Origin of the sequence: Streptomyces mesophilus (assembly GCF_040300965.1) — a bacterium.
Lineage (GTDB): Bacteria > Actinomycetota > Actinomycetes > Streptomycetales > Streptomycetaceae > Streptomyces > Streptomyces mesophilus_A.
The window spans coordinates 1-55,890 of sequence record NZ_JBEPEW010000042.1; the positions used below are offsets into that span (position 1 = coordinate 1).

Sequence of the window (55,890 nt, forward strand, 5' to 3'; positions counted from 1 at the left end):
CGGCGCTCCCCGTGGTCGGCGCCGTGCACACGGCCGCCCGCGCGGGGCACCGCCTGGTGGGTGCGGTGGCGGCGCTGCTCTTCCTCGCCGTGTTCGCGGGTCTGGGGGAGGGCGTCAACACCACGCTTCTGCTTGCCGGTTGGTTCCTCTGCGCGGTCGTCACCGGTCTCGCCGACCAGAACTGGCAGGCGTACCTCCGCCAGACCGAACAACGCGCCCTGGACGCCGAACGCACCCGCGAGGAAGTCGCCCTGCGCCGCGCCGGCGAGGAACGGCTGCGGATCGCCCGCGAACTCCACGACTCCCTCACCCACAGCATCGCCGTGGTGAAGCTCCAGGCCGGTGTCGCGGTCCACCTGGCCCGCAAGCGCGGCGAGGAGGTGCCGCCCGCGCTGCTCGCGATCCAGGAGGCGAGCGGCGAGGCGATGCGCGAACTGCGCGCCACCCTGGTGGTGTTGCGCGAGCCGGGCCCGGCGGCCCGGGTCAAGGAAGTCGTGGAGCGCGCCCGCGCCGCAGGACTGTCCGTCACCCTCACCGACTACGACGGTGAGCTGCCGGACGAGGTGCAGCACACGGCGTACCGCATCGTGCAGGAGGCCCTGACGAATGCGGCGCGCCATGCGGGGGCCTCGGAGGTCGCCGTACAACTCGCCGTGGATGAAGGGCGGTTGGAGGTGCTGGTGACGGACGACGGGCGCGCGGGCCCGGACACGGGATTCGAGCCGGGTATCGGGCTGACCGGGATGCGGGAGCGTGTGGAGGGGCTCGGCGGCACGTTGGAGTGCGGCCCGAAGACCGAGGGGGGCTTCCTGGTGCGGGCTCAACTGCCCCTGCTCGTACGCGAATCGCGCGCTCAGGACCCGCTCGTACGCGAATCACGTACTCAGGACCCGCTCGCCCGTGAATCGCTGGTACGCGAATCACGCGTCCAGGAATCGCCGGTACGCGAATCGGAGGCGAAGTGATCCGCGTCGTACTCGTCGACGACCAGGCCCTCATGCGGGCCGGCTTCCGCGCCCTGCTGGACGCGGAGGACGGGATCGAGGTGGTCGGCGAAGCGGCCGACGGGGCGCGGGGGGTCGACCTCGTGCGGGCCTCGGTGCCGGACATCGCCCTGGTCGACGTGCAGATGCCGGTGATGACGGGCATCGAGGCGACCCGGCTGATCGCCGCCGACCCCGACCTCGCCGCCGTCCGCGTCGTGATCCTCACCAACTACGGCCTGGACGAGTATGTCTTCGAGGCGCTGCGGGCCGGCGCGAGCGGCTTTCTGCTCAAGGACACCGAACCGGCCGACCTGCTGCAGGCCGTCCAGGTCGTCGCGGCCGGCGAGGCACTCCTCTCGCCATCGGTCACTCGCCGTCTGATCGGCGAGTTCGTCGCCCGCCCGCCGGACCGCTCGACGGCCCCCGGCCTGGAGCACCTCACGCCCCGCGAACTGGAGGTCACCGCGCTCGCGGCCCGCGGCTTGAGCAACGAGGAGATCGCCGAGCACATGGTGATCAGCCCGTACACGGCGAAGACCCATGTGAGCCGCGCGATGACCAAGCTCGGAGCACGCGACCGGGCGCAGCTCGTGGTGTTCGCGTACGAGAGCGGGCTGGTGCGGGCTCGGGGTGGGTGAGCCGGAGGTTCGGGGCGGGTGAGCCGGAGGTGCGAGGCGGGTGAGCCGCAGGCGCGTACGGGCGCCCGTGAAATGATCCCCCCGTGACCCGCATATCCGTACGGCCCGCCCTCGCCCTGGCCCTCGTCGCGACCCTGACGACCCTGGCGACGGGGTGCAGCTCGCTCGCCGACGAGCTGGACCGCGAGGCCGACCCGGCACGCACCTCGCAGCCGCCCACCCTCCCGCCGATCGACACCGCACCGCTCGACACCCCCGCACCGAGCGACGAGCCCGACGCCGCCGTCACGGCGACGGCATGCGACGGGGAAGGGCTGCGGGCCGCGTCCGGCATGGTCAACGCCGCGATGGGCCTGAGGTCGATGAGCATCACGGTCACCAACTGCGGGACCGGAGAGTACGAGTTGAACGGCTATCCCGCGCTCACGGTCCTCGACGAGGACCGCGAACCCGTCGCGATCGACGTACTCAAGGGCACCGAAGCCATCGGTACCGGTCTCGGGAACGCCAAGCCCAAGCTGTTCACGCTGAAGCCGGGCGAATCGGCGACCACCTCCCTGACCTGGCGCAACACGGTCACCGATGCCGCACGGCCCGCCCCGCACGGGACGTTCTTCGACATCGCGCCGGTCCCGGGCCGCGCGGGCCATGTCCTGCAGCCCGGTGACGGCGGCCCGATCGACATCGGTACCACCGCCCAACTCGGCGTCACCGCCTGGGAGAAGGCGGAGAACGCCAGCGGCGCTACGGCACCCGCGACGTCCACTCCTGCGAGCTGAACTTCGTCCGCGCGAGTTCCCGCGCCCGCGCCATCTCCTCGTCCGTCACCTTCCCCGCCGTCAGCCCGTAGCGCGTACGGAACGACTCCGCCATCCGTTCGATCACCGCGGCCCGCGGCAGCCCCGTCTGCCGGCGCAGCGGATCCACCCGCTTCTTCGCGCTCTTGGTGCCCTTGTCGGAGAGCTTCTCGCGCCCGATCCGCAGCACCTCGAGCATCTTGTCCGCATCGATGTCGTACGCCATCGTCACGTGGTGCAGGACCGCACCCTCACCGCCCGCGATCCGCTTCTGCGCCGCGCCTGCGATCTTCCCGGCGTCGGTGGCGATGTCGTTGAGCGGCTGGTACCAGGCCTTGATACCCATGTCGCCGAGCGCGCCGAGCACCCAGTCGTCGAGGTACGCGTAACTGTCCGCGAAGGACAGACCCTGCACGAGGGCATCGGGCACCGACAAGGAGTACGTGATGGTGTTGCCCGGCTCGCAGAACATCGCGCCGCCGCCGCTGATCCGCCGTACGACCTCGATGCCGTGCCGCCGGGCGCCTTCCGGATCCACCTCGTTGCGCAGCGACTGGAAGCTGCCGATGACCACGGCCGGCGCGCCCCACTCCCAGATCCGCAGCGTCGGCGGCCTGCGCCCCTCGGCGACCTCGGTGGTCAGGACCTCATCCAGCGCCATGTGCAGGGCAGGCGGCTGCGGGCCCTCGTGGATCAGCTGCCAGTCGTAGTCGGTCCAGTCCGTGGCATGGGCGAGCGCGCGCCGTACGGCGACGCCCACACCTTCCGTGGTGAGGCCGTACAGGACCGTGCCCGGCGGCAGCGCGGCGTCGATCCGGGCCGCGAGGCCGGAGGCGTCGGTGTCGGTGGGAGCGCCGTTCAGGGACTGGCTCAGGACCTCGAAGGCGTCGTCGGGCTCCAGGAAGAAATCCCCGGCCACCCGCACCCGCCGCAGTACCTTTTCACGCTCGTCGACCTCGAGATCGACGGTCACGAGCTTGCCGCCGGGAACCTTGTACTCGCCGTGCACTGTGCCGCCTCCCGGCTTGTCGACCAAGCGTTCCTTGATCGCGCTCAATATGGTGATTCGGTGCAAATCGTACTTCGGGTCGCCGCTGCGGCCAGTGTCCTGCTGCTCACGGCCGGCGCCTGTCCTGCCTCCGCCGCCCCCGCCGCTTCCGCCGCCCTCGCCGCTGCCTCCGCCCCCGCTGCCTCCGCCTCCTCCTTTGGCTTTGCCCCTCCGCCCTCTCCCGCGACCTCGACGGCCGCCCTTCGGGCAGCGCCCCCCAAGGGCCCCGTATTCCAGCACCGCACGCTGCCCGTCACCCGGGCCGCGCTGGGCCGCACCTACCGTCCGGGCTGCCCGGTCCCTCCCCAGCGACTGCGGCTGCTGCGGATGAGTCACTGGGGGTTCGACGGCAAGGTGCACACCGGCGAGATGGTCGTCCACGAGCGCGTCGCGAAGGACGTGCTCTATGTGTTCTGGAAGGCGTTCGGCGCCAAGTTCCCGATCCGGAAGATGCGCCCCCTGTCCGCCTACCAGGGCAGCGACCAGGCCTCCATGGCGGACGACAACACCTCGGCCTTCAACTGCCGCCAGGTGGTGGGCAATCCGGGCAGGCTCTCGCAGCACTCGTACGGGGACGCGATCGACATCAACACCGTGGAGAACCCGTACGTCGACCGGACGGGCCGGATCCACCCACCGGCCGGCGCGCGCCACCTCGACCGGTGGCGGAACACGAAGGGCATGATCAGGTCCGGCGATGTGATCACCCGGGCGTTCCGTGCGATCGGCTGGGAGTGGGGCGGGCGCTGGTCCAATCCGGACTACCAGCACTTCTCGCGCAACGGCCGCTGAGGAAGCGTCCCCGCGGCCCCTACAGGCCCTCGAGCACCAGCTTCGCCACCGGCCAGTACGTCCCTTCGGCCGGCCGGCCCGCCTCCCGCGTGGTCGCCACGCGGTAGATCAGCGCGCGGAGCAGGAGTTGGTGGCGGTACGGATCCCGCAGCCACGGCTCCAGGAGGCCGGGGTCGCCCTCGTACCAGAGCAGCGCGTCCACGACGGCGACCGCCGAGGCCCAGGCCGGCGGTCGCCAGTACACCGGCCAGTCGATGACCGCGGGCGGCAGCCCGTCCGCGAACAGCACATTGCCCAGGAGGTCGCCGTGCACGGGCTGTTCGTCGCCCGTCGTGAGCGGGGTCCGCGCGGCCAGGAGCGGCGCCAGCATGCCGAACTCGCCGTCGGAGTCGTCGGAGTCGTCGAAGCCGTCGGAGCCCTCCGACGGGTCCGATCCGCCCCCGTTGTCCAGGTCCCAGGAGAGGGCGTCGGCCCGCGTCCAGGCATCGTCGCGCGTGTCCAGGAATGCCGGGCGTCCGGGAGCGAGCGCGGCGAGGGCCGCGTGGAAGGCCTCTCCCGTACGGATGACGTCCTGCGTACGGTGCGGATCGGTGTGGCCGGCGACGAGATGCCAGGCTTCCCAGCCGCTCACCGTCCACGTCCCGTCCGAGGCGTGCACCGGGCGCGCCACCCGGAAGTCCGCCGACTCCGGCAGCGCGTCCAGGACTTCGGCCCGCCATGCCGTCTCCTCGGCCGACCCCGTCGGTTTGACCACGGTCCGGCCCGCCCGCCAGGTGCCACCCTGGCCGCCCGGCAGGGGCACGGCTTCGTCAGCGGCACCGAACGCGACCAGCACATGAGACGGGGGAGCGGAGTCGACCATGCCTCCCGACCCTAGCGTTAGCCTGCGGGCATGGCCGAGCATTTGTTCACCACGCGCCCCACCCTGCAAGGCACCTTCGGCATGGCGTCCTCGACGCACTGGCTGGCCTCGCAGTCCGCGATGGCGGTTCTGGAGGACGGCGGCAACGCCTTCGACGCGGCCGTCGCCGCCGGGTTCGTCCTGCATGTGGTCGAGCCGCACCTCAACGGTCCGGCCGGCGAAGTGCCGATCATCCTCGCGCCCGCCGGCGGCGAGGTGCGCGTGCTGTGCGGCCAGGGGCCCGCACCCGCGGGCGCGAGCGCGGGGCACTACCGCTCGCTCGGCCTCGACCTCGTCCCCGGCACCGGACCGCTCGCCGCCGCCGTGCCCGGAGCGTTCGACGCGTGGATGGTGCTGCTTCGCGACCACGGCACCAAGTCCCTCGACGACATTCTCAAATACGCCATCGGATACGCCGAGTCCGGCCACCCTCCCGTGGAGAAGATCGGCGACACGGTCGCCACGGTCCGGGAGCTCTTCGAGACCGAGTGGACCTCGTCCGCCGAGGTGTACCTGCCGGCCACGCGGCCCGGCGAACTGCTCTTCAACCGTCCGCTCGCCGCGACCTGGCGCAGGCTGCTCGCCGAGGCCACCGGGCCCACACGCGAGGCGCGGATCGACGCCGCGCGCCGGATCTGGCGCGAGGGGTTCATCGGCGAGGCGCTGGTGCGGCAGAGCGCTCGGCCGACGTTCGACACCAGCGGCGAACGGCACACCGGCACCCTCACCGGCGACGACCTCGCCTCCTTCCGCGCCGGCTACGAGGCGCCGGCGACGTACGACTGGAACGGCTGGACCCTCTGCAAGGCCGGCCCCTGGAGCCAAGGCCCCGCCCTGCTCCAGCAGTTGGCGCTGCTGCCCGGCGAACTCCCGGCGAGCGGCTCCGCCGACTACGTCCATCTCCTGGTCGAGGGCTGCAAGTTGGCGATGGCCGACCGGGAGGCCTGGTACGGGGACGCGGGGGACGACGTACCCCTCGAAGCGCTGCTCTCGGACGCGTACAACGAAGAGCGCCGCAAGCTGATCGGCGACCAGGCCTCGCTCGAACTGCGCCCGGGGTCCCCGGACGGGCGGATCCCGCGCCTGGCCGAGCCGGCGAAGGACGTGGAGGGCCGCACCTCCTTCGACGCGCTCGGACTCGCTGCCGGCGCGGGGGAGCCCACGGTCAGTGAGTACGGCGAGACGCGCGGCGACACCTGTCATGTCGATGTCGTCGACCGCTGGGGCAACATGGTCGCCGCGACGCCGAGCGGCGGGTGGCTCCAGTCCAACCCGGTCGTCCCCGCGCTGGGCTTCCCGCTCGGCACCCGCCTCCAGATGACCTGGCTGGAACCGGGCCTGCCCAACACCCTCACCCCCGGCCGCCGGCCCCGCACCACGCTCACCCCGTCGCTCGCCTTGCGCGGCGGGGTCCCGGTGATGGCCTTCGGGACGCCCGGCGGGGACCAGCAGGACCAGTGGCAGCTGCCGTTCTTCCTGCACGTGGCGAACGGCCCCCGGGTACGCGGCGGCCTCGACCTGCAGGGCGCGATCGACGCCCCGAACTGGCACACCGACCATGTCCCCTCGTCGTTCTATCCGCGCGGCATGCTGCCCGGCCAGCTCACGGTCGAGTCCCGGCTCGGGGACATGACGGTCGAGGAGCTGCGGCGCCGCGGCCACCAGGTCACCGTCGGCGCGCCGTGGTCGGAGGGGCGGCTGAGCGCGGTGGCACGGGACCCGGAGACCGGGGTCCTTTCGGCCGGGGCCAATCCGCGCGGGATGCAGGGGTATGCCGTGGGGCGCTGAGGGCACCCGGAAAGTCACCCGGATTCCACCTGCCCGTCACCCGCCGTGTGGGCACTGTCAGTGGCACGTGGTGGGATGGACACATGATCGAAGACACGACAGGCAACGATGACCTTTTGAACACCCGTATCCATGACCTCCTCACCACCCGCATCCACGAGGTGGAGGAGGCCGTGCGCAAGGCCGCGGCAGCGGAGATCATGCCGCGCTTCTGTCAGCTCGCCGACCATGAGGTCGTGCAGAAGAACGGCCCGCACGACCTCGTGACGGTCGCCGACCGCCTCGCCGAGGAACACCTCACGGCGTCCCTGACCGCCCTGCTCCGTGGCTCCGTCGTGGTCGGCGAGGAGGCGGTGCACGCCGATCCGGCCATCCTCGACGCGCTGCACGGCGACGCCCCGGTGTGGATCGTCGACCCCGTCGACGGCACCCGCCAGTTCGTCCACGGCGACCCGGGCTTCTGCACCCTGGTCGCGCTCGCACGGCGCGGTGAGGTGCTCGCGTCGTGGACGTACGCGGCGGCCCGGGACGAGATGGCGGTGGCGGTACGGGGCGGGGGCGTGCTCCTCGACGGCAGCCCCCTCACACAGGCCCCCCGCGCGGCGGGCAGCGATCTCCAAGTCGCCACCTCCCACCCGGACTTCACCACGGACGAACAGAAGCGCGCCCTGCTCGGCCTGCGGACCGAAGGCGTGGCCCCGCGGCCCTGCGGCTCGGCGGGTCTGGAGTATCTGGCCGTGGCCAAGGGGGAGTTGGACGCGGTGGCCTTCTCCTGGGAGAACGCCTGGGACCACGCGGCCGGTCTGCTCCTCGTCACCGAGACGGGCGGCGGGCATCTGACGGTCGCGGGCGAGCCGTTCCGGATCGAGGGCGGCAATGCGCTGCCGTTCACGGCCGCCCGGGATGCGGCGACGGTGGAGCGGGTGATCGGGTTGCTGCGGGCCGGTGTCTGACCGGTCTACGGCGGGCCGACGACCGATCACTCGCCGACCGGGCGGAGTCTGATCTGGGCGTGCGGATCGCCGTCGAAGCTGATCCGCAGGGTGACGACCTCGAACGAGCCGTCCGTCCCGACCGCCGGCCACCGTTCCGGGTCCCTCGGCAGTTGCAGCATGTCCACGAACCCGCCGACCGGCAGTCCCAGATCCACGAAGAGGCCGGTCACACCCGGCCCCCAGGGCGCTGCGGCGACCGTCCCGGCCAGCCGTGTGCCCTGGGGCACGGGGCCCGAGTCGTACGGGGTGAAATGCCGTCCGATATGGCCGCGCCGCCAGGCGTCCTCGAACTCCTCGGCCGACACCTCGGCCACGGACCGGCCGGGCGGCTCCGCGGGCCCGCCGTACACCGCCTCGTACAACGCGACGCCGAAGCTCCCGAAGCGTTCCCGCATCAGGTCCGCCTCCCGCCGCGCCCAGGCGCTGGACACCGCGCCGGTCGGCGCGCGCGTCACCTGCCGCAGGACCTCGCCGCCGTCCCCGGTCTCGAACCACCGCTCGGCGAGGCCGGGCAGCAGACCACGGGCACAGAGGTAGGAGGAATTCGGCATCCCAGGACCCTACCCCCGGATCGGCCGCCGGGGCCCAGGCATATCCTGGGCCCCAGTGGCCATCGGCTGACAAAGGAGTCCGAAGGTGCCGTCGATGCTCGATGCCGTCGTCGTGGGAGCGGGACCCAACGGACTGACCGCTGCGGTGGAGCTGGCCCGCCGGGGGTTCTCGGTGGCCGTGTTCGAAGCCAAGGACACCATCGGCGGGGGCGCCCGCACCGAGGAGCTGACCCTGCCCGGCTTCCGTCACGACCCGTGCTCGGCCGCGCACCCCCTCGGCATCTCCTCGCCCGCTTTCAACGCGATGCCCCTGGACCGCTACGGCCTGGAGTGGCTGCATGCCGCGCTGCCGATGGCGCACCCCTTCGACGACGGCACGGCCGCCGTGCTTTCGCGTTCCGTCGGCGAGACCGCCTCCTCGTTCGGGCCGCGCGACGCGGGCGCGTACCGCAGACTCGTCACCCCGTTCCTGCCGAAGGCGGAGACCCTCTTCCGCGACTTCATGTCGCTTCCGCTCAGCTCTCTGCCGCGCGACCCCGTCACGCTCGCCCGCTTCGGACTCGTCGGACTTCCGCCCTCGTCGTGGCTCATGGAGCGCCGTTTTCAGGACGACAAGGCCAAGGCCCTGTTCGCCGGTCTGGTCGCCCATGTCATCGCCCCGCTGGGCGGGTTGGCCACCAGCGCGGTCGGTCTGGTCTTCGCCCTCGCCGCGCACGCGCACGGCTGGCCGGTGGCCAAGGGCGGCTCGCAGTCCATCTCCGACGCGCTGGCCGCGTATCTGAAGGACCTCGGCGGAGCCGTCCACACGGACTACGAGGTCAAGCGCCTCGACGACCTGCCGCCGGCCCGCGCGTATGTCTTCGACACGTCCCCGACCGCGCTTGCCCGCATCGCCGGGCTGGGCAACGCCTATGCCAACTACCGTTACGGCGCGAGTGTGTTCAAGGTCGACTACGCGCTCGACGGTCCGGTCCCGTGGACCGCCGAAGAGCCGCGGCGGGCCGGCACCGTACAGGTCGGGCCCGGCAGCCGGGACATCGCCACCGCGCTGCACACCGCCTCACGCACCGACCACGCGCCAGAGAACCCCTTCCTGATCACGGTCCAGCCGACCCTCGCGGACCCGTCCCGCGCCCCCGAGGGCAAGCACGTCTTCTGGGCGTACGGCCATGTCCCCAACGGCTGGAACGGGGACCTCACCGACGCGATCGAACGCCAAGTCGAGCGTTTCGCCCCGGGGTTCAGGGACCGCATCCTCGCCCGGGCCACCGCGGGCCCGCCCGAGTACGCCTCCCGCAACGCCAACTACGTCGGCGGCGACATCGCCTGCGGCGCCGCCTCGGGCCTGCAGCTGCTGCTCCGCCCGAAGCTCTCCCTGTTCCCGTACGCGACCTCCCACCCGGCCGTCTTCATCTGCTCCTCCGCCACCCCGCCGGGCCCGGGCGTGCACGGAATGTCGGGCCACAACGCGGCGAAGGCGGTGTGGCGCCACCTGCGCGCGACGGCCGCGTGACGTCTTCGTACGGTGATGGCTGTGCCGATCTCCGTACGATGACCGCATGACGACGCCCCTCACCCTCGTCCAGGGCGACATCACCGCCCAGTCCGTCGACGCCATCGTCAACGCCGCCAACTCCTCGCTGCTCGGCGGCGGGGGAGTGGACGGCGCGATCCACCGCAAGGGCGGCCCGCAGATCCTCGAGGCCTGCCGAGCGCTGCGCGCCTCTCACTACGGCAAGGGCTCGCAACCGGCCAGGCCGTCGCAACCACGGCCGGACGCCTCGACGCCCGCTGGGTGATCCATACCGTAGGTCCGGTGTACCAGGGAGCGGACAGCGACCCGTCCCTCCTGGTCTCCTGCTACCGGGAATCCCTGCGCGTGGCCGACGAGTTGGGAGCCCGGACGGTGGCGTTCCCCGCGATCTCGACCGGGGTGTACCGCTGGCCGATCCAGGACGCCGCACGTATCGCGGTCGAGACGGTGCGCGGAGCCGAAAGCGCGGTCGAGGAGGCCCGCTTCGTCCTCTTCGACCAGAGGGCGTACGACGCGTTCGCGGCGCACGTGCAGTAGCACCCGGGAGCCCGCGGGCGCCGGCGGCGTTTCGGCGATGGCCGATCCGTTCGCGGTCGCGCTCAAGACGTGCGCATGCGCTGCGCGGGCGAGGTGCACCGACTGTTCGGGTTCGCCCAACTAAGTTGTGACGAATGCCACTTGAGGCTCTGGAACCTTTCGCCCCTGGGTGAACGGCAGTTAACTCCCGCTGCTCAGGAGGGTGTTCGGGACGTCTGTGCGATGTTCGTGAATACGTTCCGCAGCGCCTCATGATCGCTGGGTAATTTTTTCCGGGTCACGTTGAGTGAGCGGGCGCGAATCCCGGCAGGGTGATTCCCAAGAGCCACCCGGCTCCCAGGCGTGCGCCCCCGGTGGGAACGGGACGCCGCGCCGTCACCCCTTCACATGTACAGGGATCAATCGATGACCACTGTGAGGCCCGCGTGACCAACGACGATCACGCGCTGGGCGCGTTCGGGATCCCGGCTCGGCCCCGACCCTACGCACCGACCGCACCAGACCTGGGACTGCCCTTGGACTACGAGGGCTTCTACCTGGCCCAGCAGGAGTTCTTCCACGCCTTCGCCGAACTCCACCTCGGCCATCGCGGCGCTGCCGAAGCCGTCGTGCACGCCGTGTTCCTGGAGATCCTGGCGGGCTGGCCCGACCTGCTGAGCGAGGCCGATGTCGAGCAGCGGGCGATGGCCGTCCTGAGCCGCCACGTCAAGCAGCGCCTCGAGGCCGAGCAGCGCCGGCCGGCCTTCGTCATCAACGGCCCCATAGCGCAGAACCTGCGGGCGATACGCAACGAGATGGAGCTCGCACCGAGCAATGCCGGCCTGTACGAGGCCCTGCTGGACCTTCCGACCCGTCAGTACAACGCGATCGTCCTCAAGTACCTGCTGAACTATCCGGTCGCGCGTATCGCCCGTTACATGGGGCTCGACCCGCGCACCGTCGACTACCACATACGCAAGGGGAAGGAACGCCTGCGGGTCCTGCTGGGCCTGCCCACCGACGGGGACGGACGCGCCAAGGCCGCCCCGAGCAAGAACATCACAAAGGGGGAAGGGCGATGAGCTCTACGACCATCGACGAGGTGCTGGCCGCCGCTGCCATGCCCGTCCACGCACCCCACACCTTCGATGTCGGCGCCGCGCTCAGGAAGCTGGCCGTCGACATCGGCTGCGCCACGAACTCCTCGGATGGCCTGCGCGCCGCGCAAGCGGGACGGCGCCTGACCGTCGTGGCCCGGTGGATGCTCAGCGCGCCGCGCGCCGCCGACCACGTCGACCAGCTCGCCCAGGGAACGCCCGGTCGGCCGGTGGAGGAGGACGCCCTCGACGTCGACGGCGCGGCCGTGTTCGCCTCGCTGCTCCACCTGACCGGCCAGCATCCGGAGTCCGCTCAGTTCTGGTGGCAGCTGGCCGCCGGCGCGGGCCACCGGGCGGCGGCCTACTGCCTTCATCTGCACCACACCGCCCTCGGCGAGCAGCGCGAGGCGGCGCACTGGATGCATCAGGTGATCTTCGATCTCGGAGACGAACTCGATGACAGCTTCTTCGAGAAGGTCGAGGCGCTCGCCCGCTACGTCTACCCGCGCCGCTCCAGCGCCCCTCTCACCGGCGGCCTGGAAATGGAGGTCGACCGCCTCGCGGACGACAGCGGCCCCTGCGTGATCGTGCCCCGCCCCGACCGACGCCTCGCGCAGGCGCTGCGGGACTACGCCCGCGCATAGCGCGCAACGCAGCAAGGAGCCCGCTCGCGCCCCCGGTTTCCTAGGCCAACGGGACGCTCAGGGCTCCTCGCATCGCACGACAGCCCTCACCTCATGCCATGTGAAGAAAGGACGTCCCCATGAAGGTTAGCCGCCGGCGCTGCCCGGCACATCGGATCCGGGGCAAGGCGTTCCGCGTCCACCGCGCGCTGACCCGTCGCTGCGGTCTCCTGCGCGACTGGGCCCTGGCCCGTCGTCGTACGGCCCTCGGCCAGCTGCTGCGAGGGATCTGCTTCGGCTGCGGAAGCGGTCTGATCACCCTTGCCACCCTCTGGCTCACCCGCTCCTGAGCATCCTGCGGGCTGCCGCTCCTGAGCGTCCTGCTGGCTCCCGCTCCTGAGCTTTCCCGAGGGCCTGCCTCTCGTGCGGCCGCTGCCCTGTTCGGGCGGCGGCCGCATGGCATTACGGGAAGACCGGCTTCAACAGGGATACAACGGACGCACCCACTCTCCAGCACCGACGAAGGCGAGTACGCGCCCGTGGCCAAGGACCTCGACACCGGACCCGCCGCCGAGCCCGCCGAGCCGGACGTCGTGCTCGACGCCGGGGACGCCGGGTACAGCAAGACGCTCCAGCCGCGCCACATCAGCATGATCGCGATCGGCGGGGCCATCGGGACCGGTCTGTTCCTCGGCGCGGGCGGGAACCTCGCCAAGGCGGGACCGGGCCTCGCGGTCGCGTACGGGGTGTGCGGCATCTTCGCCTTCTTCGTCGTACGCGCCCTGGGTGAACTCGTGGTGCACCGGCCCTCGTCCGGCGCCTTCGTCAGTTACGCCCGCGAGTTCCTCGGCGAGAAAGGTGCCTACGTCGCGGGCTGGATGTACTTCCTCAACTGGGCGACCAGCGGCATGGCCGACATCACGGCCATCGCGCTGTATGTGCACTACTGGTCGATGTTCACCTCGGTCCCGCAGTGGGTGCTCGCCCTGATCGCGCTGGCGATCGTCCTGTGCGTGAACCTCATCTCGGTCCGGCTCTTCGGCGAGATGGAGTTCTGGTTCGCCATCGTCAAGGTGGTCGCGATCGTCACGTTCCTCGTCATCGGCGTCTGGGTGCTGATCACCCGCCACCCGGTGGACGGTCAGGTGCCGGGTCTCCATCTGCTGGCCGACAACGGGGGGTTGTTCCCGCTCGGCGTGCTGCCGGTGGTCCTGGTGGCCCAGACGGTGATCTTCGCGTACGCCTCGATCGAGATGGTCGGTGTGACGGCGGGCGAGACCGCGCGGCCGCAGGAAGTGGTGCCCAAGGCCGTGAACTCGATCATGTGGCGCATCGCCGTCTTCTACGTCGGCTCGGTCTTCATGCTGGTCCTGCTGCTGCCCTGGACGTCCTACTCCGCCGGTCAGAGCCCCTTCGTCACCGTGCTCTCCGGGCTCGGCATCCCCTCCGCGGGAGGGCTGATGAACATGGTCGTGCTGACCGCGGCGATGTCGAGCCTCAACTCCGGCCTCTACACCACGGGCCGCATCCTGCGCTCCATGGCGATGGCGGGTTCCGCGCCCGGGTTCACCTCGCGCATGAGCCGCAGCCATGTGCCGTACGGGGGCGTGCTGATGACCTCAGCCGTGATCCTGTGCGGTGTCGGACTGAACGCATGGCTGCCCGACAAGGCCTTCGGCATCGTCACCAACATCGCGGCGCTCGGCATCATCGCCACCTGGTGCATGATCATGATCTGCCATCTGGCATTCGTCCGCCGCGCCCGCCTCGGCCTCGCCGAGCGCCCCGCCTTCCGGCTGTGGGCGGCGCCCTGGGTGAACCTGGTGACGCTCTCGTTCCTGCTCGGCGTGATCGTGATGATGTGGTTCGACACCGACGGCCCGGGACGCGACACGGTCCTGCTGATCCTGCCGATCGCCGCCGCGCTGGCCCTCGGCTGGTACCGGGTGCGGGCGAGGGTGCGGGACCCGCTGCGCAGGCTGTGACGACCTGGGCGGGACGGCGTCGAGGGCCGCCGCGCTAGGCCTTCTTCACCACGCTCGACTTCAGCTGCATCGCACCGAACCCGTCGATCCTGCAGTCGATGTCATGGCCGTCGACCCCGTCGATCAGCCTGATGTTGCGCACCTTGGTGCCCGCCTTGATACCGGACGGGCTGCCCTTGACCTTGAGCGCCTTGACGACCGTCACGCTGTCGCCGTCCCGCAGCACGTTGCCCACCGCGTCCTTGACGACCCGCTCCTCGGAGCCCGCGGCCTGATCGCCCTCGCCGGGCACCCACTCGTGGCCGCACTCCGGGCACACCACGAGGGTGTTCATCTCGTACGTGTAGGCGCAGGAGCACTTGGGGCAAGGGGGGAGGTCGTCGCTCATCCGCCCAGCGTATCCGGGGATCCGAGGGGTCGGCCCGTTCAGTCGCGGAAGGCCCGCTGATGCGGCCCCACCTGCGGATCAAGCTCGTGCAGCACCTTGCGGGCGTCCTCGAGGATCCCGGCCGTGCACAGCTCACGCCACTCGGCGTACGCGGGCTGCTGCGCCAGCGCGCTGTGCAGGAAGCTGGTCTCCGCCGCACCCAGATGCGTACGGAGCCGCTGCCGCAGTTCCGGCGTGGGACTGTCGTGCAGCAGCCGGGGCTCCGTGAGGACGGCAAGGGTTGCGGCGAGGTCGGCGAGCACCTGGTCGAGTCCCTCGGGGGTGCGCGTCGGCTCCGGGCGCAGCGCGCTGTCGTCCTGCGACCAGTGCAGGGCCGGGGGCCGGCCCTCGCGATACGTGAGGTTGTACAGACCGCGGGCGATGCCCCGTATCTGATGTCCCACGTGGTCCAGGCAGCGCGTCGATTCGAGCAGCCGCTCCACCCGCCGGACCGAGGCCTGCGTGTGCGGACGCCAGCGGTTTGCGTCCTCGGCCGCCGCCACCGCCTTACGGACCTTGGTCAGCCGTCCGGACAGGCCACGGGCCCGTTCGACCCACTCACCGCAGTGCGCGTCCCAGTCACCGGTGCGCAGATGGTCGGCCATCTCGGTCAGGAGCTCGCTCATCTGCGCGGACAGGCGTGCCAGCTTCTCCGAGGCGCGCCGGGCGAACGGCGGGGGCGGCACCGCCAGCCCGACGGCCGCGCCGATGGCGACACCGATCAGGTTCGCCGCGAGGCGGTGCACGCCGTAGTCGAAGTGCCCGGGTACGCCCATGACCAGGACCGCGGTCAGGGCGATCTGGTGCACCTGCCCGCCGAGCCGGAGCAGTCGGCCCGCGCACATGCCGATCAGGACGGTCCCGAAGATGGTCAGCGGGGTGACGCCGATCGTCATCGAGGCGGTCAGCCCCAGCGCCCCGCCGAAGGCCACCCCGGCTCCGCGGTGGAAGGCCCGTCGTGCCGTGCCGTACGGGGTGAGCTGGCAGGCCAGCATCGCGCCGACCGGTGCGAGGTCCGGCGCCGAGAGATTGAGCAGATCGGCCGCGACCCACCAGGCGAGCGCACTGGCCAGTGCGGCCCGCAGCACCAGGTTCGCGTCGCCGAACTGGGGGACGGCGCGGGAGGTGAGGGCTCGGACGGCACTGCTTCTGGCAGGGGCTGCGGAGGTGTGCGACATGGTGCGGCTCGGGCTCGGGAGGGTTCAGGGTGGACGGAATCGGCGGACTGGGCGGAACGGCTGGGGGCCACCTCCCACTGTCTCTCCGGCGGCCCTCCCGACCTCCTGGCCATTGGGCCTGAATCGCCCGCCATTGCTCCCGGATACGGTCCACCCGTAACCCGCACCCGTACCCGGAGACCGCGCCCACCGCTGCCCGCACGTCCATGTCGGATTTCCGCCAGCCAAGCCTGCTGCCTTGTACGAAGCTGTCCGTATGCACACCGAGACCGAGCGCTGCCTGCGAGCCGTCCAGTCCAAGGACGCACGCTTCGACGGATGGTTCTTCACCGCCGTGCGCACCACCGGCATCTACTGTCGGCCGAGCTGCCCGGTGGTCGCACCCAAGCCGCAGAACATGACCTTCCTGCCCAGCGCGGCCGCCTGCCAGCAGGCCGGCTACCGGGCCTGCAAACGCTGCCGCCCCGACGCCACCCCCGGCTCACCCGAGTGGAACCACCGCGCCGACCTCGTGGCCCGTGCGATGCGCCTGATCGGCGACGGCATCGTGGACCGCGAAGGCGTCCCCGGCCTCGCCGGCCGGCTCGGCTACAGCACCCGGCAGGTCGAGCGGCAGCTCCAGGCCGAGCTGGGCGCCGGGCCGCTCGCCCTGGCCCGCTCCCAGCGGGCGCAGACCGCGCGGCTGCTGATCGAGACGACCGCGCTGCCGATGGCGGAGATCGCCTTCGCGGCCGGCTTCTCGTCGATCCGTACCTTCAACGACACCGTACGAGAGGTCTTCGCCCTCACCCCCGGCGAACTGCGCACCCGCGCCGGCGGCCGGCGCACCGAGAGCGCGCCTGGTGTGCTGAGCCTGCGGCTGCCGTTCCGCAAGCCGCTCAACCCGGACAACCTGTTCGGACATCTCGCCGCCACCGCCGTACCCGGCGTCGAGGAATGGCGGGACGGCGCGTACCGGCGCACCTTGCGCCTCCCGTACGGCCAGGGGGTGGTCGCCCTGACCCCGCGGCCCGACCACATCGCCTGCCGGCTCGCCCTCACCGACCAGCGCGATCTCACCGTGGCGATCAGCCGCTGCCGCCGCATGCTCGACCTCGACGCCGACCCGGTCGCCATCGACGCCCAGTTGAGCACCGACGAGCTGCTCGCACCGCTGGTCGCGAAGGTGCCGGGGCGGCGGGTGCCGCGCACGGTGGACGAGGCGGAGTTCGCGATCCGCGCGGTACTCGGCCAGCAGGTGTCCACGGCCGCGGCGCGCACCCACGCGGGCCGTCTCGTCGAGGCGTACGGCGAACGGATCGACGACCCCGAGGGCGGCCTCACCCACCTGTTCCCCGACCCGCAGACGCTGGCCGGGCTCGACCCGGAGACCCTGGCGATGCCCCGCACCCGCCGCAGCACGCTGCTCACCCTGATCGGTCAACTCGCGGACGGCACCCTCCACTTGGGTCCGGAGTGCGACTGGAACGAGGCGCGCGCACGGCTCGGCGCACTGCCCGGGTTCGGTCCCTGGACCATCGAGGTGATCGCCATGCGGGCGCTCGGAGACCCGGACGCCTTCCTGCCCGGCGACCTCGGCGTGCGCAAGGCCGCCGAAGGACTCGGCCTCCCGTCGACCCCGGCCGCGCTGACCGCACGCGCCGCGGCCTGGCGGCCCTGGCGCGCCTACGCGGTCCAGCACCTCTGGGCCACCGACACCCACCCCATCAACTTCCTCCCCGCGTAAGGAGATCCGCGATGCGCACCCACACCGTGACCGGCAGCCCCTACGGCCCGCTCACCCTGGTCGCGACGGACGGCGTGCTGTCCGGCCTGTACATGACCGGTCAGCGCCACCGCCCGGCCGAGGAGACCTTCGGCCACCCGGACGACACCGGCTTCGAGCCGGTCGTCGAGCAGCTCACCGCGTACTTCGCTGGCGACCGCACGGACTTCGACCTGCCGCTCCACCTGGACGGCACCGAGTTCCAACGCACTGTATGGGCAGAGCTGTTGAAGATCCCGTACGGCGAGACCCGCTCCTACGGCGAACTCGCCGAAGCCCTCGGCAACCCCGCCGCCTCCCGTGCCGTCGGCCTCGCCAACGGCAAGAACCCGATCGGCATCATCGTCCCCTGCCACCGTGTCGTCGGCGCGAACGGAAGTCTCACCGGCTACGGCGGCGGCATCGAGCGCAAGCGTCAGCTGCTCGACTTCGAGCGGCAGGGGGCGGCGAACGCGCTGTTCTAGCCGGTGAGTTCGCCCAGGAGGCGGGGCAGCGCCTCGCCGATCGGCTCCCGTACGACCTCGGCCGCCATCATGTCGTACGGAGCCGGATCGGCGTTGACGATCACGAGGCGCGCCCCGTGCTCCGCGGCGATCCCGGCGAGCGAGGCGGCCGGCTGGACCTGGAGGCTGCTGCCCACGGCGAAGAACAGGTGGCACGCCTTCGCGATGCTCATCGCCTCACCGATCACCATCGGGTCGAGACGCTCACCGAACATCACGGTCGCCGACTTGAGCACACCGCCGCACGACCGGCAGGCGGGGTCCTCCTCGCCGGCCTCGACCCGGGCGAGCGCGGCCTCCATCGGTGCCCGGTCGTGGCAGGCGATGCACACCACTTCCCGTGCGGTGCCGTGCAGTTCGAGCACCTTGCGCGCGGAGAGTCCGGCGCGCTGATGCAGCCCGTCGACGTTCTGCGTCAGCACCCGCACGGGGATCCCGCGCTCTTCGAGCCCGGCGATCGCGCGATGCGCGGCGTTGGGCTCGGCATGCCGGGCGGGGCCGCTGCGGCGCATCTGCCAGGCACGGCGCCGGATCTCCGGATCGCTCACGTAGTAGTCGTACGTGACGAGCTTCTCGGCCTCGGGATCGCGCCGCCACAGCCCGTTGGGCCCCCGGTAGTCGGGGATCCCGGAGTCGGTGGAGACACCGGCGCCGGTGAGGATCGCGACGAGTGGCTTGGTCATGGGGCCGAGGGTACGGAGCGTGGGGTGCGAGGGGCGAGCGGGTTTCTCCGCGGCCCCGCACGGACACGCCGACTCCGATCCGGTACGAATCCGTCCGCGCGCGGCCGTTCGCACCTCGCGCCGCCGGGTTTGCTGCTGGGCTGGGACCCATGAGCCGTATGACCGCCCGCAGCCGGCACGAGCAGCACAGGGCAGCGACCCCGCTGGAGCTGCTCTTCGATCTCTGTTTCGTCGTGGCCGTCGCCCAGGCCAACTCCCGCCTCGTGCATGCCTTCGCCGAGAGCCACTGGCAGCAAGGGATCGCCGGCTATCTCGCCGTGTTCTTCGCGATCTGGTGGGCCTGGATGAACTTCACGTGGTTCGCCTCGGCCTACGACACGGACGACGCCCTGTACCGCGTCGTGACCCTGGTCCAGATCACCGGCGTCCTGATCCTGGCGGCCGGAGTCCCGCGCGCCTTCGACGACGGCGACTTCACCCTGGCGGTCATCGGGTACGTGGTGATGCGTCTGGCCCTGACCTTCCAGTGGCTGCGCGCCGCCCACGGCAGTGCCGATCCGGCCGAGCGCCGGGTCGCCCGGCGGTACGCGGCCGGCCTGGTGCTGACCCAACTCGGCTGGATCGGCATGCTGTTCGTGCCCGACGCGGCCCGCGGCTATGTGTTCGTGGCCCTCATGCTGGCCGAACTCGCCGTACCCGTGGTGGCGGAACGCGACTGGGCCACGCACTGGCACCCGCACCACATCGCCGAGCGCTACGGCCTGTTCACGCTGATCGTCCTCGGCGAGACGATCGCGGGGGCGACCGTCGCCGTCCAGCACGCCGTCGACGGCGACGGTCACGGCAGTCTCGACGGGCTGGTTCCGCTGGCCGCCGGCGGACTGCTCATCGTGTTCTGCGCGTGGTGGATCTACTTCGCGGTGCCGATCCACGAGCACCTCGCGTCCAACCGGCAGGGCTTCGTATGGGGATACGGCCACTTCCTGGTCTTCGCCGCGGCCGCCGCGATCGGTGCGGGCGTCGAGCTGGCCGTCGAGCAGACGGTCGGCGAGGCGCATATCTCCGAACGCGCGGCCACGGCGGCCGTGACCGTGCCCGCGGCGCTGTTCTTCCTCGTCGTTTGGCTGCTGCACGCGCGCCACTTCAAGCGCACGACCGTCCAGCAGCTCACCCTGCCCGTCGGCGCGCTGACCATCCTCCTGTGCACCCTCGCCGGATCCGCCGGGGTGCCGCTCGCCGGGGTGGCGGCCGCACTCACCGTGGTCGTGGGGCACACGCTCAGCAGACGGGGTGCGCAGGCCGCGGCGGCCTGACCGGTGGCGGGGCCGGAAGGCCCCGCCACAGCCGGTGCACGGTCAGCGAGCCGCGCGTGGGCGGCTCGGCTCAGGAAGCCGCCCGCTGTCTGCTCAGCTCAGAGAGCTGCGCGTGAGCGGCTGCCCAGTCAGCCGCCCGCTCAGCTCAGGAAATCCCGCGCGATCTGCTCGGCCACCCGCTCCAGGATCGGTCCGGCCTCGGCGATGCACTTGGCCACATCCGGCTCGACCGACGTCAGCGGATACGCCCGCCGGATACCGGCCTTGCCCAGGGCCTCCGGCGGCAGCGCGAGCCGGCCGCACACCGCGACGACCTCGAGACCGGCCGCACGGGCCGCCGCGGCGACGCCCGCCGGTGCCTTGCCGTGCAGGGTCTGCTCGTCGAGCGAGCCCTCACCCGTGATCACCAGCGTCGCGCGCGACAGGGCGGGCGCGAAGCCGAGCACGTCGAGCATGACCTCGATCCCGGGACGGAACCGCGCACCGAGCGCGACCAGCGCGCCGTAGCCGATACCGCCCGCGGCACCCGCGCCCGGGGAGGCGGCGAGCTCGGCGGCCTTCGGACCGATGGCCTTCTCGAGGACCTGCGCGAAGTGCGCGAGCGCGGCGTCCAGGGTCTCGACGTCCTCGGGCGTCGCGCCCTTCTGCGGACCGTAGACCGCCGGCGCGCCCTTCGGGCCCGTCAGCGGATTGTCGACGTCGCTCGCCAGGACCAGGTCCACCTCGGCGAAGCGCGGATCGATGCCCGAGAGGTCCGCGGTGGCGAGATCGGCCAGCGGACCGCCGCCCGCGCCTACCGGCTCGCCGGCCGCGTCGAGGAACTTCGCGCCGAGCGCGGCCAGCATGCCCGCGCCGCCGTCGGTCGTGGCGCTGCCACCGACACCGAAGACGATCGTGCGCGCGCCCGCGTCGAGCGCCGCGAGCAGCAGCTCGCCGGAGCCGTACGTGGTCGAGGTGAGCGGGGCGAAGACTCCCTCGGGGAGCAGCTGGAGACCGGAGGCCTCGGCCATCTCGACCACGGCGGTGTCGCCCCGTAGCGCATAGGCGGCCGTGACCGGCGTGCCCAGCGGGCCCGTGACCTCTGCCTCACGCCGCTCGAAGCCGCCCGCGACCGCCGCCGCCACCGTGCCGTCGCCGCCGTCGGCGACCGGCAGTGCCTCGACCTCGAGGTCCGGCAGCACACGGCGCAGCCCGGCCGTGACCCGCTCGGCGACCTGTACGGCCGTGAGCGAACCCTTGAACTTGTCCGCGGCTATCAGCACCCGACTCTCCGTCGACGAGTGAGCCGCCGAGTGAGCCGTCTCTGCAGCGTCCGCCACCTTGGTTCCCCTTGCTTTCGGGCCTTGCTCGCGTCAAGGCAGTCGCGCCGCCCCGACCTTAACCGGAGCATGGGGTCCCTGCCCATGGCCACCCGGACGGCGAGACGGCGCGCCCAGGCGAAAAACACCACTATTTCCGACCATAGTGGGGCGTCATGAGCACGGAAACGATCGATCAGAACGGCCCCACGGACCCGCCGGGCCCGCCCGGACGCACGGATCCCGCCGAGCCCGGTGGCCCCGCCGAAGAGCGTGCGCCCGACCTCACAGTCGTCGGTATCGGTGTGGCGGTCGTCGTCGGGGTCGTGGCCTGGGCGGCGATCGGAAAGTCCTCCTTCGACAGCGCCTCGTCGACCGCCCTTGCCTGGGTCCTGGAGAACTTCGCCTGGCTGTTCGTGATCTCCGCGGACATCTTCCTGGTCCTCTGTGTCGTGATCGCCGTCAGCCGCTTCGGCCAGATCCGCCTCGGCCGGGACGACTCCGAGCCCGAGTTCACCAACCTCGCGTGGATCGCGATGATGTTCAGCGCCGGCATGGGCATCGGCCTGATGTTCTACGGGGTCGGCGAACCGCTCCAGCACTACCTGAGCCCTCCGCCCGCGGCGGCCGGTGTCGAACCGCGCACGGACGCCGCGGCCGGTACGGCGCTGCAGTACTCGTTCTTCCACTGGACGCTGACCCCCTGGGCGATCTACGGCATCGCCGGCCTCGCCCTCGCCTACGCGGGCTTCCGCAAGGGCCGCGGCAACCGCCTCAGCTCGGTCTTCGTCCCGCTGATCGGCGCGCGGCGCGCGGCAGGCTGGCCGGGCCGCCTGATCGATCTGCTCGCGGTCTTCGCCACGGTCTTCGGGACCGCGACCAGCCTCGGTGTCGGCGCGCTCCAGGTGGCCAAGGGCCTCAACCTGACCACCGGCGTCAAGGACTCCACCCCGCTGGAGGTGATCATCATCGTGGCGCTGGGCGCGGCCTTCGTAGGCTCCGCGTTCTCGGGTCTGCACAAGGGCGTCAAATGGCTCTCGACGCTCAACATCGTGCTCGCCGCCTGCCTGATGACCTTCATCTTCGTCATCGGCCCGACCGTCTACATCCTGGACGCGATCCCCGCGAGCGTCGGCAACTACCTGATCAACCTGATCCCCATGGCCACCCGCACCGGTGCCTTCACCGACAGCTCCTGGCTGGGCAGCTGGACGATCTTCTACTGGGCATGGTGGATGTCCTGGGCGCCCTTCGTCGGCACCTTCATCGCCCGGATCTCCCGCGGCCGTACGATCCGTGAGTTCCTCGTCGGCGTCCTGCTCGTGCCCAGCGCGGCGACCGTCGTGTGGTTCTGCGTCATGGGCGGTACGGGCATCCGCCTCGACGCCACCGGTGAGGCCGACATGGCGGGGAAGATCTCCGACGGGCCCGAGGCCGCGCTGTTCGCGATGCTCGACGCGCTGCCGATCGGCACCGTCACCTCGTGGATCGCGATGATCCTCGTGATGACCTACTTCGTCACCAGCGCCGACTCGGCCTCCCTGGTGATGGGTTCGCTCACCAGCCGCGGGGCCCTGCACCCCAAGACCTGGCTCGTGGTGGTCTGGGGCGTACTGATGGCGGCGGTCGCTGCCGTGCTCCTTGTCGCGGGCGGCCTCAACTCCCTGCAGAGCGCGACCATCCTCGTCGCCCTGCCCTTCGTCATCGTGATGCTCGCCCTGTGCTGGGCCCTGCTCAAGGAGCTCCGCGAGGACCCGGGCGCGGGACCGCCCCGCCACCACGCGCTGCGCGGTATGCGCGACGCGGTCAAGGCGATGGTCGGCGACGCGATCACCGAACAGTCACCTACCCGCCACCACCGGCTGCGCCGGGCCGTGAAGTCCCGCAGCCAGGACGAGGACTGACCACATGAGACGTACGCAGGCAGTGGCCGCCGCCGTGCTGTCGGCCCTCTCCCTGGCCGCCCCGGCCGCCGCCGCACCCCATCCCGAACCGCTGATCAGGACCGGCGACATCGATGTGCTCGAGGACGTGCTCGAGCACATCAGCGTGCCGCTCGGCGAGGGCGGCAGGGCGGTGCACCAGCTGTACGGGGCGGAGAAATGACCCTGGCCCCCATGGCGCCGGCGGTGGTTACAGTGCCCTGGTGACGACAGCTGACTTTGCCACGTATATCGCCGGCCTCCCGAAGATCCTCGCGGGCGCGGCGATGCTGCTGCGCGACGAGATGGGCCGGGTGCTGCTCGTCGAGCCCAACTACCGCGAGGGATGGGCGCTTCCGGGCGGCACGATCGAGTCGGACCAGGGCGAGACCCCACGGCAGGCGGCCCGCCGCGAGACGCTCGAGGAGACCGGGCTCGACGTCACCCCGGGCGCACTCCTCGCCGTCGACTGGGCCCAGGGCCCGGACCGTCCGCCGCTCGCCGCGTACCTCTACGACGGAGGCGTCCATCCCGAGCAGACCTTCGAGACGATCACCCTCCAGTCCGAGGAACTCGACTCCTGGCGCCTGATCCCCGCCACCGACCTCGACACATACCTGCACCCCGCCCTGGCCCGCCGCGTCCGCGCGGCGCTGACGGTGCTGGAGCAGGGCCGGGGCCCGGCGGAACTGGAGAACGGGTTCCCTGCTTAGCCCCTGCGGCGTTTGAGCAGATCCGAACGAAGTGCGGATGCAGGGGTCCGGGGCGAAGCCCCGGTTTCGGGAAGGGGCGCCGGGGGCGACGAATAGGAGCCCCCGGAAACCCCGGGATACCGGCCCCCACAAGCACCCCGGCCCACCCTGCCCGGACCGACGATCTCACCCCACCGCCAACCGATGCGCATCCAAAGCGAGCGTCATCTCCGTGAGATCCCGCGGCCGCGACAGATCCCGCCCCGTGAGCTGTTCGAGCCGCCGCAACCGGTTGAAGACCGTGTTGCGGTGGCAGTACAGGCGCCCGGCCGCCCGCCCCGCGGACCCCTCACAGTCGAGCCACGCGTTCAGCGTCTCCAGGAGGACCGCACGGTCCGCGGGATCCAGTGAGAGCAGCGGGCCGAACACGTCCTTCACCAGACGGCCCGCCAACTCCGGCTGCCCCACCACAAGTGCCGTGGGCACTCGCCGGTCCAGACGGACGATCGCCGTCGAATCGGGCGGACACGTCCGCAGTGCCAACTCGGCAAGCCGCCGCGCCCGCCCCAGCTCCGCGAGCCCGCCGACCACGGGCGAGATCCCGCCGGGCCCGGTGCACCCCGCCTCGAGCAGACCGGACAGCGCGTCCAGACCCACCGACGTGTCCAGCGCCGCGACCCCCAACTCGCAGTCCGCCCGCATCCGCCAGACGAAGCGGACTCCCGTCGCCCGGATCAGCCGGTGCAACGGCTCGCTGCCGTCGCGCCGGTCGAGCGGCAGGACGACCACCGCGTACCGGCCCTGCTCGGGAAGATCGAGGCCGGCCGCCGCGCGCGAGGTGAGCTCGGGCGCGTCCTGGCCGTCGAGCAGCGCGTCGAGCAGCGCCTGCAACCGCTCGTCGGTACGGCGGCGCAGCTCGAGCTCCGTGGCGCGGTAGGCCTCCGAGAGCGTGTCCTCCTGGTCGTTGACCGCCGACCAGACCATCGAGGCCGACTGCATCAGGACGGGCAGCCGTTCCGGATGCCCTCGCTGGGCCTCGGCGAGCAACTCGTCCCAGACCAGCCGGCCCGCCTGCCGGTACGCGTGCACCAGAAGATTCAGCGGCAGCCCCTGCTGGGCGCTGCGCCGGCCCATCGCCTCGGCGTACTCCAGATCCCGGCGTGGCGAGTGCTTCGGTGCGCAGAGCGCCTCGATCCCGATCCGCATGGCCGTCTCGGCCTGCTGCCAGTGCTGGTCGTAGGGGATGACGTGTTCGTAGGTGGGGGAGTGTGCGTCGAGCAGCCGAAGATGCCCGTCGACCAGGTCCGCAAGGCGCGTGAGAAGCGCTTCGCAGGTCTCGGCCAGTACCTTCCACTCCTGCTTGGTGCGAGGTCCTCGAGCTGCCATGAGCGCCGAGGATGCCACCTGGATCCCCGGGCGGATAGGCCCCTGACACGGGGTCTTGTGCTGCAGCACAACGGCCGGGCGCCTCGCCTGGTCATGGGCAACGTTTCATTACTGACCCGTAGACATACCGGCTGGTCGGTGCTGATTCTGTGCCGACCCCAAACCGCGTCGCCCTGGACGGGCCCGCCTCTGAAAGGGGAGCCATGCAAGGTGCCGCACTTACCGTGCGCGACCTGTCGGCGTCCTACGGACCCGTGCGTGCCCTGCGCTCGGTCTCGCTCGACGTACCCGAGGGCGGTGTCGTCACCGTGCTCGGCGGCAACGGCGCAGGGAAGTCGACGCTGCTGCGCGCCATCTCCCGCACTCTCGCCTTCCACGGCGGCTCCGCCACCGGGACGGTGCAGTTCGACGGAAAGCCCGTACATGCGCAAGGAGCAGACCGGATCGTCGCCCAGGGGATCTGCCAAGTGCCCGAGGGGCGGCAGGTGTTCGCGCGGATGACCGTCGAGGACAATCTGCGCGCCGGCGCACTCGGTTCCCGCGGCGACCGCGGGGCGAAGTCCGCCGCGATGCGCCGCGTCCACGAACTGTTCCCGGTGCTCGCCGACCGCGCCCACCAGCGCGCCGGCCTGCTCTCCGGCGGCGAGCAGCAGATGCTCGCGGTCGGCCGTGCGCTGATGGCCGAGCCGAAGCTGCTGCTGCTCGACGAGCCCTCGCTCGGACTCGCGCCGATGATGGCGACCCGGATCGCCGACACCATCCGAGAGATCAACTCCCAAGGGGTCTCGGTCCTGTTGGTCGAACAGAACGCCGCCCTCGCGCTCAAGCTGGCGAAGACCGCGTACGTCCTGGAGGTCGGCGAAGTCACCCTCTCCGGCAACGCCGACGAACTCGTCGCATCGGACGAGGTGCGCCGCCGCTATCTCGGCGTCGTCGACGAGGACGCCGCGGCCGACGCCTCACAGGCGGCCGCCAAGCATCCGGTCCTCGCACGCTGGGAGGACAGCCGATGAGCGCCCCCGCGGTCCCCGCACTCGAAGTACGCGCCCTGACCGTCAAGTTCGCCGGCCTCACCGCACTCGACGCCGTCGACTTCACGGTGGCGCCCGGCACCGTGCACGCGGTCATCGGGCCCAACGGCGCGGGCAAGTCCACCTGCTTCAACGTCCTGTCGGGCGTCTACCGGGCCACCTCCGGCAGCGTCCGCTTCGGCGAGCAGGAACTGACCGGCGAACCTCCGCACCGTATCGCCGCGTTGGGCATCGCCCGCACCTTCCAGAACCTGGCCCTTCCCCCGCTCGCCACGGTCGCTGACTCGCTGCTGCTCGGCCGCCACCGCCTCACCCGTACCGGCTTCGTGGCCTCGGGTCTGCGGCTGCGGTCCGCCGTACGCGAAGAGGTGCGGCACCGCGAACGGGTGCGGGAGATCGCCGCGTTCGTCGGCATCGAGGAGCACCTCGCCAAGCCCGCGGGCTCTCTCCCGTACGGCCTCCAGAAGCTCGCCGAACTCGCCCGCGCTCTGTGCATGGAACCTCAACTCCTGCTGCTCGACGAGCCGGTGGCCGGGATGACCGCCGACGAGCGGCGGCGCACGGCGGGGGTGATCGCGGGTGTACGCGACAGCCTCGGTATCTCGATCGTCCTCGTGGAGCACGACATGGGCATGGTCATGCGGCTCGCCGACTCGGTGACCGTCCTCGACTTCGGCAGGCGCATAGCCGACGGCACGCCCGCCGACGTACAGAACGATCCGGCAGTGGTACGCGCCTACCTCGGCCAGAGCGAGGAGACCGCGTCATGACCACCTTCATCGAACTCCTGCTCAACGGCGTCTCGATGGGCTCCGTGTACGCCCTGATCGCGCTGGGTTTCGTGGTCATCTTCAAGGCCACCGAGGTGGTCAACTTCGCGCACGCCTCACTGCTGTTGGCGGGCGGCTATGTCACCGCCGTACTCCACGAGGACATCGGCTTCTGGCCGGCCCTGATCGTCGGCATCGCGGGCGCGGCCCTGGTGGGCGCCGCGATCGAGTTCCTGGTGATGCGGCGCTACCGGGGCAAGGACCACAGCGTCCTCGCGATCGCCACGATCGGTGTCGACATCCTGCTCGTCACCGATCTGACCCGCCGTATCGGCACCGATGTGCTCGCGGTCGGCGACCCGTGGGGCGACTCGCTCCTGCAGATCGGCCCGGTGACGATCGCGCACACCCGGATCGCCGCGTTCCTGGCGGCCGGACTGCTGATCACGGCGTTCCTGCTCGCGTTCCGCTACACCTCGTGGGGCGTGGCGATGCGCGCCGCCGCCGAGAACGCGGAGACCGCCGCCCTGATGGGCATCCGCCTGGGCCGGGTATCGCTCGGCGCCTGGGCGGTGGCGGGCGGACTCGCCGCCGTGGCCGCGCTGTTCCTCACCGTGTTCCCGACGCCCGGCCTCGAACGCGCCACGTCGCTCGCCGCCCTGAAGGCGTTCCCCGCGGCGATCCTCGGCGGCCTCGACTCCACCACGGGCGCCCTGGTCGGCGGACTGATCGTCGGGGTCACCGAGTCGCTCGCGACCGGCTACCAGAGCGATCTCACCTTCCTGGGACGGGGACTCGGCGAACTCGCGCCGTATCTCGTCATGGTCGCGATCCTCCTCGTCCGCCCCGCAGGCCTGTTCGGTACGAAGGAGCTCGCCCGTGTCTGACGTCCTGACCAAGCCGGCCCCCGAGGTGCCGGTGGCACCCAAGCGGAAACTGCCCGGCCCACGGGTGTACGTATGGATCGCGGGCTGCGTCCTGCTGCTCGTGCTGCCGTTCTACCTGGAGCGGTTCTGGCTGCAGGCGGGCCTGTTCGCGATGGCCGCGGCCATCGGCGCGATCGGCCTCAACCTGCTGACCGGCGCCACCGGCCAGCTCTCCATGGGCCATGCCTTCTTCCTCGCCGTGGGCGCGTACGGCTACTGCGCCTTCGCCGGGAACGGAGACGACGGCCTCACCGGTCTCGGCCTGCCGACCGGGATCGCGATGATCCTCGCCGTCGGGCTCGCGGGTATCGCCGGCGGCGTCTTCAGCCCCATCGCGGGCCGGCTGCGCGGCGCGTACCTCGGTATCGCCACCCTCGCGCTGATCTTCATCGGCCAGCACGTGCTCTTCAACGCGCACGATCTGACCGGTGGCTTCAACGGCCGCGACGTACCGTCGCTCAACGTCTTCGGTCTGCACTTCGACGACAGCGAACTGCTCGTCGCCGGCGTGCCGTTCGGAGCCTCGGAGAAGCTCTGGTACCTGGGGCTCGTGCTGCTCGTCGCCGGCGCCCTGTTCGCCCGCGGAGTGCTGCGCGGCCGTCCGGGACGCGCCATGAACGCGATCCGCGACCACCAGATCGCGGCCGGCGTGATGGGGGTGCCCGTCGCCCGCTACCGGGCCGCGGTCTTCGTCCTGTCGTCCATGTACGCGGGCCTGGCGGGCGTCCTGCTCGCCATGGTCTTCCAGCGCACCGTGCCCGAGTACTTCGGCATGGTCCTCTCGCTCGAATATCTCGCCATGATCGTGATCGGCGGCCTCGGTTCGGTCTCCGGTGCCGTCGTCGGCGCGGTCTTCGTGTCCTTGCTGCCCCAGATCCTCACCCGCTACAGCGACTCTCTGCCCCTGGTCAACGACGCCGGCACCGGCGGAGTCAGTCCGGGCGAGGCCGCGAAGTACCTCTACGGCGCGGCCCTCGTGGCCGTCGTCCTCTTCCTGCCGGGCGGACTTGTCCGCCTCGCCGCCCGGCGTTCGAAAGCAACACCAGGGGAACCCTCCGGCTCTGAAGGGAACGACCGATGACAACAGCGCGTGCACACAGGAGGAAGGCCACGGCGGCGGCGATCGCCGCGGTCCTGGCCATCGCGGGAGCTGCGGGCTGCAGCTCCAAGGCGAAGGACAAGGACGACGGCAAGGCGGGCGCCGGGGGTGTGAAGACCGGTGTGGGGGTCACCGACAAGACGATCAAGCTCGGTGCTCTGACCGATATGACCGGTGTGTACGCCACGCTGGGTAAGAGCGTCACCCAGGCCCAGCAGCTCTACGTGAAGCAGACCAACGCCGCCGGCGGCATTTGTGGTCGCAAACTGGAACTGACGGTTCGGGACCACGGGTACGACCCGCAGAAGGCCGTCGCGGGCTACACGGAGCTGGAACCGGAGGTGCTCGGCTTCGCCCAGTTCATCGGTTCGCCGTTCGTCGCGTCCGTCAAGCAGCGCATCGACGCGGACAAGCCCCTGGTGCTTCCGCAGGCATGGTCGGCCTCGCTGCTCGGCTCCCCGTACGTGCGCGTCCTCGGCTCCACGTACGACATCGAGACGATCAACGCGATCGACTTCCTGATGAAGGAGAAGGGCCTCAAGAAGGGCGACAAGATCGGTCATGTCTACTTCGAGGGCGACTACGGCGAGAACGCGCTCTCCGGCTCGAAGTACATGGCCGAGCAGAACGATCTGACCATCGTCGAGCAGAAGATCAAGCCGACCGACAACGACATGACCGCGCAGGTCGCCGCGCTCAAGAAGGCCGGCGTCAAGGCCATCGTGATCAGCGCGGGCCCGCGCCAGGCGGCTTCGCTCGTAGGCGTCGCTGCGGCCGGCGGCATGAAGGTGCCGATCATCGGCAACAACTCCGCGTACGCCCCGCAGCTGCTCGCCACCCAGGCGGCGCCCGCCCTGGAGGCGATGTACTTCGTGTCGACGCCTTCGCTGCCGATCGGCGACGACGCCGAGGGCCCGAGCAAGCTGGCCGGGGACTATGCGGCCGCGTACCCGAAGGACGCCCTGGACAACGGCGTCGTGGCGGGCTGGACCGCCGCCACGACCATGGGCGAGGCGCTCAAGCGGGCCTGCGAGAAGAAGGACCTCACGCGTGAGGGCGTCGACAAGGCGCTCCTGACCATCAAGGACTGGGACGCGGGCTTCGGCGTCCACAACTTCACGGACCCGAACGCGCCCTCGTCCCTGGAGAGCGTCATCATCAAGCCGGACAAGGCCGCGAAGGGCGGCTCCTCGGTGGTCCGCGAGGCCGAGGTCTCCGAGGCCGCGCAGGGCTTCAAGCGCTCCTGACCCGTTCTGAACGTATGAGGGGCCCGGACCGATTCGGTCCGGGCCCCTCATACGCGCTCCTGGACGGAGCTCTGCGGGGACGGCAGGGCCGCCGGGGCCTCCCCCTCCCCACCGCGGGCAGTCGTGCCGCAGGGCGATGGGGGTCCCCCTGCTCGAACGCAGTTGAGAGCTTGGGGGAGGGTGGGCGCGGCACATACGGCTACGCCGCCTCCGACGGTCGCCCAGCGCGAAGGGCCCCAACCGAAACGGTTGGGGCCCTTCGTCACGTAACGAGGACTAAGGCAGCTGCGCCGCCCGCGCTTCCCTCCGGTTGTCCCGGAAGTTGTTCACCCGGCGGGCCGTGGCGAACAGCGGGATGACCGCGCCGAGCACCAGCTGGAGCGCACAGCCGGTCTGCAGCAGCAGCTGGCCACCGGGAGCGTCGAACGCCCACGCCGCCAGCAGACCCATGCTGAGCACGATCCACGACAGCATCGCGACAGCCAGGCGGCCACGCGGCTTCGGGTACTCGACCCGCGAGACCATCAGCCAGGCCGTACCGGCGACCGCGAGCAGCGTCGCGACGAACGGCAGCTCCAGGAGCACGATCGAGACGACCGTCAGCGCGCCGAACGGGGAAGGCATGCCCTGGAAGGTGCCGTCCTTCACCGTGACGCACGAGAACCGCGCAAGCCGCAGCACCACCGCCAACAGCACCACGATCGCCCCGACCGCGGCCACCTTCTGGTGGGCGCCGTCCGTCACCATGCCGTAGACGAGCACGAAGTACGCGGGCGCGAGACCGAAGCTGATCAGGTCCGAGAGGTTGTCCAGCTCGGCGCCCATCGGCGAGGAACGCAGCTTGCGCGCCACAAGGCCGTCGAACAGGTCGAAGACGGCGGCACACAGCATCAGGATCACGGCCGTGGCCGCGCTGCGCTGTGCCATGCCCACTTCTTCACTGCCCGTGAAGTGCGGGATGAGGATGCCGGTGGTGGTGAAGTACACCGCCATGAACCCGCAGGTGGCGTTCCCGAGGGTGAGGGTGTCCGCTATTGAGAGGCGGAGCGACAGAGGCATTTCCTCCTCGTCGTCCTCCTCGGCTTCCGGGACCCAGCCGGCCTGTGTATCAGGATCAACCACGGTCAATGCGAGTCACCCCAGCCACGGTCTTCTGCCCCACTTCCACATCCACCTCGATGCCCTCGGGCAGGTAGATGTCCACGCGCGAGCCGAAGCGGATCAGACCGATGCGCTCGCCCTGCTCGACCTTGGTGCCCTGCGGCACGTACGGCACGATGCGACGGGCGACCGCTCCCGCGATCTGGACCATCTCGATGTCGCCGAGCTCGGTGTCGAAGTGCCAGACAACGCGCTCGTTGTTCTCGCTCTCCTTGTTGAACGCCGGGACGAATCCACCGGGAATGTGCTCGACCGACGTCACCGTGCCCGCCAGGGGCGCGCGGTTGACGTGCACGTTCAACGGGCTCATGAAGATCGCGACGCGGGTGCGCCCGTCCTTCCACGGCATGATGCTCTGCACCACACCGTCGGCCGGGGAGATGACCCGGCCCTGAGCGATCTCGCGCTCGGGGTCGCGGAAGAACCACAGCATGCCCGCCGCCAGAGCGGTGGCGGGTACGGCGACGGCCTTCGCGGCGCCGGAGCGGCGCGAGCGGACGAGGCTGAGAGCTGCGGTGGCGACGGTCGGCAGAAGCCACGGCGACGCTCCGCGAGCAAGGCGTACGCCGCGGCGGCTGTCGCTTGGTGCAGAGTTCTGGCTGTGGGGCATGGATGACCTTCGTAGCGGATGATGCCGCGCTGTGACGGGGGACGGCGGCTTTCCCGGGATGGTAGCGGTTGCGCACCGCAACTGGGCAAGCCAGGAAGCCGAGTCGGAGGCCGAACAGCGCTCACAGGGTGTGATCTTCGCCCTTGACGAACCGCCCCAAAGGGGACGTTCAGCCCTGAACTCGATATTCCTCGAGCAGCCTTCGACCAATGATCATTTTCTGGATCTCGGCGGTACCTTCACCGATCAGCAGCATCGGGGCTTCGCGGTAGAGACGCTCGATCTCGTACTCCTTGGAGAACCCGTACCCACCGTGGATACGGAACGCGTCCTCCACGACTTCCTTGCAGTACTCGGAGGCGAGGTACTTCGCCATCCCTGCTTCGAGGTCGTTTCGCTCGCCTGTGTCCTTTTTGCGTGCTGCATTCACCATCATCGCATGCGCGGCTTCGACCTTGGTGGCCATTTCGGCCAGCTTGAACTGAATCGCCTGGTGGTGGGCGATCGGCTTCCCGAAAGTGTGGCGTTGCTGGGCGTACGAGACGCCGAGTTCGAAAGCACGTTGTGCGACGCCGCAGCCACGCGCTGCGACATTCACGCGGCCGACCTCGACCCCGTCCATCATTTGGTAAAAACCGCGGCCCGTCTCACCACCCAGGACGCGATTGGCCGGAATTCGCAGGCCGTCCATGATGAGTTCGGTGGTGTCGACCCCCTTGTAACCCATCTTGTCGATCTTTCCCGGAATGGTCAGACCCGGTCGGACCTCGCCGAATCCCGGCTCCTTTTCGATCAAGAAGGTCGTCATCGACTTATGGGCCGGGGTGCCCTCGGGGTGTCCTTCGTCACTTCGTACGAGAACGGCGACCAAAGTCGACGTTCCGCCATTGGTCAACCACATCTTCTGGCCGTTCAGGACGTACTCGTCGCCGTCCTTGACCGCCTTCGACGTGATCGCCGACACATCGGAGCCGAGACCGGGTTCGGACATCGAGAACGCGCCACGGACCTCGCCGGCCGCCATGCGCGGCAGGAAGTGGTCCCTCTGCTCCTGTGTGCCGTGCTGCTTGAGCATGTACGCCACGATGAAGTGCGTGTTGATGATCCCGGACACGGACATCCAGCCGCGCGCGATCTCCTCCACGCAGAGCGCGTACGTGAGCAGCGACTCGCCCAGGCCCCCGTACTCCTCGGGGATCATCAGGCCGAACAGGCCCAACTCCTTGAGCCCGTCGACGATGTCCTGCGGGTACTCGTCGCGGTGCTCGAGCTCGGTGGCGACCGGAATGATCTCTTTGTCCACGAAGTCCCGTACGGTGGACAGGATTTCCTGCTGGATGTCCGTCAGTCCGGCGGTCTGGGCGAGTCGGGCCATGAGTCTCAGCGCTCCTGCTAGCAGTTAGAGAGAAGGGGTCGGGCGGCCGGGCTGCTCGCCGCCGCGCTCCTTGATGTACGTCTCGGTGGGGACCATGACCTTGCGGCGGAAGACGCAGACGAGGGTGCCGTCCTGCTTGTAGCCCTTGGTCTCGACGTAGACGATTCCGCGGTCGCTCTTCGACTTCGAAGGCGTCTTGTCGAGGACGGTGGTCTCGCCGTAGATCGTGTCGCCGTGGAAGGTCGGCGCCACGTGCTTGAGCGACTCGACCTCCAGGTTGGCGATCGCCTTGCCGGAGACGTCCGGGACGGACATGCCGAGCAGGAGCGAGTAGATGTAATTGCCGACGACGACGTTCTTGCCGAAGTCCGTCGTCTGCTCCGCATAGTTCGCGTCCATGTGGAGCGGGTGGTGGTTCATGGTGAGCAGACAGAAGAGGTGGTCGTCGTACTCGGTGACCGTCTTTCCGGGCCAGTGCTTGTAGACGGCGCCGATCTCGAACTCTTCGTAGGTGCGGCCGAACTGCATGGTGCTTACGCCTCCGGGGCTTCGAACTTCGACGTGCGCCGCATTCCGGCCGCGCGTCCCTTCCCGGAGATGACGAGCGCCATCTTCCGGCTCGCCTCGTCGATCATCTCGTCGCCGAGCATCGCCGAGCCCTTCTTCCCGCCGGCCTCGGACGTGTAGTACTCGTACGCGTCCAGGATGAGTTCGGCGTGGTCGAAGTCCTCCTGCGAGGGCGAGAAGATCTCGTTGGACGCCTCCACCTGGCCGGGGTGAAGGACCCACTTGCCGTCGAAGCCGAGCGCGGCGGCGCGCCCCGCGACCTCGCGGTAGCCGTCCACGTTGCGGATCTGCAGGTAGGGGCCGTCGATCGCCTGGAGGTCGTTGGCGCGGGCCGCCATCAGGATCTTCATCAGGATGTAGTGGTACGCGTCCGCGTCGTAGCCGGGCGGCTGCTCGCCCACGACCAGGGACTTCATGTTGATCGAGGCCATGAAGTCGGCCGGGCCGAAGATGATCGTCTCGACGCGCGGGGAGGCCTCCGCGATCGCGTTGACGTTGTTGAGGCCGCGCGCGTTCTCGATCTGCGCCTCGATGCCGATCTTGCCGACCTCGAAGCCCATCGTCTTCTCGATCTGGGTGAGCAGCAGATCCAGTGAGACGATCTGCTCGGCCGTCTGGACCTTCGGCAGCATGATGCAGTCGAGGTTCTGGCCGGCGCCCTCGACGACGGTGACGACATCGCGGTACGTCCACTCCGTCGTCCAGTCGTTGACGCGCACGACCCGCGTCTTGCCCGTCCAGTCGCCCTCGTTGAGGAACTTGACGATGGTGTGGCGCGCCTCGGGCTTGGCGAGCGGCGCACACGCGTCCTCCAGGTCGAGGAAGACCTGGTCGGCGGGGAGGCCCTGGGCCTTCTCCAGGAAGCGGGGGTTGGAACCCGGTACCGCGAGGCAGGAGCGACGCGGACGGAGACGGTTCACCTGGGTCATGCGGGGACCTCCAAGGGGTCGAGCTGGTTCGCTGTGCGGATCTCGTCGACGATACGGCCGATGATCTCCGTGATACCGAAGTCCTTCGGGGTGAAGACGGCGGCCACGCCCGCGGCCTTCAACTGCGCGGCGTCGGCGCTGGGAATGATGCCGCCCACGATGACGGGCAGCTCGGTGGCCCCCGCCTCGCGAAGCCGCCGCAGCACATCCGGTACGAGCTCGGCGTGCGAGCCGGACAGGATGGACAGGCCGACGCAGTGCACGTCCTCGGCGAGCGCGGCCGAGACGATCTGCTCGGGTGTGAGCCTGATGCCCTGGTAGATCACCTCGAAGCCGGCGTCACGGGCGCGTACGGCGATCTGCTCGGCGCCGTTGGAGTGCCCGTCCAGGCCGGGCTTGCCGACGAGCAGACGGAGCTTGCCGCCGAGCTCCTCGCCGGTGCGGCGGACCTTCTCGCGGACGAGGGCAAGAGGGGAGCCCTCCTCCGCGGTGACCGCGACCGGCGCCGAGGAGACGCCCGTCGGAGCCCGGAACTCGCCGAACACCTCGCGCAGCGCCCCCGCCCACTCGCCGGTCGTGACCCCGGCGCGGACGCATTCGAGCGTGGCCTCCATCAGGTTCTCCGTGCCGGCCGCCGCTTCCTTCAGACGCTCGATCGCCTGCCGGGTGGTCGGGTAGTGGAACGGATCGCCCAGGCCCTGGCGGTCGCTGGACTCCTCACGGGTCGTACGCCACTCGCCGATCGCCCGGACGACCTTGGCCTCGACCGCGTGGTCCACCGTCATGATCGCGGTGTCCAGGTCCGCGGTGAGCGGGTTGGGCTCGGTCGTCTCGTAGATGTTGACGCCGACGATCTTCTCCTCGCCGCCCTCGATCCGCGCCCGCCGCTCGGCGTGCGAGGAGACCAGCTGCGACTTGAGGTAGCCGGACTCGACGGCCGCCATCGCGCCGCCCATCTCCTGGATCCGCTCGATCTCGGCCATCGACTCGGCGACCAGCTCGTCGACCTTCTTCTCGATGACGTGCGAGCCCGCGAAGATGTCCTCGTATTCGAGGAGATCGCTCTCGTGCGCGAGCACCTGCTGGATCCGCAGCGACCACTGCTGGTCCCAGGGCCGCGGCAGACCCAACGCCTCGTTCCAGGCCGGGAGTTGTACGGCGCGGGCGCGGGCATCCTTGGAGAGGGTGACCGCGAGCATCTCCAGGACGATGCGCTGGACGTTGTTCTCCGGCTGCGCCTCGGTCAGGCCGAGGGAGTTGACCTGCACCCCGTAGCGGAACCTGCGCTGTTTGGCGTTCTCGATGCCGTACCGCTCGCGCGTGATCTGATCCCAGATCCGCCCGAACGCCCGCATCTTGCACATCTCCTCGATGAAGCGGACTCCCGCGTTCACAAAGAAGGAGATACGGGCGACGACATCCCCGAACTTCTCCTCGGGGACCTGCCCTGCGTCGCGTACGGCATCGAGAACGGCGATGGCGGTGGACATCGCGTACGCGATCTCCTGGACCGGTGTGGCCCCCGCCTCCTGGAGGTGGTAGCTGCAGATGTTGATCGGGTTCCACTTGGGGATGTGGGACACCGTGTAGGCGATCATGTCGGTCGTCAGACGCAGCGAGGGCACCGGCGGGAAGACGTGCGTCCCGCGGGAGAGGTACTCCTTGACGATGTCGTTCTGCGTCGTGCCCTGCAACTGTGCGATGTCCGCGCCCTGTTCCTCGGCGACCACCTGGTAGAGCGCGAGCAGCCACATGGCCGTCGCATTGATGGTCATCGAGGTGTTCATCTGCTCCAGGGGGATGTCCTGGAACAGACGGCGCATGTCACCGAGGTGCGAGACCGGCACGCCGACCCGCCCGACCTCGCCGCGGGCCAGGATGTGGTCCGGGTCGTAGCCGGTCTGCGTGGGCAGATCGAAGGCGACGGACAGACCGGTCTGGCCCTTGGCGAGGTTGTTGCGGTACAGGGCGTTGGAGGCCTCGGCGGTGGAGTGGCCGGCGTACGTGCGCATCAGCCACGGCCGGTCCTTCTGCCGCTCTCGAGGCGCCGTCATCAGATGTCCCGGAAGCGGTTGATGGCGTCCAGGTGCTTGGCGCGCATCTCCTCGTCCCGTACACCGAGGCCCTCCTGCGGCGCGAGCGCGAGCACACCGACCTTGCCCTGGTGGAGGTTGCGGTGCACGTCGTACGCGGCCTGCCCGGTGTCCTCGAGGGAGTACACCTTGGAGAGCGTCGGGTGGATCTTGCCCTTGGCGATCAGACGGTTGGCCTCCCACGCCTCGCGGTAGTTGGCGAAGTGCGAGCCGATGATGCGCTTCAGGGACATCCACAGGTAGCGGTTGTCGTACTCGTGGTTGTAGCCCGAGGTCGAGGCGCAGGTGACGATGGTGCCGCCCTTGCGCGTGACGTAGACGGAGGCGCCGAAGGTCTCGCGGCCCGGGTGCTCGAAGACGATGTCCACGTCCTCGCCGCCGGTGAGTTCACGGATCCGCTTGCCGAACCGCTTCCACTCGCGCGGGTCCTGGTTCTGCTCGTCCTTCCAGAACTTGTAGCCCTCGGCGTTGCGGTCGATGATCGCCTCGGCGCCCATCCTCCGGCAGATCTCGGCCTTCTGGTCGCTGGAGACCACACAGATGGGGTTGGCGCCGCCGGCCAGCGCGAACTGGGTGGCGTACGAGCCGAGTCCACCGCTCGCGCCCCAGATCAGCACGTTGTCGCCCTGCTTCATCGCCGCGCCGTTGCGCGAGACGAGCTGGCGGTACGCGGTGGAGTTGACCAGCCCCGGAGCGGCGGCCTCCTCCCAGCTGAGGTGGTCGGGCTTCGGCATCAGCTGGTTGGACTTGACGAGCGCGATCTCCGCGAGGCCGCCGAAGTTGGTCTCGAAGCCCCAGATGCGCTGCTCGGGGTCGAGCATCGTGTCGTTGTGGCCGTCCGACGACTCCAGCTCCACGGACAGGCAGTGCGCGACGACCTCGTCGCCCGGCTTCCAGGCGTTGACGCCGGGTCCGGTGCGCAGGACGACACCCGCGAGGTCGGAACCGATGACGTGGTACGGCAGGTCGTGCCGCTTGGTGAGTTCGGAGACCCGGCCGTAGCGCTCGAGGAAGCCGAAGGTGGAGAGCGGCTCGAAGATCGACGTCCACACCGAGTTGTAGTTCACCGAAGAGGCCATCACGGCCACAAGGGCCTCGCCCGGGCCGAGTTCGGGCACGGGGACGTCGTCGAGGTGGATCGACTTGCGCGGGTCCTTCTCGCGGGTCTCGAGCCCGGCGAACATCTCGGTCTCGTCCTTGTGCACGGTGATCGCCCGGTACGACTCGGGGATGCGCAGTGCGGCGAAGTCGGCCGGGGTGCTGTCCGGCGACTGGATCGCGTCCAGGATTTCCTTCACGGTGTTGCCTCCGGCGAAATGCGGTACGTCGGGGTGAGGGTGAGGAACTGCTGTGGTGGTGCCGTCGGTTCGGCGGAGACTGCTGAGCTCGTCTGTGCAAGAGCTGTGCTGTGGCGGCGCGTTGGTGTGCGCGGGAGGTGCCTGTGACGCAGGCGTCCGGGCGCTCAAGAGACTTGAGGGGACAGCCGGCGCACGGAGGTTCTCTATGCGCCGGCCGCCCGGACTGATTTCAAGTTATGGCACGGCGTGCCAGTCGGCAAGACACCGAGTGCCAACATTTTCTCTCAGGTGTCACCAGGTGGGTTCAGATGAGCGATGATCGATCAAATCTCACTGCCAAACCGCCTCTGACCTGCGGAAACATGAAGACGGCCACCCCTTTGCAGGGGTGGCCGTCGATGGAATGTGGCGTACGTTACTCGCGAGTTAGGGCGCTTCCTGAGTGCGCAGCGCCCGCTCGATCGTGCGCATGACCTCGTCCAGCGGGGCGTCGGTGCGGGCTACCGTCACGAGCACCTCGCCCTCGGTGCGCGCCGCCGCCACGGGCGTGCTGCCCGCCGGTGAGCGACCGGCCAGGATCCCGCTGCCGAAGGTCCGGCGGACGATCGAGAACGCGTGGTCCAGCTGGGCCTCCAGCTCGCCCTTGCCGCCGGCCCTGAGCCAGCGCCGCAGCACGTGGTTGTGCGCGGTCACCACGGCCGAGGCGGCGACCTCGGCGAGCAGGGGATCGTCATCGCCGTCGTGGTGGGCCTGCTCGTCGAAATGCCCGAGCAGATAGCGAGTGAAGAGCCGCTCGTAACGGGCCACCGACGCGATCTCGCGTTCGCGCAGGGTCGGTACCTCGCGCGTGAGGCGGTAGCGCTCGATGGAGACGGCCGGCGAGGCCGCGTACATCTTCATGACTTCCTTGATGCCGCGGCACACCGTGTCGAGCGGGTTCTCGTGCGGCGGCGCGGCGTTCAGGACCGCTTCCGCGCGGATCAAGGTGTCGTCGTGGTCCGGGAAGATCGCCTCTTCCTTGGACCGGAAGTGCCGGAAGAAGGTGCGGCGCGCGACTCCGGCGCGCGCCGCGATCTCGTCCACGGTGGTCGCCTCGTACCCCTTGGCCGCGAACAGCTCCATCGCCGCGGCCGCCAGCTCCCTGCGCATCTTCAGCCGCTGGGCGGCGGCGCGGGTGCCTGCGGCACTTTCCGGTGCGTCGGGCGCGGAGGTGGCTCTGGGGGTGTTGGCGGCACTGGGCATGGTCCGAACGTACTGCATGGAATCGGTGGGCTGCGCCGCCGAGGGAGGGCCGATCGCCGGATCGAGCAGCCCTCCCCAGTCCGTACGGTGCTCAGCGCCTGGCATATTCGCGGAAGCCGCGACCGGTCTTGCGGCCGAGGCAGCCCGCGGCCACCAGGTGCTCGAGGAGCGGCGCGGGAGCCAGGCCCGGGTCGCGGAACTCGCGGTGCAGGACCCGCTCGATCGCGAGCGAGACATCGAGGCCGACGACGTCGAGCAGTTCGAAGGGCCCCATCGGATAGCCGCCGCCGAGCTTCATCGCGGCGTCGATGTCGTCGAGGGTCGCGTAGTGCTCCTGGACCATCTTGATCGCGTTGTTCAGATACGGGAAGAGCAGGGCGTTCACGATGAAACCGGCCCGGTCCCCGCAGTCCACCGGGTGCTTGCGGATCTTCGTGCAGACCTCGCGGACCGTGGCGTGCACATCGTCGGAGGTGAGGACCGTGCGCACCACCTCGACCAGCTTCATGGCCGGGGCCGGGTTGAAGAAGTGCATCCCGATCACGTCCTGCGGCCGCGAGGTGGCCCGGGCGCAGGCGACGACGGGCAGCGAGGAAGTGGTGGTGGCGAGCACCGCGCCCGGCTTGCAGACCTTGTCGAGCGCGGCGAACAGCTGCTGCTTGATCTCCAGGTCTTCGGCGACGGCCTCGACCGCGAGATCGACCTCGGCGAACGCGTCGTACGAGCCCGCGGGCGTGATCCGGCCGAGCGTCTCGTCGCGGGCCTCTGCGGTCATCCGGCCCTTGTCGACAGAACGCGAAAGCGACTTGGCGATACGGGACTTGGCGGTCTCGGCCTTCTCCTGGCTGCGGGCGGCGAGCACGACGGTGTAGCCGGCCTTGGCGAAGACCTCGGCGATCCCGGAGGCCATGGTGCCCGAGCCCGCGACACCGACGCTGCGCACCTCGCGGCCCTCGGCGAGGGGAGCGTCGTCGAGCGGCGTCAGCGCGTCGCGCACGACCTCGGTGCTGCCCGGCTGCGCGTACGTGTAGAAACCGCGCCCGGCCTTGCGCCCGGTCAGACCGGCCTCGCTGAGCTGCTTGAGGATCGGGGCCGGGGCGTGCAGGCGGTCGTGGGACTCGGCGTACATGGCGTCGAGGACGGTGCGCGCGGTGTCGATCCCGATCAGGTCGAGCAGCGCGAGGGGCCCCATCGGAAGGCCGCAGCCGAGCCGCATCGCGGCGTCGATGTCCTCGCGGCTGGCGTACTTGGCCTCGTACATCGAAGCGGCCTGGTTGAGGTAGCCGAAGAGCAGTCCGTCCGCGACGAAACCGGGCCGGTCGCCGACCGACACGGGCTCCTTGCCGAGATCGTGGGCGAGCGAGGTGACCGCGCCGACGGCCTCGGGGGCGGTGAGCACCGACGAGACGACCTCGACCAGCTTCATCGCGGGCGCCGGGTTGAAGAAGTGCAGGCCGAGGACGCGCTCGGGCCGGGTCGACTCGGCGGCCAGACGGGTCACGGAGAGCGCGTTGGTGCCGGTCGCGAGGATGGCGTCGGGGCGCACGACGGCGTCCAGCTCACGGAAGAGCCGGCTCTTGAGCTCGTACGACTCGGGGATGACCTCGATGACCAGATCGGCGTCGGCGGCGGCGCCGAGGTCGGTGAACGTCCGGAACCGGCCCAGGAGTTCGGTCCGCTGCTCGTCGGTGATCCGCTCGCGCCGCACGGCACGTGCGGTGGAGGCCTCCAGGGCGGCGACGGCCTGCACGGTCTGGGCCTCGCTGATGTCGATGCCGATGACATCGCGGCCGGCGCGGGCGAGCACCTCGGCGATTCCGGTGCCCATCGTGCCGAGGCCGACGACGGCGATCGTGCGCAAGGAAGGTTCGGGACGGTCCATCGCGGACTCCAGGGAGGGTGAGTGACGACTGAAGAGGGGCGTACGCGTGCTCGCTCGCCAGGTCGCGCTCGCGAAAAGGCGTGGGGCGTACGGGAGTTGGTGTCGTGGTGTCCGGACCCGTGCAGGGCGCGGACCGGCGCTGTACCCGGACCGGCGGCAGGCGCCGATGACCGGTGGTGGTCGACGGGCCCTGTCCCGGGGCCGCGTCGCAAGCGATATACCGAACCGACAAGCTCTCGCCGGCTGCGTCACCAGGCCGGCGGGAGTACATACGGGGTGTGTCCCGCTCGTCTGAGCTTAACCGGTGGGTAACGAGCGCGCCAGACCCTGGAGTTTGTGGTCTGGCTCACGGTGCAGGGGGCGCGAGGGGTGGTGCGCGGGCGCTCGCTAGGGTGGCGACCATGGACGAAGAGTGGCGATCAGTGACAGAGCGCTTACGGCTCGAGGCCGGCGACGAGGGGGCGGCCACCTACGAGCGCCTGCGGGCGAGCAAGGACCATGACGCGCTCGCCCGCGTGCTGACCGAACCCCAACGCCCTTTGTGGGCACGGGAATTCGCCGCACTGCGGCTGGGCTGGGCCGGCGACGGACGGTCCTTCGAGCCCCTGGTCCTGCTCCTGAACCACCGTGAACCCGAGCGCTGCGCGGCCGCCGCCCGCGCGCTGGCCCGGCTCGGCGACCCCCGTACGGCCCGTGCGGCGGCGGCCCTCGCGACCAACGAACTGCGCGTCGCCTACGCCCTGCACCCGGTCCGCCTGCTCACGGAGCTGCGCGCACCGGAGTCGGCCCCGGCGCTCATCGCGGTCCTCGAACGCCGTCTCGCCTCACCCTCCGACCCGTACTGGCGGGTGGCCCTCGCCTGCGTCGAGGGGCTGGGCGCCCTCGCCGACTCCCGGGCGGTCCCCGCCCTGACGGCGGCCCGCGCGCATCCCCGGCTCGCGGCGGCGGCGACGGCGGCGCTGGCGAGAATGACGGACGGCTGACCCGCGCCGTGCGCCGACGGGGCCGAATCGCCCCGTGACGACGAGCTGATCCTCCTGCTGTACTGGCTTTGTCCGTACGGGGGTTGTATGCCCCGGTACGGGGGTTGGGGGAGCGATGAAGGCTCTGCTGCGGCGGCTGGTGCGTCTCACCGTCACCAACGCGCTGTCCCTGGCGTACCTCGGCCTGATCGCCGCGTGCGCCCTGGCCGGTGCCGTCTATGAATGGACCGGCGGCGACCCCGCCGACTGGGTCTCGGGCTACTGGGCGGTTCTGCTGCCCCTCCTGCCGACCTTCCTCCTCTACGCCCCGCTGGAGGATCTGGTGTACGACGGTCCGGCTGCGACGGGCTGGCTCTTCTACGGCTGGGCGGTCATGAGCTTTCTGCTGCAGTCGGCAGCCATGGGCTGGTTGTGGGAGACCAGGGGCGGCGAGCCCCGTGATCAGTCGAGCCGCCGGACGTAACGTACTTCGGGCACAGGCACACCGTCGGTGTCGTGCGCGGCACTTGCGCCGTCCGCCGAGAACCCGGCCAGTTCGTAGAAGCGGCGGGCCCGTCGGTTCCCGGTGAGCACCCACAAGGCGACCCTCCGGGCCCCCGCCGCACGGCAACGCTCCAGCGTCGCGTCCATCAGGGCGCGTCCGGCGCCGGACGCGATCACGTCGGGGTGCACGTAGATCGCGTACACCTGAGATGTCCCCTCGGCCAGATCGTCGTCCCGCGACGGCCCGAACCCCGAGAATCCGATCACCCGTCCATCGCGCTCGGCCACGAGCGCCTCCACGCCCGGCGGACGCCCGGCCCAGAACTTCCGCCGTGCGACCGCGTCCTCCTCGGCGCTCAAGGCGTCCAGATGACTCTGCGGCATGAGCCCCCGGTACGCGAACTGCCATCCGCGCACACGGATCTCGGAGACGGCGTCGATGTCGTCCCTGGTCATCTCACGGATCTGTACATCCATGCGCGCAGCCTAAGACGCCGGTCCCCACAGGGACGGGTGGGGGACGCCTCAGGGCGCACCCCACCCCTCACCTCAGGACCTGTACCCCATCAGGACCTGTACCCCAGCAAGCCGTGCAAGGTTGCCCCGCCACCACCCGACGACGAAGCCGCCGCCGCAGCGTCCGGCTCCGGATCCGGCAGCCGCTCACAGGTCGCGTCGACCTCACCGCTGCCCCGCGGCACCTTCCCCGAAGCAAGGTAATCCGCCAGGTACTTGTCCAGGCACGCGTTCCCACTCAGCGTGATCCCGTGGTTGCCGCCGCCCTGCTCCACGACCAGGCTCGATCCGTGCAGCTTGCGGTGGACGACGAGACCGCCCTCGTACGGGGTCGCCGCATCATCCGTGGCCTGGAACAGCAGCACCGGCGGCAGCTTGGAGTTGGACACGTCCGGCGGGCTCAGCGGCTTCGTGGGCCAGAACGCGCAAGGGGCGTTGTACCAGGCGTTGTTCCACGCCATGAACGGGGCCTTGTCGTGCACCTTCCACATGGCGTGCCGCCACTGGCCCCAGTCGCGCGGCCACCAGGCGTCCCGGCACTGCACCGCCGCGTACACGGAGTATCCATTGTCGCCCGCGGAGTCGACGGCGGCGAAGTTCTCGTACGCCTCGATCAGCGGACCGTCGTCCTTGTCGTTCACATACGCCGCGAAAGCCTCGGCCAGATACGGCCAGTAGCCGTTGTAGTAGCCGCCGGGGATGAAGGTGTCCTCGAGCTCGCTCGCGCCCACCTTCTTGCCGGCCGGCTTCTTCGCCAGGGCCGCGCGCATCGCGTACCACTTGGCCTCGATCTTCGCCGGGTCCTTGCCGAGCTTGTACGAGGCGTCATGCTTGGCCACCCACGCCGAGAACGCCTTGTGACGGGCGTCGAAGGCGTAGTCCTGGTCGATGTTGTCCCGGTACCAGACGCCCGTCGGATCGACGATCGAGTCCAGGACCGCACGGCGCACCCGCTCCGGGTAGAACTTCGCGTACACCGCGCCGAGATAAGTGCCGTACGAATAGCCGAAGTAGTTGATCTTCTTGGCGCCGAGCGCCTGCCGGATCGCGTCCATGTCGCGCACCGCGCTGACCGTGTCGATGTACCGCAGCAGCGAGCCGTACTTCTTGCCGCAGGCGTCCGCGAAGGCCTTGGCCCGCTTCAGATTCGCCTGCTCGATGCTGTGCGAGGACGGGACGGTGTCCGGTCGCACCGGCGCGAAGTGCCCCGGCCGGCAGTTCAGCGCGGGCTCGCTCTTACCGACGCCGCGCGGATCGAAGCCGATCACGTCGTAGGTCCCGGCGACCTTCTTCGGCAGCGAACCGGCCACGAATCCGGCCAGCGTCAGACCGCTGCCGCCGGGGCCGCCGGGGTTGACGAGGAGCGGTCCCTGGTACGACTTCGCGGAGGACGTGTGCGGCACCCGCGAGAGTGCCAGCGTGATCTTCTTGCCACCCGGTTTCGCATGGTCGAGCGGAACCTTGAGCGAGGCGCACTGCAGCGTCGGATAGTTCTCGGTGGCGCAGTCCTTCCACTTGAGGGTGGTGCGCGCCGTCGGGGCCCGGTCGGCCGCCGGCGTGCCCGCGGCCGACGGGACCGCGCTCAGCAGTCCCCCCACCACGGCGGCGACACCGCACAATGCCACTGTCCGTTTTCTCATCTGACCTCCCGGTGCGGAGGATCCGGACCGCTGCCCGCGGCCCGGCTTTCGGACTGTGCATGCCACAGCCCACGCCGCATCGTCCCGGAAACGACTCCCGGAAGGACAGATTCTGTTGGGAGTTGACCGAATCGAGGGGAAACGGTCAAAGGAGGGTTAGCTGCGTCGGTTCCTGGGCCAGGGGCTGCTGAGGCACCCGGGGCAGTGGGTCCGCCGCGGGCCGTTCGATGCGGCGCGCCCTGCCCGCCGATGACGGGCCGATCCCGAACTCCGTTGCCAGTTCGTGCACATGGCGGGTGATCCGCCGCTGGTACCACTTCGGTGCGTAGGCCCCCTCGGCGTACAACCGCTCGTATCGCCGTACGAGGTAAGGGTGGTGGCGTCCGAGCCAGGCCATGAACCACTCGCGGGCGCCCGGGCGCAGATGCAGCACGAGCGGGGTGACGGAGGTGGCGCCGGCCGCGGCGATCGCGCGTACGGTCGCGCGGAGCTGCTCGGGGGAGTCGCCGAGGAACGGGATGACCGGGGCCATCAGGACACCGCAGCCGATGCCGTGCTCGGTGAGGGTGCGTACGGCGTCGAGCCGGCGCTCCGGCGAGGGAGTTCCCGGTTCGACGGTGCGCCACAGGGTCTGGTCGGTGAAGCCGACCGAGACGGAGACGCCGACCTCGGTCACCTCGGCGGCCTGCCGCAGCAGATCGAGGTCGCGCAGGATCAGCGTGCCCTTGGTGAGGATCGAGAAGGGGTTCGCGTAGTCGCGCAGCGCGGAGATGATGCCCGGCATCAGGCGGTAGCGTCCCTCGGCGCGCTGGTAGCAGTCGACGTTGGTGCCCATCGCGATGTGCTCGCCCTGCCAGCGGCGGTCGGCGAGCTTGCGGCGCAGCAGCTCGGGTGCGTTCACCTTGACCACGATCTGCGAGTCGAAGCCGAGGCCGGTGTCGAGGTCGAGGTAGCTGTGCGTCTTGCGCGCGAAGCAGTACACGCAGGCGTGGGTGCAGCCCCGGTACGGGTTCACCGTCCACTCGAAGGGCATCCGCGAGGCACCCGGCACCCGGTTCACGATCGACTTCGCGCGGATCTCGTGGAAGGTCATCCCGGCGAACTCAGGGGTGTCGAACTGCCGGCTGACAACGGCGTCCGCACCAAACAGGGCGGCGTCCCTCGGTCGGTCGTGGGTCAGGTTGTCCCAGCGCATGGAGCCTCCTCGGTTGCACTGGGCCACAGAATAGAACACATGTTCCCTTGATCGTGCGCAGTGTGCGCCGGACTTTGTGAAGGGGGCGTGCGTTCTGTGCCGCGGGCAGTCGGGTCGGGCCCGCGCCGGAGTTTCCGTCGGGTGCTCAGCGCCTGGTCTCGTACCTGGTCAGCAGCAGGCCGTCGGGAAACGGCCGGGTCTCCACCAGGCTCAGGTTCACCCAGCTGTCCAGGGCTGTGAAGAACGGGGTGCCGCCGCCCACCAGGACCGGATGGGTGACGAGCACGTACTCGTCGATCAGCCCGGCCCGCATGGCCGACGCGGCGAGTGTGGCGCCGACGATGTCCATGGGGCCGCCGTCCTCCGCCTTGAGCCTGGTGATCTCGGTGACCGCGTCGCCGGTGACCAGACGGGTGTTCCAGTCGACCGCGGTGATGGTGGAGGAGAACACCACCTTCGGCATGTCCCGCCAGCGGGCGGCGTACTCGATCGCCGCAGGTGTGGCGTCCGGCTGCTTGTCGGCGGTCGGCCAGTGGGAGCTCATCCCCTCCCATACCCTGCGCCCGTACAGCGCCAGGTCCGTCGCGCCCACCCGGTCGGACCACCACTGGAACAGCTCGTCGCTCGGCACGCTCCAGCCGAGGTCGTCGCCGGGCGCGGCGACGTAGCCGTCCAGGGTCACGTTCATGGCGAAGGTCAGTTTCCGCATGGCCTCATCCTTCCGGGGGTCGGTCTTCGGCCTGCAGACCGGCGCGGAGCGCGAAATTCATCGGTCGGGCCGCACCGAGAGCCAGTCGATCACGGGAACCGGGCGAGGTGTGGCGCCAGTCGGCCGAATGTGTTTTGCCGGGCGCCCGAGCCGGTCACACGCTGGCCGCATGACTCGATCAACTCGCTTGTGGGGATACGTACTGGCCGTGGCGCTGCTCGTCCCGGCCCTCGGTGGTACGACGGCGTTCGCGGCCGGGCCCGGCCCCGGAACCGGGCAGCACACCCAGGCGCCTCGCAAGGTGGCCGGCACCTGGATCTCGCCGCGGGGCGGCGCCGGGCGCGCGTACGAGCGCCGGATCACGTTCGAACGCGACGGCAGTTTCGCGATGCAGGACCTGGTGGCACCCTGCCCGCCCAAGGTGCAGTGCGTCTGGTCCGGGATCGTGCACATCGACGGGACGTACCGCGTCGAGAAGGGTGAAGTACTGCTCACGTACGCGGTCGTCGGCGGCCAGGGCGTCTCCGAGCTGCCGGCCGCCTTCGAGATCGCGGGCCCGTACCTGGTGCAGAAGCTCGACGGGTACAGTCGCGCCGTTTATGTCAAGGCCTGACCCACCCGCGTACCGGCCCCCGCATGCGGCGCGACACAATGGGCTCCGCCGGACGAATCGTCCGGCGGAGCCCCGTAACGCAGCAGTGGAGGAAAGACCATGGCCCAGGTCGAAGCCGTGACCGAGCGGATCATCGCGGCGGAGCCGGACGATGTCTTCGATGCCATCGCGGACTACAGCGGCACGCGCCAGAAGCTGCTGCCCGAGCACTTCAGCGAGTACGAGGTGCGTGAGGGCGGCGACGGCAAGGGCACCCTCGTGCACTGGAAGCTGCAGGCCACCAGCAAGCGCATCCGCGACTGCCTGCTCGAGGTCGACGAGCCCACCGACGGACAGCTGGTCGAGAAGGACCGCAACTCCTCGATGGTGACCACCTGGACCGTCACCCCGGCCGGCGAGGGCAAGGCGCGGGTCGTGGTGCAGACCGTGTGGAACGGCGCCGGCGGTATCGGCGGCTTCTTCGAGAAGACCTTCGCGCCCAAGGGCCTCGGCCGGATCTACGACGCCGTACTCGCCAAGCTGGCCGCCGAGATGGAGAAGCCTGCCGCGTGAGGCGGTCCAGCCGCGCGAAGTGACCCACTCGAAAGGGTAGTTGCCCCGGTCACCGTTTCGAGTGGTTCTCATCGGTGGAGGGTTTTCTGCCGTAACTCGTCGCGCTTATCGCAGTTGTCGCGTATTGGCGGTAATTGAGCGATAAGCGCGACGAGGGGAGCGGCTCTGTGGGCGGGACCAGCGGGACCACATTGGTGAAAGAGGCGCCGGCCGAGGCGCCCCCGCAACTGCCCGGACCGCCGGCCGAGCAGTCCGTCGACCTCAGCCCGCGCCAGGTCCGGTTGGTTTTCGTCGGACTGATGCTGGCCCTGCTGCTCGCCGCGCTCGAGCAGATGATCGTCGCGACCGCCCTGCCGAAGATCGTCGGTGATCTGCAGGGTCTCGACCGGATGCCGTGGGCGATCACCGCGTATCTGCTGACCTCGACCATCGGTCTGCCGATCTACGGAAAGCTCGGCGACCTCTGGGGGCGCAAGGGCGTCTTCCAGTTCGCGATCGTCGTCTTCGTGATCGGCTCGGCGCTCGCCGGCTGGTCGCGCTCCATGAACGAGCTGATCGCCTTCCGTGCCATCCAGGGGATCGGCGCCGGCGGCCTGTTCATCGGTGTGCAGGCGATCATCGCCGATATCGTCCCGCCGCGGGAACGCGGCCGCTACATGGGCCTGATCGGCGCGGCCTTCGGTCTCGCCTCCGTCGCGGGCCCGCTGCTCGGCGGCTTCTTCACCGACCACGCCTCCTGGCGGTGGTGCTTCTACTTCAACGTGCCCTTCGGCCTGATCACCCTCGCGGTAGTCGCCGTCGTACTGAAGCTGCCGAAGCCCAAGGTCAGGCCGCGCCTCGACGTGCTCGGCTCGGTGCTGCTCGCGGCCGCCTCCACCTGCCTTGTGCTGCTGACCAGTTGGGGCGGTACGGAGTACGAGTGGGGCGACCGCGTCATTCTCGGACTCGCCGCGGGCGCCGTGGTCTCGACGATCCTGTTCCTCGTCGCGGAGAAGTACGCGGCCGAACCCCTCATCCCGCTGCACCTGTTCCGGGACGCGACGTTCAACCTCACCAGCCTCGTCGGGGCGGTGATCGGTGTCGGGCTCTTCGGCGCGGCCAGCTATCTGCCGACCTTCCTGCAGATGGTCGACGGTGCGACCGCCACCGAGTCGGGCCTGTTGATGCTGCCGATGATGGGCGGCATCGTGATCGCCTCGATCGTCTCCGGGCAGCTGATCAGCAAGACCGGCCACTACAAGGTCTATCCGATCGTCGGGGGCCTCGCATCGGCCGTCGGCATGTGGCTGCTCTCGCTCCTGGACACCGACACCTCGCAGCTCGAGTACAGCATCTGGATGGCCGTACTCGGCGTCGGCATCGGCCTGATCATGCCGGTGCTCATCCTCGCCGTGCAGAACGCGGTGCCGCCCTCCGACCTCGGCACCGCCACCAGCGCCAACAACTACTTCCGGCAGATCGGCGGCAGCGTCGGCGCCGCGGTCTTCGGCACGCTCTTCGCCAGCCGCCTCACCGACGCGCTCGCCGACCGGCTTCCGGCCGGAGTCGACCTGCCGGACGCCGAATCGATCACCCCGCAGCTCGTCCACGCCATGGAACCCGCCCTGAGGGACGGCTACATCCAGGCGTACGCGGACGCGATGCCGCGGATCTTCCTCTACCTCGTGCCGGTGCTGCTGCTCGGCTTCGTCCTCGCCCTGTTCCTGAAGGAGAAACCGCTGGTGTCCCACAACACCCCCGCCGCCGAGCCCGCCACCCAGATCCCGCAGGCCCGTACGGCGTACGCGGCCGGGGTCCCCGTCTGCGGAACGGTGCAGCACTCCGACGGCAGCACCGTCCCGCGCGCCGCCCTCACCCTGATCGACGTGCAAGGCCAGCAGATCGGCCGCGGTGGCAGCGGCGAGGACGGGCGCTATGCGCTGTCCACGCCGGGCCCCGGCGCGTACGTCCTGATCGCGGCCGCCGGCGGCCACCAGCCGCAGGCCGTGTCCGTGACGGTCGGCGAGCGGCCCGTCGAGCTGGACGTGGTGCTCGGCGGCGCCGGACGGCTCGCCGGAGTCGTCATGACCGCCGAGGGCACGCCCGTACGGGATGCCGCCGTGACGCTTACCGATGTGCGCGGTGACGTCGTGGCCAGCACCCGCAGCGGACGTGAAGGCGGCTATGTGATCAACGAGTTGGTGGCGGGGGAGTACACCCTCGCCGCCAGCGCGCCCGCCTTCCGCCCGGCCGCGCTGCCGGTCAGCGTGCGGGCCTCGCGCGAGACCCGGCAGGACATCGAGCTGGCCGGCGGCGCGGTGCTGCGCGGCACCGTACGGGCGAGCGGCGGACGGCCCGTCGAGGACGCCCGTGTGACGCTGCTCGACGCGGCGGGAAATGTGGTCGACACGCTCACCACGGGCCCCGACGGCACCTTCCGTTTCGTCGACCTGTCCTCAGGCGAGTACACGGTGATCGCCGCGGGCTATCCGCCGGTGGCCACGGTGCTGCAGGTCGCGGGCGGCGGGCGGACCGAACGGGATCTCCAACTGGGGCACGAGGACTGACAGTTGGATACGGGGGCGCGTGTGCGCCCCTATTTCCCCGTTGCCGCACATGGCAAGGCGCCGCCGCCGTACCGTGGTTGATGTCGGCACATAGCTTCGGTGCGCCCGCGGGCGCCTTCGGGAGGAGGGGAGCCCAGACGATGGAACGGTCCAGGGATCCCCTGCGGGGACGCGGCGAGCCCATGGAGCACGGCAGCGGACCGGAGCCGGACGTGCAGCAGACCGTCACCGGCCGGATCCCCCTCGCCGTGGTCGTGGTGGACGGCGCGGGTCTCGTCTCGCACTGGAGCACCGGCGCACGCCGGCTCTTCGGCCATGCCCGCGAGGAAGCGGTGGGCCGCCCCGCCGTCGATCTGCTGCCCGTCTCCGGGGCGCTCCCGGACGAGCCGCGCGCTCGTGGGGCGTACGAGGACTACGACGCGTATCGCGACTTCGGCCCCGATCTGGAGGCCTCCCTCGGCGGGCGCACCTCCTACACGGCAGCGGGCCGCGCCCGCCTCGGCGACCCCGGTCCCGAGCGCATCGACGTCCTGTGGTGGGCCTATCCGCTCGTCGGTCCAGGGCCCGAGCGGCTGCTCGTGCTCGCGGCGGACGTGGCCGGTATCAACGCCGACGAGAACGGCGAGGAAGCGGGCGCCGTGGAGCGGATCGCTCCCGGATTCGCGCTGCACACAGAGTTCGACGGTGCGGACGAGCTGGCCCGGAGACTTCCCGAGATCCTGCCCAGCATGAGCGTCGGCGAGAGCTCGCGGATCGTCTCGCAGGTGCTGGAACTCGGCTATCCCGTCCTGGAGTTCAGCCAGAGCGACCGCGTCCCCGTCACACCCGACTGGGGTGTGCCGCGCCGTGCCGAGCGCCGTGCGCGCCGGCGCGCCGCACAGCAGGGCGCGGCCCCGCAGCCGCGCCAGATGCCGGACGAGCCGGAGGACCTCGAATACGCGGCCGTGCGCGAGCACTTGGAGTTCCTCAACGAGGTCTCCGGGCGCATCGGCACCTCCCTCGACCTGTCGAAGACGATCGTCGAGGTGAGCCGGGCCGTCGTGCCGCGGTTCACGGATGTCGCCGGGACGTATCTGCGCGAGCAGGTCGTCGCGGGTGAGGGATTCCCCGACGGCCCGCCGGACGCCACCACGATGTGGCACCGGGTGGCGCTCGAGCACACCGACGAGCCGGGGCGCTGGGACGATGTGGTGCCGGTCGGCGAGTCCATGCCGTTCCCCGCGCACACCCCGTTCTTCCAGTGCATGACCACAGGGCAGCCGGTCCTGGTGCCGCGGATCAGCGAGGAGATGGGCACCAAGATCGCGGCGCAGTTCGAGAAGCGGGACATCCGTCCGCTGATCAACAACCGCTCGATGCTGGTCGTCCCGCTGAAGGCCCGCAACGTGGTGCTCGGCTTCATGATCCTGCTGCGCCACCCCGAGCGGCCGGTCTTCAACGACATGGACCGGGTCACCGGTGCCGAACTGGCCGCCCGTGCCGGGCTCGTGCTCGACAACGCGCGGATGTACACGTACCAGGAAAGCGTGGCCGAGACCCTCCAGGACTCGATGCTGCCGCATATCGCCCCGCGGATGGCCGGCTGCGACATCGCCACCCGCTATCTGCCGGGCACGCTGCTCGGGCGGGTCGGCGGTGACTGGTTCGACTCGGTGAAGCTGCCGGGCTCGCGCACCGCGCTCGTCGTCGGCGATGTGATGGGGCACGGGCTCAACTCGGCCGCGATGATGGGCCAGTTGAGGACCGCCGTGCAGACGATGGCGGCGCTCGACCTGCCGCCCGCGCAGCTGCTGCGCAATCTTGACGACCTCGCCCAGCGGCTCGGCGAGAACTACCTCGCCACCTGCCTGTACGCCGTGTACGACCCGATCGCCGGCGAGCTGCAGATCGCCAACGCCGGGCATATTCCGCCCGTCGTGGTCCGCGCCGAGGACGGCCGCAGCGAACTGCTCGACCTGCCGACCGGTGCGCCGATCGGCGTCGGGGGAGTGCCCTTCGAGACCGTACGGGTGCCGGTGGAGCCCGGCGACCGCCTGGTCATGTGCACCGACGGTCTGGTCGAGATGCGCGGTGAGGACATCGGCGTCGGGCTTGCGACCCTCTGTGAATCCGCCGCGCACCCCGCCGCCTCGATGGACGACGCCTGCGACACGATCATCCGCGCGCTGAACACCCGGGGTGGCCGAAAGGACGACGTGGCGCTCCTGATGGCCCGGCTGAACGGAGTGACGCGGCAGGACGTGGCGCAGTGGCAACTCGCCCTGGATCCACGCGAGGTGGGCCGCGCCCGGCGCCTGGTGCGCGAGCGGCTGGCGGCCTGGGATCTGCAAGCGGTCACGGAGAACGCCGAGTTGCTGGTCAGCGAGCTGGTCACCAATGCCGTACGGCACGCCCACGGCCGGCATGTCGAGCTGCGGCTCGTACGGACCGACGTCCTGCTCTGCGAGGTCGAGGACGACGACCACACCCTGCCCACGCTGTGCAGCGCCGGGCCCGCGGATGAAGCGGGACGCGGCCTGAGTGTGGTGGAGCGCCTGGCGCGCGAGTGGGGAGCGAGCCGGACCGCGGCCGGCAAGTCCGTGTGGTTCGAGCTGGGGCTGCCCGGGCGCCGGCGCTGAGGCCCGCTGCACGTGGGGCCGGGTGCGTGAAGGCACTCGCCGGGGGCGAGAAGGTATTCGAGAGCAGGGGGCGCGCGAAGGCGCTCAAGCGGCGTGCGCGGCTCGAACGATCGGTGAAGGTATGCGCCGGTGGCTTGTCCGCATGCCACTGCCGGAGGTAGACCGATCTCTACATGCGACAACCTGGGGAGAGTCGGTCATGAGCGTGACGAGTCGGTACAAAAAGGCGTGGGAGGGGTTCTGGCGCGAAGCGCCGGAAGAACAGGGCGCCGTCTTCTGGGATGCGGAGCCGGCCCTGACCGCGGGCCTCCATCTCGCCCTGGCCGAACCGCACTTGGCGGCTCTCGGCCTGCCGCTGGTGGACCTGGGCTGCGGCAACGGCACCCAGACCCGCTTCCTCGCCGACCGCTTCCCGCGCGTGGTCGGTGTGGACCTCTCGCAGGCGGCGATCGAGCACGCCGAACATGCCGACCAGGCCGCGCCCGACACCTCCGGACGGGCCGAGTACCGGCAGCTGGACGCCGTGGACAAGGCGGCCGTCGAGGCGCTGCGCGACGAACTCGGTGACGTCAACGTGTATATGCGCGGCGTGCTGCACCAGTGCGAACCCGAAGACCGCCGCCCGCTCGCGGACTCGATCGCGGCCCTGGTCGGCGCCCGTGGCCGTGCCTTCGTCGTGGAACTCTCCGAACAGGCCGGCCCGATCCTGATGGGCCTCGCCCAGGGCCCCACGGGCCCGCCGCCCAAACTGCTCCCGGTGTTCCAGCACGGCATCGCGCCGGCGGAGGTCTCGGACGCGGCCGTCCTGGAGCTGTTCGCCGCGGCCGGTCTCGATGTCCTCGCGAGCGGCGAGATGCCGCTGATCACCACGGACTTCACAGCGGACGGGTCGCGGATCGAGCTGCCGTCCAAGTGGCTGGTGGTGGGACGGCCCTAGGGTCTGGCCGGCGGTCTTGTGCCTGTCCAGGGGTTTAGAGGGTGTGGCCGGCTGAGCTTGTGCCTGCTCAGGGCCCCGGTCAGCTCCTGACGCGCAGACCGTCCATCACCAGATCGAGCATCCGCGTGGACCGCTCCTTCCACTGCTCGTCGGCCGGGATGCTGAACAGCCCCGCGATCAGATAGAAGAAGTCCTCCGCCGTCACGCCGGTGCGCAATGTGCCGGCCTCCTGGCCCGCGGTGAGCAGCCTGCTCACCGCGGCCATCAGGTCGGCCGGCGACGGCTTCTGCGCGCCGGTCGCGCTCATGGCGTGGCGCAGCGCCTCCATCAGGCCCGCCTTCGCCAGCGCGTGCTCGGCGAGGCGGTCCATCCACGCACGCAGCGCCTCGTCCGGCGGCAGGGTCTCCAGGAGCTGGGCCGCGCTCTCGGCCACCTGCGCCATCTCGTGCCGGAAGACCTCGAGGACCAGGTCGTCGCGGCTGGGGAAGTTCCGGTAGAAGGTGCCCTGCCCGACGCCGGCCTTGCGGGCGATCGCGCTCAGCGGGATCTCCGGGTCGCGCGTCATCTCGGCCAGCGCGACCTCGAGGATCCGCTCACGGTTGCGCTGTGCGTCCGAGCGCAGTGCCGTCGGCTTCTGCGTCTCGTCCGGTCGCTGCTCGCCCATGGGCTGCCTCATTCCTCCTGCCACGTCCCCCTGTGCGGGCGGTCGTCGCCGTGTTCCCTTGCGAAGCGGACAGCTGTCCGGTACGTTCTCGGTTAACGGACAGCTGTCCGTTTGACTCCAGGGTACCGAGATCCGCAGCCGTTGGACACCGCCGGTCATGGCGGACCCGGTCTGCACCCCCACCGCGGTCACGCGAAAGAGGGCCAGCTCATGATCACGTCCGACCCGACCGCCTCCCGGACGGCCGGCGCCATCCTCCTCCATGTCAACGGCGAGAAGCACGCGCTGACCGTCGACCACCGCACCACTCTGCTCGACGCCCTGCGCGAGCATCTCGATCTGACCGGCACCAAGAAGGGCTGTGACCACGGGCAGTGCGGAGCCTGCACGCTCCTGGTCGACGGGCGCCGCTCGCTGGCCTGTCTGCAGCTCGCCGTCGCGGCCGAAGGGCGCGAGATCACCACGATCGAAGGCGTCGCCGGGCAGGGATCCGGGCAGGGCGCCGGAGTGGGTGCCGAGGGTGAACTCCACCCCGTACAACAGGCGTTCCTCGAATTCGACGGATTCCAGTGCGGCTACTGCACCCCCGGGCAGATCTGTTCGGCCATCGCCGTGATCGAGGAGCACGCGGCCGGCTGGCCGAGCGCCGTGAGCGACGACGTCCGCCCCGAAGCCGCACCGCAGCCGCTGACCCCGGAGGAGATCCGGGAGCGGATGAGCGGGAACCTCTGCCGCTGCGGCGCGTATACGTCGATCGTGCAGGCCGTCGGATACGCGGCCGGCGCA

Annotated in this window: 52 protein-coding genes and 1 pseudogene (1 of these 53 only partly in view); 31 read left to right on the forward strand and 22 right to left on the reverse strand. The window is 70.2% G+C overall.

Annotation, left to right across the window (positions count from 1 at the left end):
* From ABT367_RS17140 to ABT367_RS17150, 3 genes are all read left to right on the forward strand, one after another.
* On the forward strand, positions 1-965 hold a 965-nt coding region (locus tag ABT367_RS17140; RefSeq protein WP_352253906.1), incomplete at its 5' end, for a sensor histidine kinase.
* The gene (locus tag ABT367_RS17145; protein WP_352253907.1) at positions 962-1,624 is read left to right on the forward strand and encodes a response regulator transcription factor; all 663 of its coding nucleotides are present in this window, start codon (positions 962-964) and stop codon (positions 1,622-1,624) included. The genes ABT367_RS17140 and ABT367_RS17145, both read left to right, overlap by 4 nt.
* Before the next feature lie 83 nt (positions 1,625-1,707).
* Complete coding sequence (locus tag ABT367_RS17150; protein WP_352253908.1) at positions 1,708-2,403, forward strand: DUF4232 domain-containing protein; 696 nt, start codon at positions 1,708-1,710, stop codon at positions 2,401-2,403.
* Here the strand turns inward: ABT367_RS17150 and ABT367_RS17155 are convergent.
* A complete protein-coding gene (locus tag ABT367_RS17155; protein WP_352253952.1) occupies positions 2,369-3,430 on the reverse strand; it encodes a lipoate--protein ligase family protein in 1,062 nt (353 codons plus the stop codon). The genes ABT367_RS17150 and ABT367_RS17155 overlap by 35 nt on opposite strands.
* A gap of 60 nt (positions 3,431-3,490) precedes the next feature.
* On the opposite strand from ABT367_RS17155, the gene ABT367_RS17160 reads away from it, so the two are divergent.
* Positions 3,491-4,261, forward strand: a complete 771-nt coding sequence (locus ABT367_RS17160; RefSeq protein ID WP_352253909.1) for a M15 family metallopeptidase — start codon at positions 3,491-3,493, stop codon at positions 4,259-4,261.
* A gap of 19 nt (positions 4,262-4,280) precedes the next feature.
* Here the strand turns inward: ABT367_RS17160 and ABT367_RS17165 are convergent, their stop codons facing one another.
* On the reverse strand, positions 4,281-5,123 hold the full coding sequence (locus ABT367_RS17165; RefSeq protein ID WP_352253910.1) for a TIGR02569 family protein: 843 nt from the start codon (positions 5,121-5,123) through the stop codon (positions 4,281-4,283).
* A gap of 42 nt (positions 5,124-5,165) precedes the next feature.
* On the opposite strand from ABT367_RS17165, the gene ABT367_RS17170 reads away from it, so the two are divergent.
* Together ABT367_RS17170 and ABT367_RS17175 are read left to right on the forward strand one after the other, a co-directional pair.
* Positions 5,166-6,950, forward strand: a complete 1,785-nt coding sequence (locus ABT367_RS17170) for a gamma-glutamyltransferase family protein (RefSeq protein ID WP_352253953.1) — start codon at positions 5,166-5,168, stop codon at positions 6,948-6,950.
* 83 nt (positions 6,951-7,033) lie between these two features.
* Positions 7,034-7,903 carry an inositol monophosphatase family protein gene (locus tag ABT367_RS17175; protein WP_352253911.1) on the forward strand — a complete coding sequence of 290 codons (870 nt, stop codon included), beginning with the start codon at positions 7,034-7,036 and terminating at the stop codon, positions 7,901-7,903.
* Between the two features lie 26 nt (positions 7,904-7,929).
* On the opposite strand, the gene ABT367_RS17180 is transcribed toward ABT367_RS17175, so the two are convergent.
* A complete protein-coding gene (locus ABT367_RS17180) occupies positions 7,930-8,496 on the reverse strand; it encodes a hypothetical protein (protein ID WP_352253912.1) in 567 nt (188 codons plus the stop codon).
* A gap of 94 nt (positions 8,497-8,590) precedes the next feature.
* Between ABT367_RS17180 and ABT367_RS17185 the strand changes: the two genes are divergently transcribed.
* The 6 genes and pseudogenes from ABT367_RS17185 to ABT367_RS17210 all read left to right on the forward strand — a co-directional run bounded on the left by ABT367_RS17185 (position 8,591) and on the right by ABT367_RS17210 (position 14,251).
* A complete protein-coding gene (locus ABT367_RS17185; protein ID WP_352253913.1) occupies positions 8,591-10,009 on the forward strand; it encodes a phytoene desaturase family protein in 1,419 nt (472 codons plus the stop codon).
* Positions 10,010-10,055: 46 nt separating this feature from the next.
* A pseudogene (locus tag ABT367_RS17190) lies at positions 10,056-10,567 on the forward strand (O-acetyl-ADP-ribose deacetylase).
* A gap of 425 nt (positions 10,568-10,992) precedes the next feature.
* Positions 10,993-11,628, forward strand: coding sequence for a sigma-70 family RNA polymerase sigma factor (locus ABT367_RS17195; RefSeq protein ID WP_352253914.1), 636 nt, complete (start codon positions 10,993-10,995; stop codon positions 11,626-11,628).
* A complete protein-coding gene (locus tag ABT367_RS17200; protein ID WP_352253915.1) occupies positions 11,625-12,287 on the forward strand; it encodes a hypothetical protein in 663 nt (220 codons plus the stop codon). The genes ABT367_RS17195 and ABT367_RS17200 overlap by 4 nt, the downstream gene beginning before the upstream one ends.
* Positions 12,288-12,406: 119 nt before the next feature.
* Positions 12,407-12,616, forward strand: coding sequence for a hypothetical protein (locus ABT367_RS17205; RefSeq protein ID WP_352253916.1), 210 nt, complete (start codon positions 12,407-12,409; stop codon positions 12,614-12,616).
* A 189-nt stretch (positions 12,617-12,805) separates the two neighbouring features.
* On the forward strand, positions 12,806-14,251 hold the full coding sequence (locus ABT367_RS17210) for an amino acid permease (protein WP_352253917.1): 1,446 nt from the start codon (positions 12,806-12,808) through the stop codon (positions 14,249-14,251).
* A 34-nt stretch (positions 14,252-14,285) separates the two neighbouring features.
* On the opposite strand, the gene ABT367_RS17215 is transcribed toward ABT367_RS17210, so the two are convergent.
* Positions 14,286-14,639: a zinc ribbon domain-containing protein YjdM gene (locus ABT367_RS17215; protein ID WP_352253918.1), complete on the reverse strand. Its 354-nt coding sequence runs from the start codon at positions 14,637-14,639 to the stop codon at positions 14,286-14,288.
* A gap of 38 nt (positions 14,640-14,677) precedes the next feature.
* A complete protein-coding gene (locus ABT367_RS17220) occupies positions 14,678-15,856 on the reverse strand; it encodes an FUSC family protein (RefSeq protein ID WP_352253919.1) in 1,179 nt (392 codons plus the stop codon).
* Positions 15,857-16,112: 256 nt separating this feature from the next.
* Here ABT367_RS17220 and ABT367_RS17225 point away from each other — a divergent pair, with 256 nt between their 5' ends.
* Together ABT367_RS17225 and ABT367_RS17230 are read left to right on the forward strand one after the other, a co-directional pair.
* Positions 16,113-17,582 carry a DNA-3-methyladenine glycosylase 2 family protein gene (locus ABT367_RS17225; protein ID WP_352253920.1) on the forward strand — a complete coding sequence of 490 codons (1,470 nt, stop codon included), beginning with the start codon at positions 16,113-16,115 and terminating at the stop codon, positions 17,580-17,582.
* A gap of 11 nt (positions 17,583-17,593) precedes the next feature.
* Positions 17,594-18,085 carry a methylated-DNA--[protein]-cysteine S-methyltransferase gene (locus ABT367_RS17230; protein WP_352253921.1) on the forward strand — a complete coding sequence of 164 codons (492 nt, stop codon included), beginning with the start codon at positions 17,594-17,596 and terminating at the stop codon, positions 18,083-18,085.
* Here the strand turns inward: ABT367_RS17230 and ABT367_RS17235 are convergent.
* Entirely contained in the window at positions 18,082-18,807 is a 726-nt protein-coding gene (locus ABT367_RS17235; protein ID WP_352253922.1) for an SIR2 family NAD-dependent protein deacylase, read from the reverse strand. The two genes, ABT367_RS17230 and ABT367_RS17235, sit on opposite strands and share 4 nt — an antisense overlap.
* A gap of 149 nt (positions 18,808-18,956) precedes the next feature.
* On the opposite strand from ABT367_RS17235, the gene ABT367_RS17240 reads away from it, so the two are divergent.
* A complete protein-coding gene (locus ABT367_RS17240; RefSeq protein ID WP_352253923.1) occupies positions 18,957-20,120 on the forward strand; it encodes a low temperature requirement protein A in 1,164 nt (387 codons plus the stop codon).
* A gap of 140 nt (positions 20,121-20,260) precedes the next feature.
* Here the strand turns inward: ABT367_RS17240 and ABT367_RS17245 are convergent, their stop codons facing one another.
* Positions 20,261-21,439: a glycerate kinase gene (locus ABT367_RS17245; RefSeq protein ID WP_434975479.1), complete on the reverse strand. Its 1,179-nt coding sequence runs from the start codon at positions 21,437-21,439 to the stop codon at positions 20,261-20,263.
* 155 nt (positions 21,440-21,594) lie between these two features.
* Between ABT367_RS17245 and ABT367_RS17250 the strand changes: the two genes are divergently transcribed.
* The 3 genes from ABT367_RS17250 to ABT367_RS17260 are packed head-to-tail and all read left to right on the forward strand — an operon-like array spanning position 21,595 to position 24,053.
* Positions 21,595-23,322, forward strand: a complete 1,728-nt coding sequence (locus ABT367_RS17250) for a BCCT family transporter (RefSeq protein WP_352253925.1) — start codon at positions 21,595-21,597, stop codon at positions 23,320-23,322.
* A gap of 4 nt (positions 23,323-23,326) precedes the next feature.
* Positions 23,327-23,524 (forward strand): hypothetical protein, encoded by a 198-nt coding sequence (locus ABT367_RS17255; protein ID WP_352253926.1) that lies wholly within the window; start codon positions 23,327-23,329, stop codon positions 23,522-23,524.
* A gap of 40 nt (positions 23,525-23,564) precedes the next feature.
* On the forward strand, positions 23,565-24,053 hold the full coding sequence (locus tag ABT367_RS17260; RefSeq protein WP_352253927.1) for an NUDIX hydrolase: 489 nt from the start codon (positions 23,565-23,567) through the stop codon (positions 24,051-24,053).
* Between the two features lie 165 nt (positions 24,054-24,218).
* Here ABT367_RS17260 and ABT367_RS17265 read toward each other — a convergent pair whose 3' ends face one another.
* A complete protein-coding gene (locus tag ABT367_RS17265) occupies positions 24,219-25,418 on the reverse strand; it encodes a PucR family transcriptional regulator (RefSeq protein ID WP_352253928.1) in 1,200 nt (399 codons plus the stop codon).
* A gap of 203 nt (positions 25,419-25,621) precedes the next feature.
* Here ABT367_RS17265 and ABT367_RS17270 point away from each other — a divergent pair, with 203 nt between their 5' ends.
* The 5 genes from ABT367_RS17270 to ABT367_RS17290 are packed head-to-tail and all read left to right on the forward strand — an operon-like array spanning position 25,622 to position 30,491.
* Positions 25,622-26,431, forward strand: a complete 810-nt coding sequence (locus ABT367_RS17270) for an ABC transporter ATP-binding protein (RefSeq protein WP_352253929.1) — start codon at positions 25,622-25,624, stop codon at positions 26,429-26,431.
* Positions 26,428-27,219, forward strand: coding sequence for an ABC transporter ATP-binding protein (locus ABT367_RS17275; protein ID WP_352253930.1), 792 nt, complete (start codon positions 26,428-26,430; stop codon positions 27,217-27,219). The genes ABT367_RS17270 and ABT367_RS17275 overlap by 4 nt, the downstream gene beginning before the upstream one ends.
* Entirely contained in the window at positions 27,216-28,106 is an 891-nt protein-coding gene (locus ABT367_RS17280) for a branched-chain amino acid ABC transporter permease (protein ID WP_352253931.1), read from the forward strand. Before ABT367_RS17275 ends, ABT367_RS17280 begins: the two co-directional genes overlap by 4 nt.
* Positions 28,099-29,226 (forward strand): branched-chain amino acid ABC transporter permease, encoded by a 1,128-nt coding sequence (locus ABT367_RS17285; RefSeq protein ID WP_434975480.1) that lies wholly within the window; start codon positions 28,099-28,101, stop codon positions 29,224-29,226. Before ABT367_RS17280 ends, ABT367_RS17285 begins: the two co-directional genes overlap by 8 nt.
* Positions 29,223-30,491, forward strand: a complete 1,269-nt coding sequence (locus ABT367_RS17290; protein WP_352253932.1) for an ABC transporter substrate-binding protein — start codon at positions 29,223-29,225, stop codon at positions 30,489-30,491. The genes ABT367_RS17285 and ABT367_RS17290 overlap by 4 nt, the downstream gene beginning before the upstream one ends.
* A 276-nt stretch (positions 30,492-30,767) precedes the next feature.
* Here ABT367_RS17290 and pssA read toward each other — a convergent pair whose 3' ends face one another.
* The 9 genes from pssA to ABT367_RS17335 form a co-directional block, all read right to left on the reverse strand.
* Entirely contained in the window at positions 30,768-31,550 is a 783-nt protein-coding gene (gene pssA, locus ABT367_RS17295) for a CDP-diacylglycerol--serine O-phosphatidyltransferase (RefSeq protein ID WP_165331696.1), read from the reverse strand.
* 55 nt (positions 31,551-31,605) lie between these two features.
* On the reverse strand, positions 31,606-32,262 hold the full coding sequence (locus ABT367_RS17300) for a phosphatidylserine decarboxylase (protein ID WP_165331695.1): 657 nt from the start codon (positions 32,260-32,262) through the stop codon (positions 31,606-31,608).
* Between the two features lie 169 nt (positions 32,263-32,431).
* Positions 32,432-33,637, reverse strand: coding sequence for an acyl-CoA dehydrogenase family protein (locus tag ABT367_RS17305; RefSeq protein WP_352253933.1), 1,206 nt, complete (start codon positions 33,635-33,637; stop codon positions 32,432-32,434).
* A 24-nt stretch (positions 33,638-33,661) separates the two neighbouring features.
* Complete coding sequence (locus tag ABT367_RS17310) at positions 33,662-34,165, reverse strand: MaoC family dehydratase (RefSeq protein WP_352253934.1); 504 nt, start codon at positions 34,163-34,165, stop codon at positions 33,662-33,664.
* 5 nt (positions 34,166-34,170) lie between these two features.
* Positions 34,171-35,133: an HpcH/HpaI aldolase/citrate lyase family protein gene (locus ABT367_RS17315; protein ID WP_352253935.1), complete on the reverse strand. Its 963-nt coding sequence runs from the start codon at positions 35,131-35,133 to the stop codon at positions 34,171-34,173.
* The gene (locus ABT367_RS17320) at positions 35,130-37,187 is read right to left on the reverse strand and encodes a protein meaA (protein WP_352253936.1); all 2,058 of its coding nucleotides are present in this window, start codon (positions 37,185-37,187) and stop codon (positions 35,130-35,132) included. The genes ABT367_RS17315 and ABT367_RS17320 overlap by 4 nt, the downstream gene beginning before the upstream one ends.
* Positions 37,187-38,524, reverse strand: coding sequence for a crotonyl-CoA carboxylase/reductase (gene ccrA, locus ABT367_RS17325; protein WP_352253937.1), 1,338 nt, complete (start codon positions 38,522-38,524; stop codon positions 37,187-37,189). The genes ABT367_RS17320 and ccrA overlap by 1 nt, the downstream gene beginning before the upstream one ends.
* Positions 38,525-38,950: 426 nt before the next feature.
* Positions 38,951-39,784 carry a TetR family transcriptional regulator gene (locus ABT367_RS17330; protein WP_434975482.1) on the reverse strand — a complete coding sequence of 278 codons (834 nt, stop codon included), beginning with the start codon at positions 39,782-39,784 and terminating at the stop codon, positions 38,951-38,953.
* Between the two features lie 73 nt (positions 39,785-39,857).
* On the reverse strand, positions 39,858-41,648 hold the full coding sequence (locus tag ABT367_RS17335) for a 3-hydroxyacyl-CoA dehydrogenase family protein (protein ID WP_352253939.1): 1,791 nt from the start codon (positions 41,646-41,648) through the stop codon (positions 39,858-39,860).
* Between the two features lie 401 nt (positions 41,649-42,049).
* Here ABT367_RS17335 and ABT367_RS17340 point away from each other — a divergent pair, with 401 nt between their 5' ends.
* A complete protein-coding gene (locus ABT367_RS17340) occupies positions 42,050-42,631 on the forward strand; it encodes an adenylosuccinate lyase (protein WP_352253940.1) in 582 nt (193 codons plus the stop codon).
* 115 nt (positions 42,632-42,746) lie between these two features.
* Entirely contained in the window at positions 42,747-43,094 is a 348-nt protein-coding gene (locus ABT367_RS17345; protein ID WP_352253941.1) for an SCO4225 family membrane protein, read from the forward strand.
* On the opposite strand, the gene ABT367_RS17350 is transcribed toward ABT367_RS17345, so the two are convergent.
* The 4 genes from ABT367_RS17350 to ABT367_RS17365 all read right to left on the reverse strand — a co-directional run bounded on the left by ABT367_RS17350 (position 43,073) and on the right by ABT367_RS17365 (position 47,174).
* Positions 43,073-43,591, reverse strand: a complete 519-nt coding sequence (locus ABT367_RS17350; RefSeq protein WP_352253942.1) for a GNAT family N-acetyltransferase — start codon at positions 43,589-43,591, stop codon at positions 43,073-43,075. The genes ABT367_RS17345 and ABT367_RS17350 overlap by 22 nt on opposite strands.
* 89 nt (positions 43,592-43,680) lie before the next feature.
* Positions 43,681-45,270: an alpha/beta hydrolase gene (locus ABT367_RS17355; RefSeq protein WP_352253943.1), complete on the reverse strand. Its 1,590-nt coding sequence runs from the start codon at positions 45,268-45,270 to the stop codon at positions 43,681-43,683.
* Positions 45,271-45,415: 145 nt separating this feature from the next.
* The gene (locus ABT367_RS17360; protein ID WP_352253944.1) at positions 45,416-46,465 is read right to left on the reverse strand and encodes an Rv2578c family radical SAM protein; all 1,050 of its coding nucleotides are present in this window, start codon (positions 46,463-46,465) and stop codon (positions 45,416-45,418) included.
* 145 nt (positions 46,466-46,610) lie between these two features.
* The gene (locus ABT367_RS17365; RefSeq protein ID WP_352253945.1) at positions 46,611-47,174 is read right to left on the reverse strand and encodes a dihydrofolate reductase family protein; all 564 of its coding nucleotides are present in this window, start codon (positions 47,172-47,174) and stop codon (positions 46,611-46,613) included.
* A 169-nt stretch (positions 47,175-47,343) separates the two neighbouring features.
* Between ABT367_RS17365 and ABT367_RS17370 the strand changes: the two genes are divergently transcribed.
* The 5 genes from ABT367_RS17370 to ABT367_RS17390 all read left to right on the forward strand — a co-directional run bounded on the left by ABT367_RS17370 (position 47,344) and on the right by ABT367_RS17390 (position 54,440).
* Positions 47,344-47,787 carry a hypothetical protein gene (locus ABT367_RS17370; RefSeq protein ID WP_352253946.1) on the forward strand — a complete coding sequence of 148 codons (444 nt, stop codon included), beginning with the start codon at positions 47,344-47,346 and terminating at the stop codon, positions 47,785-47,787.
* 99 nt (positions 47,788-47,886) lie between these two features.
* Entirely contained in the window at positions 47,887-48,339 is a 453-nt protein-coding gene (locus tag ABT367_RS17375) for an SRPBCC family protein (protein WP_352253947.1), read from the forward strand.
* A 194-nt stretch (positions 48,340-48,533) separates the two neighbouring features.
* Positions 48,534-50,885 carry an MFS transporter gene (locus ABT367_RS17380; protein WP_434975481.1) on the forward strand — a complete coding sequence of 784 codons (2,352 nt, stop codon included), beginning with the start codon at positions 48,534-48,536 and terminating at the stop codon, positions 50,883-50,885.
* A gap of 182 nt (positions 50,886-51,067) precedes the next feature.
* The gene (locus tag ABT367_RS17385; RefSeq protein ID WP_352253956.1) at positions 51,068-53,503 is read left to right on the forward strand and encodes an ATP-binding SpoIIE family protein phosphatase; all 2,436 of its coding nucleotides are present in this window, start codon (positions 51,068-51,070) and stop codon (positions 53,501-53,503) included.
* A 199-nt stretch (positions 53,504-53,702) separates the two neighbouring features.
* Positions 53,703-54,440, forward strand: a complete 738-nt coding sequence (locus ABT367_RS17390; RefSeq protein WP_352253948.1) for a class I SAM-dependent methyltransferase — start codon at positions 53,703-53,705, stop codon at positions 54,438-54,440.
* 79 nt (positions 54,441-54,519) lie between these two features.
* On the opposite strand, the gene ABT367_RS17395 is transcribed toward ABT367_RS17390, so the two are convergent.
* Positions 54,520-55,104, reverse strand: coding sequence for a TetR/AcrR family transcriptional regulator (locus tag ABT367_RS17395; protein WP_352253949.1), 585 nt, complete (start codon positions 55,102-55,104; stop codon positions 54,520-54,522).
* A gap of 210 nt (positions 55,105-55,314) precedes the next feature.
* On the opposite strand from ABT367_RS17395, the gene ABT367_RS17400 reads away from it, so the two are divergent.
* Positions 55,315-55,890: the 5' portion of a 2Fe-2S iron-sulfur cluster-binding protein gene (locus ABT367_RS17400; protein ID WP_352253950.1), read on the forward strand. 42 nt of this gene lie beyond the right edge of the window; 576 of the gene's 618 nt are visible here — the first part of the coding sequence; its start codon is at positions 55,315-55,317; the stop codon falls past the right edge of the window.

Excerpts from the sequence above, each read along its gene's own strand:
- ABT367_RS17200 (WP_352253915.1), top strand. The coding sequence starts at position 11,625 with ATGAGCTCTACGACCATCGACGAGGTGCTGGCCGCCGCTGCCATGCCC.
- ABT367_RS17310 (WP_352253934.1), bottom strand. The coding sequence starts at position 34,165 with ATGCAGTTCGGCCGCACCTACGAAGAGTTCGAGATCGGCGCCGTCTAC.
- ABT367_RS17330 (WP_434975482.1), bottom strand. The coding sequence starts at position 39,784 with ATGCAGTACGTTCGGACCATGCCCAGTGCCGCCAACACCCCCAGAGCC.
- ABT367_RS17290 (WP_352253932.1), top strand. The coding sequence starts at position 29,223 with ATGACAACAGCGCGTGCACACAGGAGGAAGGCCACGGCGGCGGCGATC.
- ABT367_RS17340 (WP_352253940.1), top strand. The coding sequence starts at position 42,050 with ATGGACGAAGAGTGGCGATCAGTGACAGAGCGCTTACGGCTCGAGGCC.
- ABT367_RS17220 (WP_352253919.1), bottom strand. The coding sequence starts at position 15,856 with ATGTCGCACACCTCCGCAGCCCCTGCCAGAAGCAGTGCCGTCCGAGCC.
- ABT367_RS17215 (WP_352253918.1), bottom strand. The coding sequence starts at position 14,639 with ATGAGCGACGACCTCCCCCCTTGCCCCAAGTGCTCCTGCGCCTACACG.
- ABT367_RS17320 (WP_352253936.1), bottom strand. The coding sequence starts at position 37,187 with ATGACGGCGCCTCGAGAGCGGCAGAAGGACCGGCCGTGGCTGATGCGC.
- ABT367_RS17365 (WP_352253945.1), bottom strand. The coding sequence starts at position 47,174 with ATGCGGAAACTGACCTTCGCCATGAACGTGACCCTGGACGGCTACGTC.
- ABT367_RS17385 (WP_352253956.1), top strand. The coding sequence starts at position 51,068 with ATGGAGCACGGCAGCGGACCGGAGCCGGACGTGCAGCAGACCGTCACC.
- ABT367_RS17185 (WP_352253913.1), top strand. The coding sequence starts at position 8,591 with ATGCTCGATGCCGTCGTCGTGGGAGCGGGACCCAACGGACTGACCGCT.
- ABT367_RS17180 (WP_352253912.1), bottom strand. The coding sequence starts at position 8,496 with ATGCCGAATTCCTCCTACCTCTGTGCCCGTGGTCTGCTGCCCGGCCTC.
- ABT367_RS17270 (WP_352253929.1), top strand. The coding sequence starts at position 25,622 with ATGCAAGGTGCCGCACTTACCGTGCGCGACCTGTCGGCGTCCTACGGA.
- ABT367_RS17300 (WP_165331695.1), bottom strand. The coding sequence starts at position 32,262 with ATGCCCCACAGCCAGAACTCTGCACCAAGCGACAGCCGCCGCGGCGTA.
- ABT367_RS17305 (WP_352253933.1), bottom strand. The coding sequence starts at position 33,637 with ATGGCCCGACTCGCCCAGACCGCCGGACTGACGGACATCCAGCAGGAA.
- ABT367_RS17335 (WP_352253939.1), bottom strand. The coding sequence starts at position 41,648 with ATGGACCGTCCCGAACCTTCCTTGCGCACGATCGCCGTCGTCGGCCTC.
- ABT367_RS17280 (WP_352253931.1), top strand. The coding sequence starts at position 27,216 with ATGACCACCTTCATCGAACTCCTGCTCAACGGCGTCTCGATGGGCTCC.
- ABT367_RS17265 (WP_352253928.1), bottom strand. The coding sequence starts at position 25,418 with ATGGCAGCTCGAGGACCTCGCACCAAGCAGGAGTGGAAGGTACTGGCC.
- ABT367_RS17240 (WP_352253923.1), top strand. The coding sequence starts at position 18,957 with ATGAGCCGTATGACCGCCCGCAGCCGGCACGAGCAGCACAGGGCAGCG.
- ABT367_RS17275 (WP_352253930.1), top strand. The coding sequence starts at position 26,428 with ATGAGCGCCCCCGCGGTCCCCGCACTCGAAGTACGCGCCCTGACCGTC.
- ABT367_RS17205 (WP_352253916.1), top strand. The coding sequence starts at position 12,407 with ATGAAGGTTAGCCGCCGGCGCTGCCCGGCACATCGGATCCGGGGCAAG.
- ABT367_RS17175 (WP_352253911.1), top strand. The coding sequence starts at position 7,034 with ATGATCGAAGACACGACAGGCAACGATGACCTTTTGAACACCCGTATC.
- ABT367_RS17350 (WP_352253942.1), bottom strand. The coding sequence starts at position 43,591 with ATGGATGTACAGATCCGTGAGATGACCAGGGACGACATCGACGCCGTC.
- ABT367_RS17370 (WP_352253946.1), top strand. The coding sequence starts at position 47,344 with ATGACTCGATCAACTCGCTTGTGGGGATACGTACTGGCCGTGGCGCTG.
- ABT367_RS17255 (WP_352253926.1), top strand. The coding sequence starts at position 23,327 with ATGAGACGTACGCAGGCAGTGGCCGCCGCCGTGCTGTCGGCCCTCTCC.
- ABT367_RS17345 (WP_352253941.1), top strand. The coding sequence starts at position 42,747 with ATGAAGGCTCTGCTGCGGCGGCTGGTGCGTCTCACCGTCACCAACGCG.
- ABT367_RS17395 (WP_352253949.1), bottom strand. The coding sequence starts at position 55,104 with ATGGGCGAGCAGCGACCGGACGAGACGCAGAAGCCGACGGCACTGCGC.
- ABT367_RS17375 (WP_352253947.1), top strand. The coding sequence starts at position 47,887 with ATGGCCCAGGTCGAAGCCGTGACCGAGCGGATCATCGCGGCGGAGCCG.
- ABT367_RS17165 (WP_352253910.1), bottom strand. The coding sequence starts at position 5,123 with ATGGTCGACTCCGCTCCCCCGTCTCATGTGCTGGTCGCGTTCGGTGCC.
- ABT367_RS17225 (WP_352253920.1), top strand. The coding sequence starts at position 16,113 with ATGCACACCGAGACCGAGCGCTGCCTGCGAGCCGTCCAGTCCAAGGAC.
- ABT367_RS17315 (WP_352253935.1), bottom strand. The coding sequence starts at position 35,133 with ATGACCCAGGTGAACCGTCTCCGTCCGCGTCGCTCCTGCCTCGCGGTA.
- ABT367_RS17230 (WP_352253921.1), top strand. The coding sequence starts at position 17,594 with ATGCGCACCCACACCGTGACCGGCAGCCCCTACGGCCCGCTCACCCTG.
- ABT367_RS17360 (WP_352253944.1), bottom strand. The coding sequence starts at position 46,465 with ATGCGCTGGGACAACCTGACCCACGACCGACCGAGGGACGCCGCCCTG.
- ABT367_RS17390 (WP_352253948.1), top strand. The coding sequence starts at position 53,703 with ATGAGCGTGACGAGTCGGTACAAAAAGGCGTGGGAGGGGTTCTGGCGC.
- pssA (WP_165331696.1), bottom strand. The coding sequence starts at position 31,550 with ATGCCTCTGTCGCTCCGCCTCTCAATAGCGGACACCCTCACCCTCGGG.
- ABT367_RS17235 (WP_352253922.1), bottom strand. The coding sequence starts at position 18,807 with ATGACCAAGCCACTCGTCGCGATCCTCACCGGCGCCGGTGTCTCCACC.
- ABT367_RS17355 (WP_352253943.1), bottom strand. The coding sequence starts at position 45,270 with ATGAGAAAACGGACAGTGGCATTGTGCGGTGTCGCCGCCGTGGTGGGG.
- ABT367_RS17250 (WP_352253925.1), top strand. The coding sequence starts at position 21,595 with ATGAGCACGGAAACGATCGATCAGAACGGCCCCACGGACCCGCCGGGC.